48 protein-coding genes, 1 pseudogene and 1 riboswitch (2 of these 50 cut by a window edge) are annotated in these 57,671 nt (G+C 63.6%); of the genes and pseudogenes, 29 read left to right on the top strand and 20 right to left on the bottom strand.

Going from position 1 to position 57,671, the window contains the following annotated elements; all coding sequences use genetic code 11:
- On the bottom strand, positions 1-286 hold the 5' end (the start) of the coding sequence (locus NKJ72_RS08100; RefSeq protein ID WP_352476577.1) for a dimethylamine monooxygenase subunit DmmA family protein. The gene continues 311 nt to the left of window position 1, outside the view; the window shows 286 of its 597 coding nt (coding positions 1-286); the start codon lies at positions 284-286; its stop codon lies beyond the left edge, outside the window.
- A 14-nt stretch (positions 287-300) separates the two neighbouring features.
- Positions 301-1,434, bottom strand: a complete 1,134-nt coding sequence (locus tag NKJ72_RS08095) for an aminomethyl transferase family protein (protein ID WP_352476576.1) — start codon at positions 1,432-1,434, stop codon at positions 301-303.
- 285 nt (positions 1,435-1,719) lie between these two features.
- Here NKJ72_RS08095 and NKJ72_RS08090 point away from each other — a divergent pair, with 285 nt between their 5' ends.
- The 16 genes from NKJ72_RS08090 (at position 1,720) to NKJ72_RS08015 (ending at position 19,436) form a co-directional block, all read left to right on the top strand.
- Positions 1,720-2,007, top strand: coding sequence for a hypothetical protein (locus NKJ72_RS08090; RefSeq protein WP_352476575.1), 288 nt, complete (start codon positions 1,720-1,722; stop codon positions 2,005-2,007).
- Between the two features lie 11 nt (positions 2,008-2,018).
- The gene (locus tag NKJ72_RS08085; protein ID WP_023673992.1) at positions 2,019-2,396 is read left to right on the top strand and encodes a hypothetical protein; all 378 of its coding nucleotides are present in this window, start codon (positions 2,019-2,021) and stop codon (positions 2,394-2,396) included.
- Positions 2,397-2,412: 16 nt separating this feature from the next.
- A complete protein-coding gene (locus NKJ72_RS08080; RefSeq protein WP_023673991.1) occupies positions 2,413-2,574 on the top strand; it encodes a hypothetical protein in 162 nt (53 codons plus the stop codon).
- A gap of 15 nt (positions 2,575-2,589) precedes the next feature.
- Positions 2,590-3,990 (top strand): APC family permease, encoded by a 1,401-nt coding sequence (locus tag NKJ72_RS08075; RefSeq protein WP_292653875.1) that lies wholly within the window; start codon positions 2,590-2,592, stop codon positions 3,988-3,990.
- A gap of 45 nt (positions 3,991-4,035) precedes the next feature.
- The gene (locus NKJ72_RS08070; protein WP_352476574.1) at positions 4,036-4,716 is read left to right on the top strand and encodes a hypothetical protein; all 681 of its coding nucleotides are present in this window, start codon (positions 4,036-4,038) and stop codon (positions 4,714-4,716) included.
- Complete coding sequence (locus NKJ72_RS08065) at positions 4,713-5,045, top strand: hypothetical protein (RefSeq protein ID WP_352476573.1); 333 nt, start codon at positions 4,713-4,715, stop codon at positions 5,043-5,045. Before NKJ72_RS08070 ends, NKJ72_RS08065 begins: the two co-directional genes overlap by 4 nt.
- 83 nt (positions 5,046-5,128) lie before the next feature.
- Complete coding sequence (locus tag NKJ72_RS08060) at positions 5,129-6,022, top strand: class II glutamine amidotransferase (protein ID WP_352476572.1); 894 nt, start codon at positions 5,129-5,131, stop codon at positions 6,020-6,022.
- Positions 6,023-6,026: 4 nt separating this feature from the next.
- Positions 6,027-6,761, top strand: a complete 735-nt coding sequence (locus NKJ72_RS08055; protein WP_352476571.1) for a GltB/FmdC/FwdC-like GXGXG domain-containing protein — start codon at positions 6,027-6,029, stop codon at positions 6,759-6,761.
- Between the two features lie 6 nt (positions 6,762-6,767).
- Entirely contained in the window at positions 6,768-8,096 is a 1,329-nt protein-coding gene (locus NKJ72_RS08050; RefSeq protein WP_254818691.1) for an FMN-binding glutamate synthase family protein, read from the top strand.
- A gap of 33 nt (positions 8,097-8,129) precedes the next feature.
- A complete protein-coding gene (gene glnT / locus NKJ72_RS08045; RefSeq protein WP_352476570.1) occupies positions 8,130-9,437 on the top strand; it encodes a type III glutamate--ammonia ligase in 1,308 nt (435 codons plus the stop codon).
- A gap of 36 nt (positions 9,438-9,473) precedes the next feature.
- The gene (locus NKJ72_RS08040; protein WP_352476569.1) at positions 9,474-10,727 is read left to right on the top strand and encodes a sarcosine oxidase subunit beta family protein; all 1,254 of its coding nucleotides are present in this window, start codon (positions 9,474-9,476) and stop codon (positions 10,725-10,727) included.
- Between the two features lie 17 nt (positions 10,728-10,744).
- Positions 10,745-11,020, top strand: coding sequence for a sarcosine oxidase subunit delta (locus NKJ72_RS08035; protein ID WP_352476568.1), 276 nt, complete (start codon positions 10,745-10,747; stop codon positions 11,018-11,020).
- A gap of 187 nt (positions 11,021-11,207) precedes the next feature.
- Positions 11,208-14,189, top strand: a complete 2,982-nt coding sequence (locus tag NKJ72_RS08030) for a sarcosine oxidase subunit alpha (protein ID WP_352476567.1) — start codon at positions 11,208-11,210, stop codon at positions 14,187-14,189.
- A complete protein-coding gene (locus NKJ72_RS08025) occupies positions 14,182-14,811 on the top strand; it encodes a sarcosine oxidase subunit gamma (RefSeq protein WP_352476566.1) in 630 nt (209 codons plus the stop codon). Before NKJ72_RS08030 ends, NKJ72_RS08025 begins: the two co-directional genes overlap by 8 nt.
- Before the next feature lie 265 nt (positions 14,812-15,076).
- Complete coding sequence (locus NKJ72_RS08020; protein WP_352476565.1) at positions 15,077-17,446, top strand: trimethylamine N-oxide demethylase; 2,370 nt, start codon at positions 15,077-15,079, stop codon at positions 17,444-17,446.
- 280 nt (positions 17,447-17,726) lie between these two features.
- Positions 17,727-19,436, top strand: a complete 1,710-nt coding sequence (locus NKJ72_RS08015) for a trimethylamine N-oxide permease (protein WP_352476564.1) — start codon at positions 17,727-17,729, stop codon at positions 19,434-19,436.
- 154 nt (positions 19,437-19,590) lie between these two features.
- Here NKJ72_RS08015 and NKJ72_RS08010 read toward each other — a convergent pair whose 3' ends face one another.
- From NKJ72_RS08010 to NKJ72_RS07990, 5 genes are all read right to left on the bottom strand, one after another.
- Positions 19,591-21,084 (bottom strand): aldehyde dehydrogenase family protein, encoded by a 1,494-nt coding sequence (locus NKJ72_RS08010; RefSeq protein ID WP_352476563.1) that lies wholly within the window; start codon positions 21,082-21,084, stop codon positions 19,591-19,593.
- A gap of 69 nt (positions 21,085-21,153) precedes the next feature.
- The gene (locus NKJ72_RS08005; RefSeq protein WP_352476562.1) at positions 21,154-24,288 is read right to left on the bottom strand and encodes an efflux RND transporter permease subunit; all 3,135 of its coding nucleotides are present in this window, start codon (positions 24,286-24,288) and stop codon (positions 21,154-21,156) included.
- 205 nt (positions 24,289-24,493) lie between these two features.
- On the bottom strand, positions 24,494-25,642 hold the full coding sequence (locus NKJ72_RS08000) for an efflux RND transporter periplasmic adaptor subunit (RefSeq protein WP_254818700.1): 1,149 nt from the start codon (positions 25,640-25,642) through the stop codon (positions 24,494-24,496).
- 62 nt (positions 25,643-25,704) lie between these two features.
- Positions 25,705-26,313, bottom strand: coding sequence for a TetR/AcrR family transcriptional regulator (locus NKJ72_RS07995; RefSeq protein WP_254818701.1), 609 nt, complete (start codon positions 26,311-26,313; stop codon positions 25,705-25,707).
- 241 nt (positions 26,314-26,554) lie between these two features.
- Positions 26,555-28,195 carry an acyl-CoA synthetase gene (locus NKJ72_RS07990; RefSeq protein WP_352476561.1) on the bottom strand — a complete coding sequence of 547 codons (1,641 nt, stop codon included), beginning with the start codon at positions 28,193-28,195 and terminating at the stop codon, positions 26,555-26,557.
- Positions 28,196-28,382: 187 nt separating this feature from the next.
- Here NKJ72_RS07990 and NKJ72_RS07985 point away from each other — a divergent pair, with 187 nt between their 5' ends.
- Positions 28,383-29,348, top strand: a complete 966-nt coding sequence (locus NKJ72_RS07985) for a sugar-binding transcriptional regulator (RefSeq protein ID WP_352476560.1) — start codon at positions 28,383-28,385, stop codon at positions 29,346-29,348.
- 84 nt (positions 29,349-29,432) lie between these two features.
- Positions 29,433-31,487 (top strand): bifunctional aldolase/short-chain dehydrogenase, encoded by a 2,055-nt coding sequence (locus NKJ72_RS07980; protein WP_352476559.1) that lies wholly within the window; start codon positions 29,433-29,435, stop codon positions 31,485-31,487.
- A gap of 74 nt (positions 31,488-31,561) precedes the next feature.
- On the opposite strand, the gene NKJ72_RS07975 is transcribed toward NKJ72_RS07980, so the two are convergent.
- From NKJ72_RS07975 to NKJ72_RS07960, 4 genes are all read right to left on the bottom strand, one after another.
- Positions 31,562-32,404 (bottom strand): acyl-CoA thioester hydrolase/BAAT C-terminal domain-containing protein, encoded by an 843-nt coding sequence (locus NKJ72_RS07975; protein WP_352476558.1) that lies wholly within the window; start codon positions 32,402-32,404, stop codon positions 31,562-31,564.
- Between the two features lie 156 nt (positions 32,405-32,560).
- A complete protein-coding gene (locus NKJ72_RS07970) occupies positions 32,561-33,616 on the bottom strand; it encodes a substrate-binding domain-containing protein (RefSeq protein ID WP_352476557.1) in 1,056 nt (351 codons plus the stop codon).
- A 45-nt stretch (positions 33,617-33,661) separates the two neighbouring features.
- The gene (locus tag NKJ72_RS07965; RefSeq protein ID WP_352476556.1) at positions 33,662-34,657 is read right to left on the bottom strand and encodes an ABC transporter permease; all 996 of its coding nucleotides are present in this window, start codon (positions 34,655-34,657) and stop codon (positions 33,662-33,664) included.
- 83 nt (positions 34,658-34,740) lie between these two features.
- Positions 34,741-36,252 (bottom strand): sugar ABC transporter ATP-binding protein, encoded by a 1,512-nt coding sequence (locus NKJ72_RS07960; RefSeq protein WP_352476555.1) that lies wholly within the window; start codon positions 36,250-36,252, stop codon positions 34,741-34,743.
- Positions 36,253-36,387: 135 nt separating this feature from the next.
- On the opposite strand from NKJ72_RS07960, the gene mtnK reads away from it, so the two are divergent.
- The 10 genes and pseudogenes from mtnK to dhaL all read left to right on the top strand — a co-directional run bounded on the left by mtnK (position 36,388) and on the right by dhaL (position 47,051).
- The gene (gene mtnK / locus NKJ72_RS07955) at positions 36,388-37,659 is read left to right on the top strand and encodes an S-methyl-5-thioribose kinase (RefSeq protein WP_352476554.1); all 1,272 of its coding nucleotides are present in this window, start codon (positions 36,388-36,390) and stop codon (positions 37,657-37,659) included.
- Positions 37,656-38,750 carry an S-methyl-5-thioribose-1-phosphate isomerase gene (gene mtnA, locus NKJ72_RS07950; RefSeq protein ID WP_352476553.1) on the top strand — a complete coding sequence of 365 codons (1,095 nt, stop codon included), beginning with the start codon at positions 37,656-37,658 and terminating at the stop codon, positions 38,748-38,750. The genes mtnK and mtnA overlap by 4 nt, the downstream gene beginning before the upstream one ends.
- Positions 38,751-38,930: 180 nt before the next feature.
- The gene (locus NKJ72_RS07945; protein ID WP_352476772.1) at positions 38,931-39,815 is read left to right on the top strand and encodes a helix-turn-helix domain-containing protein; all 885 of its coding nucleotides are present in this window, start codon (positions 38,931-38,933) and stop codon (positions 39,813-39,815) included.
- 130 nt (positions 39,816-39,945) lie between these two features.
- A complete protein-coding gene (locus tag NKJ72_RS07940; protein ID WP_352476552.1) occupies positions 39,946-40,605 on the top strand; it encodes a 2Fe-2S iron-sulfur cluster-binding protein in 660 nt (219 codons plus the stop codon).
- A 3-nt stretch (positions 40,606-40,608) separates the two neighbouring features.
- Positions 40,609-41,595, top strand: a complete 987-nt coding sequence (locus tag NKJ72_RS07935) for an FAD binding domain-containing protein (RefSeq protein WP_352476551.1) — start codon at positions 40,609-40,611, stop codon at positions 41,593-41,595.
- A gap of 71 nt (positions 41,596-41,666) precedes the next feature.
- Positions 41,667-42,137, top strand: a complete 471-nt coding sequence (locus tag NKJ72_RS07930) for a nuclear transport factor 2 family protein (RefSeq protein ID WP_352476550.1) — start codon at positions 41,667-41,669, stop codon at positions 42,135-42,137.
- Positions 42,138-42,233: 96 nt separating this feature from the next.
- Positions 42,234-44,541 (top strand): annotated as a pseudogene (locus tag NKJ72_RS07925) (xanthine dehydrogenase family protein molybdopterin-binding subunit).
- A gap of 91 nt (positions 44,542-44,632) precedes the next feature.
- Positions 44,633-44,780: riboswitch (FMN riboswitch) on the top strand.
- 76 nt (positions 44,781-44,856) lie between these two features.
- Entirely contained in the window at positions 44,857-45,330 is a 474-nt protein-coding gene (locus NKJ72_RS07920; RefSeq protein WP_352476549.1) for a 6,7-dimethyl-8-ribityllumazine synthase, read from the top strand.
- 68 nt (positions 45,331-45,398) lie between these two features.
- A complete protein-coding gene (locus NKJ72_RS07915) occupies positions 45,399-46,406 on the top strand; it encodes a dihydroxyacetone kinase subunit DhaK (protein WP_352476548.1) in 1,008 nt (335 codons plus the stop codon).
- A 9-nt stretch (positions 46,407-46,415) separates the two neighbouring features.
- Complete coding sequence (dhaL, locus tag NKJ72_RS07910) at positions 46,416-47,051, top strand: dihydroxyacetone kinase subunit DhaL (protein ID WP_352476547.1); 636 nt, start codon at positions 46,416-46,418, stop codon at positions 47,049-47,051.
- On the opposite strand, the gene derI is transcribed toward dhaL, so the two are convergent.
- The 3 genes from derI to NKJ72_RS07895 are packed head-to-tail and all read right to left on the bottom strand — an operon-like array spanning position 47,048 to position 49,051.
- A complete protein-coding gene (gene derI / locus NKJ72_RS07905) occupies positions 47,048-47,491 on the bottom strand; it encodes a D-erythrulose-4-phosphate isomerase (protein ID WP_254818715.1) in 444 nt (147 codons plus the stop codon). The two genes, dhaL and derI, sit on opposite strands and share 4 nt — an antisense overlap.
- Positions 47,492-47,517: 26 nt before the next feature.
- Complete coding sequence (locus NKJ72_RS07900; RefSeq protein WP_352476546.1) at positions 47,518-48,276, bottom strand: triose-phosphate isomerase; 759 nt, start codon at positions 48,274-48,276, stop codon at positions 47,518-47,520.
- 10 nt (positions 48,277-48,286) lie between these two features.
- A complete protein-coding gene (locus tag NKJ72_RS07895; protein ID WP_352476545.1) occupies positions 48,287-49,051 on the bottom strand; it encodes a DeoR/GlpR family DNA-binding transcription regulator in 765 nt (254 codons plus the stop codon).
- A gap of 256 nt (positions 49,052-49,307) precedes the next feature.
- Between NKJ72_RS07895 and fba the strand changes: the two genes are divergently transcribed.
- Complete coding sequence (gene fba / locus NKJ72_RS07890; RefSeq protein WP_352476544.1) at positions 49,308-50,372, top strand: class II fructose-bisphosphate aldolase; 1,065 nt, start codon at positions 49,308-49,310, stop codon at positions 50,370-50,372.
- Between the two features lie 42 nt (positions 50,373-50,414).
- Here fba and NKJ72_RS07885 read toward each other — a convergent pair whose 3' ends face one another.
- The 6 genes in view from NKJ72_RS07885 to NKJ72_RS07860 are tightly spaced (at most 19 nt apart) and all read right to left on the bottom strand, a layout consistent with a single transcriptional unit that may run on beyond the window.
- Positions 50,415-51,353 (bottom strand): sugar phosphate isomerase/epimerase family protein, encoded by a 939-nt coding sequence (locus NKJ72_RS07885; protein WP_352476771.1) that lies wholly within the window; start codon positions 51,351-51,353, stop codon positions 50,415-50,417.
- A complete protein-coding gene (locus tag NKJ72_RS07880) occupies positions 51,353-52,870 on the bottom strand; it encodes a glycerol-3-phosphate dehydrogenase (protein WP_352476543.1) in 1,518 nt (505 codons plus the stop codon). Before NKJ72_RS07880 ends, NKJ72_RS07885 begins: the two co-directional genes overlap by 1 nt.
- A 19-nt stretch (positions 52,871-52,889) precedes the next feature.
- Positions 52,890-53,930, bottom strand: a complete 1,041-nt coding sequence (locus NKJ72_RS07875) for a 2-hydroxyacid dehydrogenase (RefSeq protein ID WP_352476542.1) — start codon at positions 53,928-53,930, stop codon at positions 52,890-52,892.
- 7 nt (positions 53,931-53,937) lie between these two features.
- Positions 53,938-55,500 carry an FGGY-family carbohydrate kinase gene (locus tag NKJ72_RS07870; protein ID WP_352476541.1) on the bottom strand — a complete coding sequence of 521 codons (1,563 nt, stop codon included), beginning with the start codon at positions 55,498-55,500 and terminating at the stop codon, positions 53,938-53,940.
- Positions 55,500-56,624, bottom strand: coding sequence for an ABC transporter ATP-binding protein (locus NKJ72_RS07865; protein ID WP_352476540.1), 1,125 nt, complete (start codon positions 56,622-56,624; stop codon positions 55,500-55,502). Before NKJ72_RS07865 ends, NKJ72_RS07870 begins: the two co-directional genes overlap by 1 nt.
- On the bottom strand, positions 56,621-57,671 hold the 3' portion of the coding sequence (locus NKJ72_RS07860; protein WP_352476539.1) for an ABC transporter ATP-binding protein. Its footprint extends 68 nt past the window's final position; only the last 1,051 of its 1,119 coding nucleotides appear in the window; its start codon lies beyond the right edge, outside the window; the stop codon is at positions 56,621-56,623. Before NKJ72_RS07860 ends, NKJ72_RS07865 begins: the two co-directional genes overlap by 4 nt.

Here is a 57,671-nt window from a genome sequence, read left to right as displayed (position 1 = left end):
TATGGGCGTTGGCCAGCGTCTGCTTCAGCCGCGGCAGGGCACTGGCGAAGGAATGGCCGAGGTAGAGCTGCGCCGGCTTCAGTGCTTCGACCGCCTCGGCATATTTACCGTCGCGGCCGGGAATGAAGATGATGTGGGCGCCGCCGAAGAAATCCGCCGGTGCCTTGGCGGCAAGATCGGTAATCGCCAGCGCTCCCTCTGCGTCCGCTACGAAAAGATGGTGCTTGCCGGGCTGTGGAGACAGGGTCCCATAGACCGGGCGGCTGATGATGCTTTTCGCTGCCATACCCGCAGTATGCCTCAGCCTTTCGCCGTGCGCTTGGTCTTCTTCGGATCGTCGAACGGAAGCGGCTCGGCGGTTGCGCTGATGGCGCCGCTCTTGTTGCGGATCTCGAGCCGGGTGCCCTGGACCGCGCAGTCGACGTCGAGCCGGGCAATGCCCATCGATTTCCTGACCAGCGGCGAATACATCGCGCAGGTCACCACGCCGACCTTCTTGCCGTCGCGATAGACCGGCGCGCCCTCGTCGGCCGGCTCCCTGCCTTCGAGCAGCACGCCGAATATCTTGAAGCGCTCCTTGCCCTTCAGGCGGTAGTGCTCCTCGGCACCGCGGAAGCCCGTCTTGCCGGGGCTGACGGTGAAGTCGAGACCAAGCTCCCACAGCGTGTCGCCCGGGCCTTCGTTCTCAAACGGATATTTCTGCGAATTGTCGTAGGGGTAAAACAGCAGGTAGCTCTCGACGCGCAGCATGTCGAGCGTGGTGAAGCGGCACGGGATGATGCCGGCGCTCTTGCCCTCGTCGAGAATCCTGTCCCAGATCGTGCCGGCGTCCTGGCCACGGCAGAAGATCTCGTAGCCGCGCTCGCCGGTGTAGCCGGTGCGCGAGATCATCACCGGAAAGCCGAACAACTGCGTCTGCATGTGGTGGAAATAGTTGAGGTCGCGAATGCCGGGCACATGCTTTGCCAGATAATCCACGGCTAGCGGCCCCTGCAGCGAAAGGTCGTGCAGATTGTCGTCGAAGCGCAGCGACACGTCGCGACCGACGGAAGCGCGCTGCAGCTCTTCATGGCCGGTGCCCGAGCCATGCACGACCATCCAGGAATTCGGGCCGGTGCGGTAGAGGATGCAGTCGTCGGTGAACTTGCCGGCCTCGTTGAGCATGCAGGCATAGGCCGACTTGCCGGGATAGATCTTTTCGACGTCGCGCGTCGTCGCCAGGTCGATCAGGTGAGAGGCGTGCGGCCCGGTGATGTGGATCTTCTTCAAGCCGGACACGTCCATCAGGCCGGCCTTGGTGCGGATGGCGATGTACTCTTCGTCGGCGTCCTTGTCGTAGGTCCAGGCGGTGCCCATGCCGCTCCAGTCCTCGAGCTTCGAGCCGAGCGCGCGATGGCGGTCCGCAAGCGTCGAAAATCTCCAGGATGCCGTCATCCGCTGTCCTCCGTTCGAAAGAAACTTTTTTGCTTTCCCCTGCTCCCTGCACAGCGGCGGGAGCGTTGCCCGAATATTGATCGCAAACGCCGGGAGCCTGCAATACCCGCAAGCAAATAATTTCATTGTCAGGCAAAATTCGGCGGATCAAACAAACGGTTAACGTCGCGTAAAATCGTCTTGACAATTCCAGAATTCGGCCGGATTTTATGAAAAAAATTTCACTCTCTTGAAAGAGGGCAATGACCGGCCAGTCCGGACCGGCGTTGAAAAAGGGGAAAGCCGATGTCCGACCTGCAACAGCGCGTGGAAGCGTTGTACCGTTCCGACGTGCGTGGATCGATGCTCCTGATCGTCTGCCTGTGGGCGACGATCCTCTTTGTCCTGTTCATGACATGGCCATACATCCCCGATGCCGGCATCAAGCTCGTCGTCGCGGTCGCCGCGGCCGCCGTGCTGATCTTCAACACGGCCGCCATCCTGGCGATGGTCAATCACTACAAGGAAGACAAGGACTTCATCTACGGCCTCGACATCAAGAATGCCGACGCCTACCGCAACCGCAAGTCCTGAGGGGGAGACGCATGGCCCGCTATACACCACCCGAACAGAGCAAGGCCGGACAGGTTTTCGATATCGCCGTCGTCGTGGTCGCGATTTTCGTCGCGCTGTGGCTGCCGCTGAAACTAGGCCTGGCAGGGGCGGCAAAATCCATCGACGCGCTCGACGCCAAGACGTGGGAAGCGCTCGGCCAGAACCCGACCATGGCCTCGATCTGGGAAAAGCTCGGCTACACGCCGGAAACCGCGCACGACATCATCCAGAACCGCTTCCACTACATCATCGACTGGCCGACGCTGATCATCATGGCCGCAGTGCTGATCGGCTATTTCATCTTTCTGTTCCGCGCATCGGACCGCGAATACCGCGACGTCATCGACGAAAAGTTCGGCGACAAATAGATAGGGAAGCATCGTCATGTGGGTGGCACTCTCTTACGCATGCTGGGGCATCTCGATCGTGCTCGCGCTGTGGATGCTCTACGACTGGTTCAAGATCGACACGACCTATTCCGAAGAGATGCTGACCTCGTCCAGGGAAGGCGAGCTTGAAGCCGTGTCCGAAAAACACCGGATCTGAGTGGGGGATTGAACGATGACGATCACGGCTGAACCAGCGGTGCAAGTGCAAGGCGACAGGGTTTCACTGCTCAGGGTGCTCGGCCCCGCCCATGTCTGGGCGCTCGGTGTCGGCATCGTTCTGGTCGGCGAGTTCACCGGCTGGAATTTCGCGGCGGACAAAGGCGGCGCGCTGGCGGCGCTGATCGTCTGCTGGATCGTCGGACTGCTCTACACGTCGGTCGCGATGATCGATTCCGAAGTCACCTCGACGGTTGCCGCCGCCGGCGGCCAATATGCCCAGGCCAAGCACATTGTCGGGCCGCTGATGGCCTTCAACGTCGCGCTTTTCCTGGTCTTTGCCTATACCATGCTCGAAGTGTCGGACGCGATCCTGCTCGGCGACACCATTGTCGCCAAGGCCGGCGTCGAGGGCCTCAACCACAATTCCTTCATCGCCGCGACCATCGTCGTGCTGGCATGGCTGAACTATCGCGGCGTGCTGATGACGCTCAACGTCAATTTCGTCATCACCGCCATCGCCTATGTCTCGATCGTCATCCTGTTCTTCTCGGTCAGCCCGTGGACGCAAGGCGCCGTGCTGAAGCTGAACGAGTTGGTGACCCCCGGCAACGCCCTGCCCTATGGCTGGATCGGGGTCATCGCCGCCTTCCAGTTCGGCATCTGGTACTATCTCGGCATCGAGGGCACCACGCAGGCGGCCGAGGAAGTACGCTCGCCGGCGCGCTCGCTGCCTTACGGCACGATGGCCGGCATGATCACGCTTCTGATCGCGGCCGCGATGACCTGGTATGTCTGCGCCTCGCTGATGCCCTGGGAATATCTCGGCATCACCTATTATCCGCTGTGGGATGCAGGCAAACTGACCGGCAGTGCGCTGCTGGAGAACCTGTTGTTCATCGCGACGCTGCTTGCGGCACTTGCCTCCGCCAATGGCTGCATCAACGATGCCGCGCGCGCCTGGTTCTCGCTCGGCCGCGACCGCTATCTGCCGACCTGGTTCTCGGCGGTGCATCCGAAATACCGCACGCCCTATCGCTCGATCCTGTTCCTGCTGCCGATCGCGCTCGCCTTTGCCTTCATCGCCGACCTCAACCAGGCGATCACCTTCTCGATCCTGTCGGGCGTGCTGCAATACACCTTCATGAGCATCAACATCATCATGTTCAGGAAGAAGTGGCCGCTCGGCTCGATCCGCCGCGGCTACACCCATCCGTTCCATCCGCTGCCGGCGATCGTCTTGTTCTGCCTTTGCGTGGTCACCTTCTTTGCGATCTTCCTCGGCTTCGGCTCGCAGCTGATCGCCATGGTCGCCTTCTACTTCCTGATCTCGCTGTGGTTCCACTTCTACCGCTACAAATTCGTACGCCGTGGTGCCCAGTTCACCATGCCGTGGCCGAAGCCGCAGGGGTACTGACGGCGCGCCGGTCTGGGCGGGCATTTGCGTGACGAGGTGCGCTAGGTGATCTCAGCATTGCTCGCCGGGGCGGTTGCCCTGGCTCTCGTCCTCCACATAGCCTGGCTTGCGCGCGCCAGCCGCGCCAAGGCTTCGACTGCGCTTGCCGCCGACGAAGCGGGGCTTCGCGATATCATCCCCGACGTGGCAAACATCTCGGACGGCGCCGCCGGAGTCGTCACCTTCGCCGGCTCGTGGAACGGCCGGCGGGTGCAGGTGCGGACCATCGTCGACACGCTGGCGATAAGGAAGCTGCCGGCGCGCTGGCTGAGCGTTTCGATCGCCGAAAAGGTCGCGGTGCCAGGCACTTTCGACATGATGATGCGGCCGGGATCGCCGACGACGTTTTCCAATTTCGATCATCTCGTCCAGACACTGCCGAAGGCCGCCGGATTTCCAGCCGAGGCGGTGCTGCGGAGCGACCGCAAGGGCGTGCGCTTCCCCGAAGCCGTCATCGCCGACCACCTCGCTATCTTTGCCGAGGAGCGCGCCAAGGAACTGCTGATCACACCAAACGGCGTGCGCATCGTCTGGCTGCTGGCCGAGGCCGAGCGGGCGCGCTACGGCGTATTCCGGCAAGCCGAATTCGGCACGGTCAGGCTCGATCCGGGGCTGATCGAGAGGCTGCTGTCGTCGGCTTCGGCGCTGCGCGATGCCATCAATCAAAGCGAACGGCAGGCGGCATGACCAGCCAGATCACCACCTCCCCCGCACCACCGAGCCCCTATCTGGTTCTGGGCGCTGCGATCGTTTTGCCGGCGAGCGGGCATGTCGTGCTCGGCGTGCCGGTGCGCGGCCTGCAATTCCTGTTCTTCATGGTGGTCCTGGCCTGGGTCACCGCCAAGATCGCGCCGCCCGATGCCAGCTTCATCGGCCGCCATGCCGGCGGCGTCCTGATCTATGCCCTGTCGATCCTGGATGCCTACAAGATCGCCCGCATCCGCTATGCCAAATGGGTTCACAATGGCGGCCAGCGTAGCGATGGTGCGGCCGACGGCGCCTCAACCGATATATAACGAGAGGAAAATTTTTTTCATACCAATTGAATTCCCGGGACTCATTCGATACATCTCGGAGGAACAAACTCGCGGAGCCTGACATGTGCGGAATCGTCGGACTGTTTTTGAAGGACAAGTCGCTCGAGCCCCGGCTTGGCGCGATGCTGTCGGAGATGCTGATCTCGCTCAGCGATCGCGGTCCCGACAGCGCCGGCATCGCCATCTATGGCGCGCCCTCCAGTGAAGCCAAGATCACCATCCAGTCGGCCAAGCCGGAGCGCGATTTCCGCGGCCTCGACGCCGAACTCGCCAAGGCAATCGGCGCACCGGTGAGCATTGCCGCGAAGTCGACGCATGCCGTGGTCCGGACGATGCCTGCCAAGATCGACGAAGCGCGCGAGGCGATCCAGACGCTGCGCCCCGACATCCGCATCATGGGCGCCGGCGACGTCGTCGAGATCTACAAGGAAGTCGGCTTGCCGGAAGCGGTCGTCGACCGTTTCGGCGTCCGCGAGATGACCGGTACGCACGGCATCGGCCATACCCGCATGGCGACCGAATCGGCGGTGACGACGATGGGCGCGCATCCGTTCTCGACCGGCGCCGACCAGTGCCTGGTGCATAATGGCTCACTGTCCAACCACAACAATGTCCGCCGCGAGCTGATCCGTGAAGGCATGACATTCGAGACCGAGAACGACACCGAGGTCGCCGCGGCCTATCTCACCTCGCAGATGGCGCATGGCAAGAACCTCGGCGAGGCGCTGGAAGGCACGCTGAGCGATCTCGACGGCTTTTTCACCTTCGTCGTCGGCACCAAGAACGGTTTCGGCGTGGTGCGCGACCCCATCGCCTGCAAGCCCGCCGTGATGGCCGAAACCGACCAGTATGTCGCCTTCGGCTCGGAATATCGTGCGCTCACCAAACTGCCCGGCATAGACAATGCGAAGGTCTGGGAACCCGAGCCCGCAACCGTCTATTTCTGGGAGCATTGAACCAATGCCGGCAATCAACCTCTCCAAGGCGGCTCGCGAGCCGGGCCATACGTCACGGGTCTTCGACCTGGCCGAAATGTCGCTGCGCGAGCTCAACCAGGCGCTGCACGATCTGGCGCCCGGTTCGAACGAGACTGCCTGGGAGGTGCTGCACCCGCGAGGCAGCCATTCGGTTGCCGTCGGCGTCGACCAGCCGGTCGCCATCGATGTGCGCGGCAGCGTCGGCTATTATTGCGGCGGCATGAACGACGGCGGCACCATCACCGTGCATGGCTCGGCCGGGCCCGGCGTCGGCGAGAACATGATGTCGGGCCAGATCGTCGTCAAGGGCGATGCCAGCCAGTATGCCGGCGCCACCGGCCGCGGCGGGCTGCTCGTCATCGAAGGCAACGCGTCGTCGCGTTGCGGCATTTCGATGAAAGGCATCGACATCGTCGTCCATGGCAATATCGGCCACATGTCGGCCTTCATGGCGCAGTCCGGCAATCTGGTGGTGCTGGGCGATGCCGGCGATGCGCTCGGCGATTCCATCTACGAGGCGCGGCTTTTCGTGCGCGGCAAGGTCGAAAGCCTCGGCGCCGACTGCATCGCCAAGGAGATGCGGCCCGAGCATCTCGAATTGCTGCAAGGCTTACTCGACCGCGCCGGCGTGACCGGCGTCAAGGCGGCGGAGTTCAAGCGTTATGGCTCGGCTCGTACCCTCTACAATTTCAATATCGACAACGCCGACGCGTATTGAGGCTCAATGACCTATCGCAACCCGCCGACGACGCCGCGCAAATCCGCGACCTTCGACGACTACACGCTTTCCGAGATCCGCCGCGCCGCGGCGACCGGCATCTATGACATCCGCGGCGCCGGCGCCAAGCGCAAGCTGCCGCATTTCGACGACCTTCTGTTCCTCGGTGCTTCGATCTCGCGCTATCCGCTCGAAGGCTATCGCGAGCGCTGCGACACCAGCGTCGTGCTCGGCTCGCGCTATGCAAAAAAACCGATCGAATTGAAAATCCCGATCACTATTGCCGGCATGAGCTTCGGCTCGCTGTCCGGCCCGGCGAAGGAAGCGCTCGGCCGTGGCGCGACGCTGTCCGGCACCTCGACGACCACCGGCGACGGCGGCATGACCGAGGAAGAGCGCGGCCATTCGAAGACGCTGGTCTACCAGTATCTGCCGTCGCGCTACGGCATGAACCCGCGCGATCTGCGCCGTGCCGACGCGATCGAGGTTGTCGTCGGCCAGGGCGCCAAGCCAGGCGGCGGCGGCATGCTGCTCGGCCAGAAGATCTCCGACCGCGTCGCCGAAATGCGCACGCTGCCGAAAGGCATCGACCAGCGCTCGGCCTCGCGCCACCCCGACTGGACAGGGCCGGACGATCTCGAGATCAAGATCCTGGAACTGCGCGAAATCACCGACTGGGAAAAGCCGATCTACGTCAAGGTCGGCGGCGCCCGGCCCTATTACGATACAGCCCTTGCGGTAAAGGCCGGCGCCGATGTCGTCGTCGTCGACGGCATGCAGGGCGGCACCGCGGCAACCCAGGAAGTGTTCATCGAAAACGTCGGCCAGCCGACGCTTGCCTGCATCAGGCCGGCGGTGCAGGCGCTGCAGGATCTCGGCATGCACCGCAAGGTGCAGCTGATCGTCTCGGGCGGCATACGCAACGGGGCCGACGTCGCCAAGGCGCTGGCGCTCGGCGTCGATGCGGTGTCGATCGGCACGGCAGCGCTTGTCGCGCTCGGCGACAATGATCCGCGCTGGGAAGCGGAATACAACGAGCTCGGCACCACCGCCGGCGCCTATGACGACTGGCATGAGGGACGCGACCCGGCCGGCATCACCACGCAGGATCCCGAGCTAATGAAACGGGTCGATCCGATTGCGGCGGGACGACGGCTGGCGAACTATCTTAAGGTAATGACACTTGAGGCTCAGACGATCGCCCGCGCCTGCGGCAAGAATAGCCTGCACAATCTCGAGCCCGAGGATCTTGTGGCCTTGACGATCGAAGCCGCAGCCATGGCCGGCGTGCCGCTGGCCGGCACCAACTGGATACCGGGCAAGAACGGCTTCTAAAACAAACCAAATGCCAGTAAGCGAGGAACTATAATGGGGAACGATCTCGCCGCCTTCGCCAAGGAGAAGGGCGTCAAATATTTCATGATATCCTACACCGACCTGTTCGGTGGGCAACGCGCCAAGCTGGTGCCGGCGCAGGCGATCGCCGACATGCAGCGGGACGGTGCCGGCTTTGCCGGCTTTGCCACCTGGCTCGACCTGACGCCGGCGCATCCCGACATGCTGGCGGTGCCGGATCCGGCCTCGGTGATCCAGTTGCCTTGGAAGCCGGAGGTCGCCTGGGTCGCCGCCAACTGCATCATGGACGACAAATCGGTCGAGCAGGCGCCGCGCAACACGCTGAAGCGGTTGATCGCGGAGGCCGCTGGCGATGGCATGCACATCAAGACCGGCGTCGAGGCCGAATTCTTCCTGATCTCGCCGGATGGCAAGACGATTTCCGACGAATATGACACGGCGTCGAAGCCCTGCTACGACCAGCAGGCGGTGATGCGCCGCTACGACGTGATCGCCGAGATCTGCGACCACATGCTGGCGCTCGGCTGGGGCGCCTACCAGAACGACCACGAGGACGCCAACGGCCAGTTCGAGATGAACTGGGCCTTCGACGATGCGCTGGCGACCGCCGACAAGCATTCCTTCTTCAAATTCATGGTGAAATCGGTCGCCGAAAAGCACGGCCTGCGCGCAACCTTCATGCCTAAACCCTTCCAGGGCCTGACCGGCAATGGCTGCCATGCGCATATCTCGGTGTGGGACAGGGACGGCAAGACCAATGTCTTTGCCGACAATGCGATGGAGCTCGGCCTGTCGGCAAAGGGCCGGAACTTCCTCGGCGGCATCATGAAACATGCTTCCGCCCTTGCCGCGATCACCAACCCGACGGTCAATTCCTACAAGCGCATCAACGCACCGCGCACCATCTCCGGCGCCACCTGGGCGCCGAACACCGTGACCTGGACCGGCAACAACCGCACCCACATGGTGCGCGTGCCTGGGCCAGGCCGGTTCGAGCTGCGCCTGCCGGACGGCGCGGCAAACCCCTATCTGCTGCAGGCCGTCATCATCGCCGCCGGCCTTGACGGTGTCCGCTCGAAGGCCGATCCCGGCCGGCGCTACGACATCGACATGTACCAGTTCGGCCATACGGTGGAGGGCGCGCCGAAGCTGCCGCTCAACCTGCTCGACGCGTTGCGCGAGTTCGACAACGACAAATCGCTCAAGGCGGCGCTGGGTGAGGAATTCTCGTCGGCGTATCTAAAGCTCAAGCAGCAGGAATGGAATTCCTATGCTTCCCACTTCACCCAGTGGGAGCGCGACCACACGCTCGACATCTGATCCGGAATTGTTGCACGCCCGGCGCGAAACAGGTTCATGAAATACTCGATCTTCTCCCTCGCCCGGGCGGCATTTTCCGGCCATAAGAACTGGCAGCGCACCTGGCGCGACGCCACCCCGAAGAGCCACTACGACGTGGTGATCATCGGCGGCGGCGGCCATGGCCTGGCGACGGCATGGTTCCTCGCCAGCGAATACGGCATCAGAAATGTCGCCGTGCTGGAAAAAGGCTGGATCGGCTCCGGCAATGCCGGCCGCAACACCACCATCATCCGTTCCAATTACGGGCTGCCCGGCAATACAGGGTTCTACGAACTGTCGATGAAGCTCTGGGAGCGGATGGAGCAGGACCTCAACTACAACACCATGGTCAGCCAGCGCGGCGTCATCAACCTCTACCATTCCGACGCGCAGCGCGACGCCTACGCACGGCGCGGCAACACCATGCGCATCAACGGCATCGATGCCGAACTGCTCGACCTCGCCGCAGTCAGGAAGATGATGCCGTTCCTGAACTTCGACAATGCGCGCTTTCCGGTGCAGGGCGGGCTTTTGCAGCGACGCGGCGGCACGGCACGGCACGACGCCGTGGTCTGGGGCTATGCGCATGCGGCGAGCGCGCTCGGCGTCGACATCATCCAGAATTGCGAGGTGACCGGCTTTGTTCGCGACGGCAGCGGCAAGGTGACCGGCGTCGAGACATCGCGCGGCAGGATCGGTGCCGCCAAGGTCGGCATGGCGGTCGCCGGCTCCTCGTCGCGCGTCGCGGCGATGGCCGGCATGCGGCTGCCGATCGAAAGCCATGTGCTGCAGGCCTTCGTCTCCGAGGCGATCAAGCCGCTGATCCCCAATGTCATGACCTTCGGCGCCGGCCATTTCTACGTCAGCCAATCCGACAAGGGCGGGCTGGTCTTCGGCGGCGATATAGACGGCTACAATTCCTACGCCCAGCGCGGAAATCTGCCTGTCATGGAAGACGTCTGCGAAGGCGGCATGGCGCTGATGCCGATGATCGGCCGGATACGGCTTCTGCGTCAGTGGGGCGGCATCATGGACATGTCGATGGACGGCTCGCCGATCATCGACAAGACACCGGTCGACGGGCTCTATCTCAATGCCGGCTGGTGCTATGGCGGCTTCAAGGCGACGCCCGGCTCCGGCCTGGTCTTTGCCCATCTGCTGGCGCGCGACGAGCCGCACAAGGAGGCTGCCCGCTTCCGCCTCGACCGCTTCCGGCGAGGTGCCATGATCGACGAAAAGGGCCAGGGCGCCCAACCGAACCTGCATTGAAGGCTGGCTGAAGAAGCATGCGCATTGTCTGTCCCTTCTGCGGCGAACGCGAACTCGGCGAGTTCACCTATCTGGGCGACGCCAAGCCGACGCGTCCTGCGGCCGGCGCCACCGAAGACGAGGTCTTCGACTATGTCTACCTGCGAGACAACATCGCCGGGCCGATGAGCGAATACTGGTACCATGGCGGCGGCTGCCGGGCCTGGCTGAAGGTCGCCCGCAACACGCTGACGCATGAGATTTCCTCCGTCGAGCCGGCGACCGGCGTTGGTGCAAGGCAGCCCGCCAAATGAATTCTGTCCGGGTCAGCGCTCATAACCCTGCCGGCGGCCCCCTCATCCGGCCGCTTCGCGGCCACCTTCTCCCCGGCGGGGAGAAGAGAAGGAGGCTGCGTGCAAGGCGGCCACAGCGAAGCGGAGGCCGGATGAGCGGCAGCGCGACGCTCCTGCATCAGGCCACAGCGACGGAAGGCGGGCGATCGTGACCTCCAGCCAGCCCTATCGTCTCGTATCAGGCGGTCTCATCGATCGCGCCGCGCCGCTGGGCTTCCGCTTCGACGGCAAGAGCTTTGCCGGCTTCCAAGGCGACACGCTGGCCTCGGCGCTGATCGCCAATGGCGTCAAGCTGGTCGGCCGCTCGTTCAAATACCATCGGCCGCGCGGCATCCTGACCGCTGGTTCGGAGGAGCCCAACGCGCTGGTCGAACTGCGCAGCGGAGCGCGACGCGAGCCCAACACCAAGGCGACCACGGCCGAGCTTTATGACGGTCTGGAAGCGGCCAGCCAGAACCGCTGGCCGTCGCTGCGCCATGATCTGATAGCGGTCAACCAGCTGTTTGCGCCGATCTTCGTCGCCGGCTTTTACTACAAGACCTTCATGTGGCCGGCGAAATTCTGGGAAGCGGTCTACGAGCCGGCGATCCGCCGCGCCGCCGGCCTCGGTCGCGCTGCAGGCGTCGCCGATCCCGACCATTACGACAAGGCGTGGGCGCATTGCGACGTGCTGATCGCCGGGTCCGGCCCGGCCGGGCTGGCTGCGGCACTGGCGGCCGGGCGCGGCGGCGCCCGCGTCATCCTGTGCGAGGAAGATTTCGCGCTTGGCGGCCGCCTGCTTGCCGACGGCGGCACGATCGACGGCGCGCCGGCGGCCGAATGGATTACGCGCACGCTGGCCGAACTCGCCGCACTGCCCGATGTCCGCATTATGAACCGCACGACACTGTTCGGCGTCTATGATGGCGGCACCTATGGCGCGATCGAGCGGGTCAACGACCACCTGCCCTCGCCGCCCGAGCACCAGGTGCGCCAGCGGCTGTGGCGGATCGTAGCCAAGCGCTGCGTCGTTGCCGCCGGCGCCATCGAGCGGCCGATCGTCTTTGCCGGCAACGACACGCCCGGCGTGATGATGGCTTCGGCGATGCGGACCTATGTCGAACGCTATGCGGCAACCCCTGCCACGAGGATCGCGCTGTTCACCAACAATGAGGATGGCTGGCGCACCGTCGAGACCGCGCTTGGCGCCGGATTGCAGATCGCAGCGGTCGTCGATGCACGCCCGGACGTATCCGCCGAACGTCGCGCGCTTGCCGCCAAAGGCGGCTTTGCCGTGCTCAACGGTTTCGTCAGTGGGGTCGAGGGCGGCAAGGACGGGGTCCGGAAAATCGCGGTATCGCTCACCGGTGGGGCGCGCGCCGAGGTCGAAGCCGACGGGCTAGCCGTCTCGGGCGGCTGGAATCCGGCGGTCGGGCTGACCTCCTATCATCGCGGCCGGCCGAAATGGCAGGACGATATCGCAGCCTTCGTGCCGGATGGTGCGCCGCCCGGCATGGTGGCCGTCGGCGCCGCCAACGGCGCCTTCGGTCTAGGCGACTGCCTGCGCCAGGGATTTGCCGCGGGTGCTGCGGCAGCGCAGAGCGCCGGACGAAGCGGCAATGCCGGCACATCGCCGACCGCCGACGAAGAAGCCTTTTCGCTGACCCCGCTCTGGCACGTCGCCGGCAAGGGCAAGGCCTTTGTCGACTACCAGCACGATGTCACCGCGTCCGACATCGAACTGGCGCAGCGCGAAGGTTTTGAATCGGTCGAGCATCTCAAGCGCTACACGACGCTCGGCATGGCCACCGACCAGGGCAAGACCTCGAATGTCGCCGGCCTCGCCATCATGGCTGCGTTGTCAGGCAAGTCCATTCCCGAGACCGGCACGACGATCTACCGCCCGCCCTATGTGCCGGTCGCCATCGGCGCCTTCGCCGGCCATCATCGCGACGAAAACTTCCACGCGACACGACTGACGCCGTCGCACCACTGGGCAGCCGAACAGGGCGCGGTGTTCGTCGACACCGGCCTGTGGAAGCGGGCGCAATGGTATCCGCGCGCCGGCGAAAAGGACTGGCTGGAATCGGTGACGCGCGAGGTCAAGGCGGTGCGCTCCGGCGTCGGCTTCTGCGACGTCTCGACGCTCGGCAAGATCGACGTGCACGGCCCGGATGCCGGCGCTTTCCTCGACCGCGTCTACATCAACACTTTCTCCAATCTTGCCGTCGGAAAAGCCCGCTACGGGCTGATGCTGCGCGAGGACGGCATCGTCTATGACGACGGCACGACGTCGCGGCTCGCCGAGGACCATTATTTCCTGACCACCACCACCGCCAAGGCCGGGCTGGTGATGCAGCATCTCGAATTCTGCCGGCAGGTGCTGTTCCCGGAATTCGACGTGCAGTTGACCTCGGTTTCCGACCAGTGGGCGCAATTCTCGATCGCCGGGCCGAGCGCGCGGGAGTTGCTGAAACAGGTCGTTGATGAATCCGAGGACCTGTCGAACGAAGGTTTCCCGTTCATGGGGGCGCGGGAAGTCGCGCTGCGCGGTGGCCTCAGAGCGCGGCTGTTCCGCATCTCCTTCTCCGGCGAAGTGGCGTTCGAGATTTCGGTTCCCGCCCGCTATGGCGACGCGCTGGTGCGCAATTTGATGCTGGCCGGCAAGCCATTCGGGGTTACGCCCTACGGCACCGAGGCGCTCGGCGTCATGCGCATCGAAAAGGGCCATGTCGCCGGACCGGAGCTGAGCGGCACGACGACCGCCGCCGACCTCGGCCTCGGCAAGATGATGTCGACCAAGAAAGACTTCATCGGCCGCGTCATGGCCGGGCGCGAGGCGCTGGTCGCGCCGGACCGCCAGGTCGTCGTCGGCATCAAGCCGGTCGACAAGACGCGCCGCCTGCGTTCCGGCGCGCATATCATCCCGAAGGGCGAGACGCCCGGTCCCGACAATGACCAGGGCTATGTCACCTCGGTCTGCTTTTCGCCGATGCTCGACCAGTGGATCGGGCTTGGGCTGGTCGAGCGCGGCCGCGAGCGCATCGGCGAGATCGTCCATGCGCACGATCCGCTGCGCGGGGAAGATTACGATGTCGAGCTCTGCAGTCCTGTCTTTTACGATCCGGATGGAGGGCGCCAGCGTGGCTGAGTTTTCCTGGATTGCCCGCAGTCCGCTGGAGAAAGCGCTTGTTGTCGGCGGCTACGGCGCGCGCGGCACGGCGGCCGGCGTGTCGCTCACCGAGATCCGCAATTTCGACCTGATCCAGGTGATGGCGCGGCGCGGCAAGGCGGCAGAACTGGCGAAGGCTGCCGAAACCCGCTTCGGCGTTGCCGCCCCGAATGCGCCCAACGCGGTCCAAGTTCCCGACGCCACGCTGATCTGGTCGGGACCGGATCAGTTCCTCGTCTTGTCGAAGGGCGGCATTCACGCGATGGAGAAGCTGAGCCAGGCGTTCTCGCAGTCCGCCTCGCTTTCCGATCAGTCGCATGCGCGCGCCCTGATCAGCGTCTCGGGAGGCAAGGCGCGCTCGATGTTGGCGAAATTGTTGTCGCTAGACCTGCACCCGGCGGCGTTCCCGGCCGGCACCGCGGCGGCGACCGCGGTCGATCACACCAGCATCAATCTCTGGCGTGGCAATGACCGGCCGGATGGGCAGGGGGTGTTCAATCTTCTGGTGTTCGCCACCTTCGCGGAAAGCCTGTGGCACACGATGCTCGACGCTGCCGCCGAGTATGGCGTCGAGATCAGCCCCAGCGAGGCGTTGGCATAGCCTTGGCGCGCCTTCCCTTCTCCGCTTGTGGGAGGAGGTGGATCGGCGCGCAGCGCCGAGACGGATGAGGGGTGTTCCAGCGGAGTGAGAGGCTGGCGTTCCCTGGAGCACCCCTCATCCGTCGCCTTCGGCGACACCTTCTTCCACAAGGGGCGAAGGGGGAGCTTGTGCCACCTTCACCTTGCCAAACCCGATCCCCCTGCTATTCTTTCCGCTAAAATAATTTCACACACAGGCAAACTTGTTTCTCGAAACCAGGGTTGAGATGAGCCAGTCGCCCTACCCCGCCGTCGTCGCCGGACCGCCGCGGCCGAGCCTGATCCTGCGGCCAGGCCAGATCGCGCTGCCGGCCGGGATGGAGCGCTACACCGTCCAGGGCAACGGCGCGGTGCTGATCGAGGTCGAGGCCGGCGATACGATCAGCGTGCGCAATGTCGAGGGCGGGCAGGCTTGCGAGCTGCTGGCATGGGACAGCAGCGGCGCGACCGATCCCGGCATTCTCGGAGAGCAATCGAACAGCAATGCTGCCGGCATCAAGGCGATGCTGGCCGAGGGCGACGATAGCCTCGCTTCCTTGCGCCGAGGCCTCGAGCGCCGCGAGGTGCAGCTCGATCAGGCAAAGGCGGTTCGCGTTTTCGGCGGCGCCACCCCTGCCGGTACCGAACAGGCTTTTGCCGTCGCCCGCGACGGTTCAATGCTGATGGCCGCGCCCGGCGGGCCGATGCTGGTCGACGGCCACGATACCGCGACGCCGCTTAGCATCGTCGTCCGGCGCGCCACCATCCGCCCGGCGGCGAAATCCAGGCTCGCCGACCCGCTGGCCGATCCCGTGCTCGATCTGCGCGTCCATTCGGCGACGGCGGAGGCCTACTTCGTCAAGGCGGGCGACTATCTGCAGATCATTGATGTCGACGGGCGCCAATGCACGGATTTCCAGTGCTTTTCGGCGCGCAAGCTGGACAAGGGCCGGGATCATCCGCTCGACGTGACGACGACGCGCACGCTGATGGGCTCGAGCTATCCGATGCCCGGCCTGCATTCGAAATACTACGACCAGGACATGGAGCCGCTGGTCGAGGTGGTCCAGGACACTTGCGGCCGGCACGATGCGTTCGCGCTCGCCTGCGCCGCCAAATATTACGACGACATCGGCTATCCCGGCCATCCCAACTGCTCGGAGAATTTCAACCGCGCGCTGGCCGACAAGGGCGTCACGCCCCGCGCCGGCTGGATGGCGATCAACTTCTTCTTCAACACTGCGATCGACGCGCATGGCGTCGTGGTTTCGGACGAGCCGTGGTCGCGGCCGGGCGACTATGTGCTGCTGCGCGCCTTGACCGACATCGTCTGTGTCTCGTCCGCCTGCCCCGACGACACCACGCCGGCCAATGGCTGGAACCTGACCGACATCCATGTGCGAACCTATTCCGGCCAGCACAAATTCTCGCGAGCGATCGCCAGACGCATGACGCCCGATTCGGAACCGAAAATGACCCGCGAGACCGCCTTTCATTCGAGCTTTGCCAAGCACACCCGCAACTTCGTCGAGTACAAGGGTTATTGGCTGGCCAATTCCTTCGCCAGGCAAGGCCCGATCGACGAATACTGGGCCTGCCGGCAGGACGCCGTGATCATGGACCTGTCGCCGCTGCGCAAGTTCGAGGTCACCGGCCCGGACTCCGAAGCGCTGCTGCAATATACGCTGACCCGCGACATCAAGAAGCTCGGCGTCGGTCAGGTGGTCTACTCCGCCATGTGCTACGAGCACGGCGGCATGATCGACGACGGCACGCTGCTTCGGCTCGGCAAGGATAATTTCCGCTGGGTTGGCGGCGACGATCTATCCGGCGAATGGCTGCGGGAAACGGCGCAAAAACTCGGCCTCACCGTGCTGGTGCGCTCGTCGACCGACCAGATGCACAATGTCGCGGTGCAGGGACCGAAAAGCCGCGACATCCTGCGGCAGATCATCTGGACCTCGCCGCTGCAGCCGTCGATCGACGAGCTTGAGTGGTTCCGTTTCGCGGTCGCCCGCATCGGCGGCGGCAACGGCATTCCCGTCATTGTCTCGCGCACCGGCTACACCGGCGAGCTCGGCTACGAGATCTGGTGCCACCCGCGCGACGCCGAAAAGGTGTTCGAGGCGATCTGGCAGGCCGGCCAGCCGCACGGCCTGAAGCCGATGGGGCTGCAGGCGCTCGATATGGTGCGCATCGAGGCCGGGCTGATCTTTGCCGGCTACGAATTTTCCGACCAAACAGATCCGTTCGAGGCCGGCATCGGCTTCACCGTACCGCTGAAGACCAAGAGCGACGATTTCATCGGCCGCGAGGCGCTGATCCGGCGCAAGGAAAATCCGCAGAGGAAGCTGGTTGGCCTCGACATCGACGCCAATGTCGCCGTCGGCCACGGCGATTGCGTGCATGTCGGCCGCGCCCAGATCGGCGTGGTCACCTCCGGCATGCGCTCGCCGCTGCTGAACAAGACCATCGCGCTGGCCAGGCTCGACGTCGCGCATTCGGCGGTCGGCACCGAGGTCGAGATCGGCAAGCTCGACGGCCACAGCAAGCGGCTGCCGGCGCGCGTTGTCGCCCTTGCCCATTACGACCCGCAAAAGACCAGGCCGCGCTCCTGATCGACGCTGCCCTGGTTCTTCCCTTCTCCCGTTGCTGTCATGGGAGAACGAAGACGGCACCCGTTGGCAGGGCCAACGAAGCTCGACTGTTTCACAAACGCAATGTGCACAGCGTCACAAAGCGCTTGACGTGAAAGCGCGTTGGGTCAATCTTCACTGCTAAGAAAAAAATACTACTGAGCGGAAAACGCCTGAGGCCGTTGAACGTGAGCGTCGATGACGCCTCGCGAGACTGCGGCTGTTGCCGATGGGGAACATCAAAAATGGGGAATCCACGTAAATGAGCACGATAGTCACCACCTTGGTGCCGCCTGCCGAAGGGCAGCTGCACCGGAACATCGATTGGCGCGGCGCCTTCTGGGTCGCAAGCGGCGTTCCGGCCCTTGTCCTGTTTTCGATCGGCGGCATCGCCGGCACTACCGGAACGCTGGCCTTCCTGATCTGGACCGTATCCATGGTCATGGGCTTCCTGCAGTCCTTCACTTATGCGGAAATCGCCGGGCTGTTCCCGAATAAATCCGGCGGCGCCTCGATCTATGGCGCCACCGCATGGCTGCGCTATTCGAAATTCATTGCGCCGCTTTCGGTGTGGTGCAACTGGTTCGCCTGGTCGCCGGTGCTGTCGCTCGGCTGCTCGATCGCCGCCGCCTACATCCTCAACGCACTGGCGCCGGTGCCGCTGTTCACCGACACTTCGCCGGAAGTCGCCGCCTATATTGCGGCCCATGCCGGAACCAGCGCCGCCGACGCCATCACCGCGGTCACCGCGGCGGCGACGCCGGCGATCCGTAACTGGACGCTCTACGGTCACACGCTGGGCCCGGTTTCCTTTACCTTCAACGCCACCTTCTTCATCGGCGCGGTGCTGATGCTGATCATCTTCTCGATCCAGCATCGCGGCATCCTGGGCACGGCAAACGTGCAGAAATATATCGGCCTGCTTGTCATCATCCCGATGCTCATTGTCGGCGTGGTGCCGATCGTCACCGGCCAGATCGATTGGGCAAATTTCTCGCCGCTGGTGCCGCTCGCGGCAGCCTATGCGCCGGAGCCCGGCGCATGGAACATCGCCGGCTGGACGCTGGTGCTCGGCGGCATGTTCATCGCGGCATGGTCGACCTATGGTTTCGAGACCGCGGTCTGCTACACCTCCGAATTCAAGAACCCTGGCACCGATACCTTCAAGGCGATCTTCTACTCCGGCCTGTTATGCATGCTGCTGTTCATCCTGGTGCCATTCACCTTCCAGGGCGTCCTCGGCTTGAACGGCATGCTGGCGACGCCGATTGTCGACGGCTCCGGCGTTGCCGATGCGCTGGCCGGCATGGTCGGCGGCGGACAGCTGATCCACAGCCTGCTGGTCATGCTGATGATCCTGGCGCTGGTGCTCTGCATCATGACGGCGATGGCTGGCTCTTCGCGCACGCTCTACCAAGGTTCGGTCGACGGCTGGCTGCCGCGCTACCTCAGCCATGTCAACGAGCATGGCGCACCGACGCGGGCGATGTGGACCGACCTGGTCTTCAACCTGATCGTGCTGGCCATCGCCTCGGCCGACGCGACAAGCTTCTTCTTCATCCTCGCGGTGTCGAATTGCGGCTACATCATCTTCAACTTCCTCAATCTCAATGCCGGCTGGATCCACCGCATCGACAATGGCCACATCGCGCGGCCCTGGAAGGCGCCGAGCTGGCTGCTCGGCCTCGGCGCGATCTTTGCCTACGTCAACGCTGTCTTCATGGGCGCCGGAGCCAAGGTCTGGAACCCGATGGCATTGTGGGCAGGGCTGATCACGGCAGCCTTGATCATCCCGGTGTTCTGCTTCCGGCATTACATCCAGGACAAGGGCAAATTCCCCGACCACATGCTGGCCGATCTCGGCATGAACTCGTCCGACCTCACAGTGCGAAAGGCGGGAATGCTGCCCTATCTGACGCTGATCGCCGGCGTCGCGGTGATGCTGCTCGCCAACTGGCTGTTCGTCATCTGAGGCTTGCCTTGAGGGATCGGGCGCGCGATGCGCCCGGTCCCTGCTTTTGTTCTTGCTTTGTGCCGGCAGCTATGCTACTAAACTGACTATGGTGCTGATTCGCCCCGAGACCCGCCGCTGAGGCGGGTTTTTCGTTTTAGGCCCGGCGCCAGGCTCAATCGATCTTGATGAACACGCCCTTGGTGTTGAGATATTCGTCGAGGTGTTCGGCGCCACCCTCGCGGCCGTAGCCGCTCATCTTGTAGCCGCCGAAGGGCACGGCCGGATCGATGGCGTGATAGGTGTTGACCCAGACCGAGCCGGCGCGGATCTTGCGCGACAGCTGGTGGGCGGTAGCGAGATTTTGGGTGAAGACCCCTGCAGCCAGGCCGTAAGGCGTGTTGTTGGCCCGCTCGACCGCCTCGTCCAGCGAATCGAAGGGCAAGGCTGAAATCACCGGCCCGAATATCTCCTCACGGGCGATCTTCATGTCGTCCGAGACTCCGGCAAAGACAGTCGGCGCGACGAAATTGCCGGCGGCAAGCGCGCCTTCCACAAGCCGGGTGCCTCCGGTGACGAGTTTCGCCCCTTCCGAGGTGCCAGCCTCGAGGTAACCAGTGACCCGTTGCAACTGCTTTTCGGAGACGAGCGGACCGATTTCGGTCGCCGGGTCGATGCCGTCGCCGACCTTGAGACCCTTGGCATATGCCGCCAGCCGCTCGACGAACTCGTCATGGACGGCGCGTTCGACGAAAAGGCGCGAGCCGGCGATGCAGATCTGGCCGGAATTGGCGAACACCGACATCGCCGCCACCGGCACCGCTTTGTCGAGATCGGCATCTGCGCAGACGATGACCGGGGACTTGCCGCCGAGCTCCAGCGAGACGCGCTTGAGGTTGCCGGCCGAGGCGCGCACGATCGACTGGCCGGTTGCCGTCGAGCCGGTGAAGACGATCTTGTCGACGCCCATGTGCTCGGCGAGTGCCGCGCCTGCCTCGTCGCCGGTGCCGGTGACGATGTTGACGACGCCTTCCGGAACGCCGGCTTCGTTCATGATGTCAGCGATCAAAAGCGGCGTCAGCGGCGCCTCTTCCGATGGTTTCAGCACGATGGTGCAGCCGGTCGCCAGCGCCGGGCCGATCTTCCAGATCGACGCCGCCGTTGGCGCGTTCCAGGGAATGATGGCGCCGACGACGCCGACCGGCTCCTTGCGGGTGAAAGAGACGATTTCGCCGGGCAGCGAGTTGTCGATGGTCTCGCCGTGCAGCGCCGTCGCCATGCCGGCATAGTAGCGCAGCATGCCGATGACGCGGTTGCGATTGGCACGGGTGCGCACGATTGGCATGCCCATGTCGGTGGTGTCGGAGCGGCTGATCTCTTCCCAGTGCTTTTCGAAGAGGTCGGCGATCCTCAGCAGCAGCACCTGCCGCTCATAAGGCTTGAACCGGCTCCATGGCCCCTCGAACGCCTTGCGGGCGGCAGTCACCGCCAAATCGATGTCCTGGCGGTCGGCGCGCGGCACCGTGGCGATGACCGCGCCGGTGGCTGGGTTGCGGCTCTCCGTGGTCCGGCCGGAGCGGGCATCGACCCAGCCACCGCCGATGAACATCCGGCGATGGCGCCCGTCGATCGGCAGCCGCAGCGGTGCCTTTGTCTGAGCGATGGTCATAACGTCCTCCTCCGGCGCCTACGCCTGGTGGGCGGATTAAACCGCCGGAGGTTACATTTGCCAACAGCTCTATTCGGCCGCCAGGGCCAGTTGCGGCCTTTCGTTCTTTTCTTCCGTCTCGGCCGGCTGCTCCACCACCTTCTTGGGCTCCCTGCCGAAGAACAGCGCATAGGCTGCCGGCAGGACAAGGATGGTCAGCACCGTGGCGACGAGAATGCCGCCCATCATGGCGTAGGCGAGCGGCCCCCAGAAGACGCCGCGCGAGATCGGGATCAGCGCCAGCACCGCCGTCAGCGCCGTCAGCACGATCGGCCGGAACCGGCGCACCGCCGAGCCGATGATGGCCTCGGAACGCTCCACGCCGGCGGCAATGTCCTGGTCGATCTGATCGACCAGGATGATCGAGTTGCGCATGATGATGCCGAGCAGGGCGATGACACCGAGGATGGCGACGAACCCGAACGGCGCGCCGCTGATCAAAAGTGCCGCGGCCGCGCCGATAATGCCGAGCGGACCGGTCGCCAGCACCAGCATTGCCTTGCCGAAATGCTGCAGCTGGATCATCAGCAGCACGACGATAACGGCCAGCATGATCGGTGCTTTCGCCGCAATCGAGGCCTGGCTTTCGGCCGCATCCTCGGCGCCGCCCTGGATCTCGATCTTGTAGCCGGGGGCGAGGCTGGCGCGCAGGCCCTGCATCTCGCTGTACATTTTCATGGCGACATCGTTCGGCTGCACGCCATCCGGAAGCGTGGCGCGTACACTGATGGTCGGCAGGCGGTCGCGCCGCCATTCGACGCCTTGCTCCAGCACCGGGACGATCTTGGCGACCTGCGACAGCGGCACGGAGCCACCGAAATCGGTCGGGATGTAGACGGAGTCGACCGCCGACAGCAGGTGACGGCTTGCCTCCGGCTCACGGGCGACGATCGAAACCGTCTCCTCGCCGTCACGGAAGTCATCGAGCGGCGCTCCGGACATGGTCGCCTGCAGCATCTGGCGGATGCGCTGCGAGGTGACGCCGAGCGCACGGGCACGATCCTGGTCGATCACCAGCTTCATCGCCGGCACCGGCTCCAGCCAGTCGTCGTGGATGGCGCCGAGCAGCGGATTTGCCTGGAACTTCGCCTTCACCTCGTCGGCGATGCGGCGCACCTCCTGGCGATCCGGACCCATGACACGCATCTGCACCGGCCAGCCGGTCGGCGGACCGAGGAACAGGCGATCGACCTTGGCGCGGATCGATGGGAAATCTTCGGCCAGGATGGTGCGCAGCTTGACGATCAGCCGCTCGCGGGCCGGTTCGTCATTGGCCATCACCAGAAGCTGGGCGAAGTTCGGGTTGCGAAGCTGCTGGTCGAGCGGCAGGAAGAAGCGCGGCGCGCCTTCGCCGATATAGGTGGCTATGAAGCGCTTGTCCTTGTCGTCCATCATCCTGGCTTCGAGCGCCTTGGCCTGGGTCTCGACTTCCTTGATGCTGGTGCCTTCCGGCAGCCAGAGATCGACGAGGATTTCCGGACGCGACGATTGCGGGAAGAAATTCTGCGGAATGAACTGGAACGCCCACAGGCTGGTGGCAAACGTCATCAGCGTCATCAACAGGACGATGATGCGGTGGCGCACCGCCCATGCAACGGTCGAGCGAAGACGGCGGTAGAAGCGCGTGTCGAAGACATCGTGATGGTTGCCGGCGTGCTTGCGCTGCTTCAGGATCATGTGGCCGAGCCACGGCGTGAAATAGACCGCCGCAAACCAGGACACGACCAGCGCGATGCCGACGACGTAAAAAAGGGTGCGCACATATTCGCCGGCGGTCGAGGCAGCGAACCCGACGGGAATGAAGCCGGCCGTCGTGATCAGCGTGCCGGTCAGCATCGGGAAAGCGGTCGAGGAGTAGGCGAAGCTCGCCGCCTCGACCTTGACCAGGCCTTCCTCGAGCTTTCGCTCCATCATTTCGACGACGATCATCGCGTCGTCGACCAAGAGCCCAAGGGCGATGATCAGCGCACCGAGCGAAATGCGCTGCAGGTCGATGCCGAGCTCGTACATGATGGCAAACGTAGCCGCCAGGACCAGCGGAATGACGATCGCGATTACCAGGCCCGAACGCCAGCCGATCGACAGGAACGAAACGAAAAGCACGATCAGGAGCGCTTCGCCGAGCGCTTCCATGAATTCGCTCACCGCCTCTTTCACCACGTGCGGCTGGTCGGAAATCTGATCGACCGCAACGCCATAGGGCAGCGCCTCTTCGAAGCGCTTGTAGGTTGCTTCGACGTCCTTGCCGACGTCGGTGACGTTGAAGCCCTTGGCCATGACGACGCCGAGCTGGACGCTGTCGCGACCGTTGAAACGGTATTTGCGCTGGTACGGATCCTCGAGGCCCGAGGTCACGGTCGCGATGTCGCCAAGGCGCGTCACCTGGTTCCCGGCGCGCAGGCGAAGCTCGCGGATGTCGGCCGCCCTGGTGACATCGCCCTCGACCGAAATGCGCACCGAACGCTGGCCGGTGTCGACCGAACCTGCCGGGTCGACGTTGTTCTGGCCTCGGATCGCATTCTGCAGGTCGGTCAGCGTCAGGCCGCGTTCGGCAAGCGCCTTGGACGAAACGTCGATGTAGAGTTTTTCCGGCTGGTCGCCGATGATCACGGCCTTCTCGACACCGGGCGTCGTCAGCAACATGTCACGCGCCTGGATGGCGAATTTCTTCAGCTCGGGATAGCTGTAGCCGTCGCCGCTGATCGAATGCAGGGTGATGAACGTGTCGCCGAATTCGTCGTTGAAGTAAGGCCCGAGCAGCCCCTGCGGCAGCTCATTGGCGATATCGCCGACCTTCTTGCGCACCTGATAGAAAGCATCGGCGACCTGCGCCGGATTGGTGTCGCCCTTGACCTGCAAGGTGATGATGGCGCTGCCGGCGCGGGTGTAGGAGCGGACAAAATCGAGGTGCGGCGTTTCCTGCAGCTTGCGCTCGATCTTGTTGACGACCTGGTCCTCCATCTCCTTGATCGAGGAGCCTGGCCAGATCGCCTGGACGACCATGACGCGGAAGGTGAAATCGGGGTCTTCCTTCTGGCCCATGCGCATCAGGCCGAGCGCACCGGCGACGATGATCAGCCCGAACAGGAAGCGGGCAATGCTCGGATGGCCGATTGCCCAGCGCGAAAGATTGAAAGACCGCTTTTCATTGGTGTCGATGGTCATCGGCGTCAGTCCGTTTCAATTTGATCAACAGAGCACGCGCTTTCGCATGCCCAAGGAACTTCCGATGTGGGCTTCCGGGCGGCGTGGCTTTCCGAGTTGAGAGATCTACATCGCGGTGGACGAGCATCGACGTGGGGGTTACATCGACCTGAGATCTCGAAAATCGGGGGCGCCTGCCGCCCGGAAACCGTGAATTGCCTGGCCGTCAGCGCAAGCGCCTTGCAGCGTCATCGGCCGACGCCGACTGTTGCGCTGCATCACCGGTCAGCTTGACTTTCAGATTCTCGGTCATGAACTGCGTGCCGGCGGCGACGACCACGTCACCCGGCTTCAGCCCATCGGCGACACTGACGCCGTCGGGGGTGAAGGCGGCGACCTTGACCGGATGCGCATGGACGGTCCCGCCATTGCGGTCGACGGTCCAGACGATCGATTGGCTGTCCTTTTGCGCCAACGCGGCCAGCGGGATCGACACCAGCTGCTGCCGGTTGTCCGCTGCGGCTTCGATGGAGGCGGTCATGCCTAGCAGCACGCGAGGATCGTTGGGCAGGCTGACGCGAACGGCAAAGGTGCGCGACTGCGGATCGGCGCTGCCGGCGACTTCGCGGACCTTGCCGTCGAGCGTCAGCGCCTCATCGGACCAGAAGCCAGCCTTGACAGTCTTGCCCGGCTTGAATTCGGCGATATCGGTTTCGGGAACAGCGATCAGGACTTCCTTCTCGCCGTCGATGGCAACGGTCACTACCGGCGTGCCGGAGCCGACCACCTGGCCGACATCGGCGGCAACGGCGGTGACGATGCCGTTCTTGTCCGCCTTGAGATCGGTATAGCGGACCTGGTTCTGCGCCTGGGCAAGCTGCGAGCGGGCGGAGTCTCGCGTGGCGACCGCCTGATTATAGGCGAGCGTCGCCTGCTCGAGCTGCGACTTCGGCGCGAAATTCTTGGCGTAGAGCTGTTCGGCGCGCTTGCGCGTAAGCTCGACTGTCTCGACCTGACGGTCGGCGGCATCGAGGCTGGCCTGAGCGCTTCTCACCGAAAGCTCGTAGTCGGTGGGATCAATGCGGGCGAGAACGTCGCCGGGCTTGACGCGGTCACCGATGTCGACAAGGCGCTCGGTGATCTTGCCGTTGATGCGAAAGCCGAGATTCATCTCGGTGCGGGCACGCACCGATCCGGAATAGGAAAGCTGACGAGTATCGCTCGCCTTGGCGATCTCGACCACCTTGACCGGGCGGATGATCTCGGTGACCTCGGCTTTCTCCTGCGAGCATCCGGCGAGGCCGAGAGCGGCAACGACAATCAGTGCCAGGCCTGCGGCCGGTCGCCTGTAGGTGATGGACTTGGACAAAGACACTTTTCGTACTCCCGAACTGTGGGGATGAATTGCCGACGTCACCGCCCGACGGGCGGCAACGGTCATTTCTTCAAGGCTCTGATGGCGAACTCGGTAAGCTCGTCCGGCGTCGCCCGGTTCTTCTTGGCGAGGCATTGGGCCATCATCTGCGGATGGCAGAGGCTGATAATGGCAGCGCCGAAGCACCGGGAAGCGATCACCGGATCCTGATCGACGAACTCGCCGGTGGCGATGCCCTCGCGGATCACTTCCGCGACCAGTTCGTGGATGCTGTCGATGTGCTTTTCGATGACGTGCCAGTCGCGCTCGATGGCGACGATGACCATCTCGTGCACCTTCTCCTGGTCGATCATGGTCTCGAGCGTCCATTGATAGTGCGTATGCACATAGCGGCGGAGCTTTTCGCTGGCGGTGCCGGGGCTATGGCAGGCTTCGTAGGTCAACCGGTAGCAGGTCTCGAGCATACGGCCGCAAACCGCCTGGTGGATTTCCACCTTGGAGGCGAAGAAGCGATAGATGTTGGCGGTCGACATGCCGAGTTCGCGCGCTATGTCGGCGACGTTGGTCTTGCCGTAGCCGTAGTGGCGGAACAATCGCTCCGCGCAATCCAGGATGCGCGTGACATTTTCCTGGCGGGCGGAATCGGCGGTGGCGTCTAGGGTTTCAAGCATCTCGTTGGCCAAAATTTACGACTGACGAATTTAGAATTTCGTCACTCGTAAATTGAAAACCGTCACCTGTCAAGGCACGATTTTGGTCGCTGATGACAGATGGTGACATCTCTGGACGGAGTTGGCCCATCAGACGCATGTGGTTCACGCCGGGCGCGCCTGCAACGCCGCCCCGTGTTTTTTGACGCAAAGGAATTTGAAATGATGCTTTCCGAAAAACGGTTCCGTTTCGGATCGGGCGTTAAGGCTGCTTTGTCATCTCCCGCAGCCGGAACTTCTGGATCTTGCCTGTCGAAGTCTTCGGGATCTCCGCGAAGATCACCGCTTTCGGCACTTTGAAGCGGGCGAGCAGCGCGCGGCAGTGCTCGATGATTTCGGCCTCAGTCGCCGCCTTGCCCGGCTTCAGCTCGACATAGGCGACGGGCACCTCGCCCCATTTGTCGTCGGATCGGGCGACAACGCCGCAGGAAGCCACGGCGGGATGCTTGTAGAGCGCCTCCTCGACCTCGATCGAGGAGATGTTCTCGCCGCCGGAGATGATGATGTCCTTGGAACGGTCCTTGAGCTGGATGTAGCCGTCCGGATGCATGACGCCGAGGTCGCCCGAATGGAACCAGCCGCCGGCAAAGGCCTCGTCGCTCGCCTTGCGGTTCTTGAGATAGCCTTTCATGACGATGTTGCCGCGGAACATCACCTCGCCGATGGTCTCGCCGTCGGCCGGCGTCTCTTGCATCGTCTGCGGGTCCATCACCGTCAGGCCTTCGAGCGCGGCGTAGCGCACGCCCTGCCTCGCCTTCTTCGCCGCCCTCGCCCCCTTCTCCAGCCGGTCCCACTCGCCATGCCATTCGTTGACGACGGCCGGGCCGTAGGTCTCGGTCAAGCCGTAGAGATGGGTGACGGCAAAGCCCGCATCGGCCATGCCCGACAGCACCGCCTCAGGCGGCGGCGCCGCGGCGGTGTTGAAGGTGACGGTCTGCGGAAACTGCCGCTTGTCCTCGTCCTTGGCGTTGATCAGCACCGACATGACGATGGGTGCACCGCACAGATGGGTGACGCCGTGATCGGCGATGGCGTCGTAGATCGGCTTCGGCCGCACCCAGCGCAGGCAGACATGGGTGCCAGCCTGCACGGCAAGCGTCCAGGGAAAGCACCAGCCGTTGCAATGGAACATCGGCAGCGTCCACAGATAGACCGGGTGCTTGCCCATGCCGGCATGGATGGTGTTGGCATAGGCCATCAGTGCCGCGCCGCGATGGTGACAGACGACGCCCTTCGGATTGCCTGTCGTGCCGGAGGTGTAGTTGAGCGAGATGGCATCCCATTCGTCGTCCGGCATCGACCAGGCGAAATCCTCGTCGCCGTCGGCGACAAACGCCTCATAGTCCAGCGTGCCGATCCGTTCCCCCTTGGGATAGGGCGCATCGGCGGCATAGTCGGGATCGTCGTAATCGATCAGCAGCGGCCTGACCTTGGCCAGCGTCAGCGCTTGCCGGACCACGCCGGCGAATTCGCGGTCGACGATCAGCACCTTGCTTTCGGCGTGATCGAGCTGGAAGGCAATGACGGCGGCGTCGAGGCGGGTGTTGAGCGAGTGCAGCACCGCCTTGGTCATCGGCACGCCGAAATGCGCTTCCAGCATCGGCGGTGTGTTGGACAGCATGACGGTAACGGTGTCGCCCTTGCCGATGCCGCGCTTAGAAAGGGCCGAGGCAAGCCTCAGCGAGCGTTTCCAGAAATCGCGATAAGTCGTGCGCCGGCGGCCATGAATGATGGCGACCTGGTCGGGAAAGGTTCTTGCCGCCCGCTCGAAATAGGTGAGCGGCGTCAGCGGCTGATGGTTGGCCGGATTTCGATCGAGGTCCTGTTCGTAGGGATTGCCCATCCCGTCCTCCGCAATGTCTTCGTCGATAACTTTAGCTACCGGCTTCCGGCCCGTCACCACCAACGATGCCATCATAGACCGCGTTTGGCATAAGAACGGTCTAGATTCGGCGAGCGAAAGCGCATCTATTCCTTCCTCCAATTTGACTTTTGTCGAGAGCCATGAATAATGTCAGCGAGGAGATGGCATGGCGATCCGACCGGCAGAACAGCTTATCCACAAGGCCGCCTGGCTTTACTACGCACACGGCTTGCGCCAGGACCAGGTGGCCAGCCAGCTCAAGATTTCGCGTGCCTCGGTGGCGATGTATCTGCGCAAGGCGCGCGAGACCGGCATCGTCAACATCTCGACCTCGACCCAGCTTTTCACCGACGACGTGCTGGCGCGCGAGCTGGAAGACGCGCTGAAGCTCGACGCCGTCTGGATCGCGCCGGAAAACGGCTATGTCGCCGACCCGTCCACCGACATCGCGGTACTTGCGGCAAGCGTCTTTCTCGAGCTGGTCAGGAAGGGCGACCGCATCGGCGTCGCCTGGGGGCGGACCATCTACACCATCGCCGATATCATGTCCTATGCCGATCTGCAGGACGTCACCGTGGTGCAGCTCTGCGGCAATCTGGGCGCCCCCTATTCGTACCGGCCGGACCAATGCACCATGGAGATCGCCCGCCGGCTCAACGCCAAGGGACTGAATTTTTACGCGCCGCTGGTGCTGACGACGGAAGAACTGGCACGCGGCCTGCGCGCCGAGCCGGTGATCCGCGAGCAGTTGTCGGGCATCGGTGACTGCAACCTGGCGCTATACTCGGTCGGCTCGGTGGATACCGACAGCCATCTGGTCAAATGCGGCGCGCTGACGCCAAGCGAAATGGCTACATTGCACAAGGCGGGTGCAGCCGGCGTCATTGCCGGGCAGATCATCGACGCCCAGGGCCAGGCGCTCGACTGCAGCTACAACCGCCGGCTGATTTCGGCAGAGCTGTCATCGCTGCGCCAGATCGAAAAGCGCCTTGTTGTGGTACAGGAAGAGAGCAAGTTCGAACCGCTCGTCGCGGCGATCGCCGGCGGGCTCTGCACCCATCTCGTCGTCGGCGCGCGCATGGCGCGACGGCTGCTCGACCGTGCAGGAGCGGCAGCAGAAAAGGTCGCCTGATAGTTAATTCCAGCCGCCGGTGCGTTGTCATCAAGGCGTCGCGGCATTCCTGTTCACAACAAAGAGAAATCGGACGAAGCTGACATGAAGAACCTGTGGAATGACGGCGAGGCGGAGAAGCTGGTCGCCGACTATGCAAAGAAGGGTGTGGCCCGCGACCTGGCGTTGCGCGTCTACACGACCAGGCTGCTGGGCGGCGAGCCGCGGCTCGTCCTGCATGGCGGCGGCAACACCTCGTGCAAGACCAAGGCCACCGATCTTGTCGGTGACGAGTGGGACGTGCTCTGCGTCAAGGGCAGCGGCTGGGACATGGGCGTCATCGAGCCGCAGGGCCTGCCGGCGGTCAAGCTCGGCGCGCTGTTGAAGGCGCGGTCGCTGAAGAAGCTCTCCGACGAGGACATGGTCGCGCTGCAGCGGGCGAACCTCATCGATCCGTCCTCGCCCAATCCGTCCGTCGAGACGCTGCTGCACGCCTTCCTGCCGCACAAATTCGTCGACCACACGCATTCGACCGCAATCCTCGCCATCGTCGACCAGGAGGACAGCGAGGCGCTGAGCCGCAAGGTGTTCGGCGAAAAGATGGGCTTTGTGCCTTACATCATGCCGGGCTTCGATTTGGCGAAGGCGGCCGCCGATGTTTTCGACGCCGATCCGATGGTCGAAGGCCTGATCCTCGACAAGCATGGGATTTTCACCTTCGGCGACGATGCCAGGCAGGCCTATGACCGGATGATCCATTATGTGAACGTCGCCGAGGATTTCATCGCCAGCCACGGCAAGCCGCGCACCGAGAAGATGGCACTGCCGGCCAGGCTGGCGAAGCCTGCGGAGATTGCGCCGATGCTGCGCGGGGCGGTGGCGGTGGCGCGCGGTGAAGGCCGCTTCGACCGCATGATCAGCGATTTCCGCACCTCGGACGCGATCGTCGATTTCATCAATTCGGCAAAGATCGCCGACTACGCCGGCCGCGGCGTCTCGACACCCGACCTGTCGATCCGCATCAAGACCGGACCGATGGCGCTGCCGGCGCCCGACGCTGACAAGGTAGGTGACTACAAGTCCGTCATCCGCCAGCATGTCGAGAAATTCGCCAAGGACTATCGCGCCTATTTCGAAACCAATGATGTGCTCGACGACGTGAAGCGCACCATGCTCGACCCGATGCCGCGGCTGACGCTGGTGCCCGGCCTCGGCATGTTCGGCCATGGCCGCACGCTCAAGGACGCGAAGATCGCCTCCGATGTCGGTGAAATGTGGATCGAGGCGGTGCGCGGAGCGGAAGCGGTCGGCGACTTCCGTCCACTGTCCAAAGCCGACCTGTTCCCGCTCGAATACTGGTCGCTGGAACAGGCCAAGCTCGCCTCCAACAAGCCGAAGCCGCTGACTGGCCAGGTTGTGCTGGTCACCGGCGGCGCCGGGGCGATCGGTGCTGCCACGGCAAAGCTGTTCGCCGACAACGGTGCCCATGCCGTCGTCGTCGATCTCGACGGGTCAAGGGCTGCCGAGGCGGCAAAAAAGGCCGGCAACGGTTCGATCGGCATTGGCGCCGACATCACCGATCCGGCGCAGATGCGCGCTGCGTTCGACAAAGCGGTCGCCGTCTACGGCGGCCTCGACATTCTCGTCTCGAATGCCGGCGCTGCCTGGGAGGGCCGGATAGGCGAGCTCGACGACGCCACCTTGCGCAAGAGTTTCGAACTCAATTTCTTCGCACACCAGTCGGCGGCGCAGAATGCCGTGCGCATCATGCTCGAACAGGGCACCGGCGGCGTGCTGTTGTTCAATACCTCCAAGCAGGCGGTCAATCCGGGGCCGAAGTTCGGCGCTTACGGCATTCCCAAGGCGGCAACGCTGTTTTTGTCCAGGCAATATGCGCTCGACTACGGCGCGCATGGCATCCGCTCCAATGCCGTCAACGCCGACCGCATCCGTTCGGGGCTGTTGACCGATGCCATGATCGCCAGCCGCTCGGGCGCGCGCGGCGTGTCGGAGAAGGAGTACATGTCTGGCAACCTGCTCGGGCAGGAAGTGACGGCCGAAGACGTCGCCCAGGCCTTTCTGCATCAAGCGCTGGCCGAGCGGACAACCGCCGATGTGACGACGGTGGACGGCGGCAACATCGCGGCGGCGTTGAGGTAGGAGGAACCGGCCGAGACAGGCACGCAACTCGGACTTTTTGCGACACGACCATGGAAGGCATTCTCGAACTGCTGCTACAGCAGGCCTCGGATGTCTTCCCAAGCCTTGCTGCCCAGCTTTCGATCGGCCTCGTCATTGCCTCCGTGTGCGTGCAATGCGAAGCGCGGTGTGTTCTCGCCGGGCAAGAGAATGCGGTGTCCCGCATCCGGCGACGAAATGAGATGAGTGACCTTACCTGCTTCGCCGCGCCGCCTAATAATATCTCGGGCGAACGATAGGGAAGGCCACAGCGCATCGTCGCCGCCGGCGACGAGCAGAATCTCGGCCGATGCGGTCTCAACAGGGATGGTCGCCGCATTCGCTTCCCGCTTGAACGTTTTCAAACAACTTTCGAAAAGCCCCCTGTAGGACACCTGGCCATCGACGTACTCTGGTGTCCAATCTGGATCTGTCGGCACAAACGGCAGCGCGATGCCGTCGAGCGACCATGAGGATCGTTCAGGCCAGCTAACACCATCGCGGCCCGCACCGATATTTCCCCAAACTACGGATGACGGGCTAATCGCGACCACCGCATCAATTCGCTGGTCATGGACCGCGGCAAGCAATGACGCCTCGGCACCCTTAGACGTGCCCACATAGACGATACGACGGCATCCTGTTTCAATGAGATAATCGGTTGCCGCAAAGAACGTTTCCAAGGGAATTTCACATATTCCGGGAACCTGGCCTTCACCGCCAAACCACTGCAGCGCCAAGGCCGACGTACCCGCATTTGCAAAGAGCCGCGCGCGCCCAACATCAACACGGCCACTCGATCCACCCAACACCACAACGCCCGTGGTGGCCGTCAAGCATCGAAAACATGTTCCGGCGACAGCGCCGGTAAGACTTTCCTCTACCGCCCGCACCTCCATGTACCCGTCAATCCTGGATTTCGGTTGTCCAATCGGCCCGTAAAGCCGGTGGCTGCGACAATTGAATTCGGTCGTCCGGCACGCCAGACATCTTCGACAAAAAGGCCGCCTGCAACGAGCTGCGGCAGACGGCTATTGTTTTGCTCGTGCCGAAAGTCACTTAGCGTTCGGGTTCGGTATCCAGGCCGGCATCGCGACATCGGCATGGGCGAATTGCGGCAGCTTGGCCGAGAGGTCCTCCATGTTCTTGATGTCCTTGTCGATCAGATCCTTCTGGGTGATCAGCGTTGGCGGTACGATGACGTTGTGGCCGGGATCTTCACCGGCCAACAGCTGCGCCAGCGCACGCACCGAGACCTGGCCGACGACGGCCGGGTTGGTGGCGGCGGTTGCCGCCCAGGCGCTGTCCGGCTCGCGCATCGCGGCGATGTCCGAGGTCGAGATGTCGGCCGAATAGATCTTGATGTCCTTGTTCAACCCGGCCTCGTCGACGGCGATCTTCACGCCTTTGGCGAATTCGTCATAGGGCGCGAACATCACCTTGATGTCGGGATGAGCCGACAACACCGAGCGAGCCTGGTTGGCGACCGAATTGGCGATCGGATTGTCGAGCGTGCCGAACATGGCGACTTCGTTGATGCCCGAATATTTCTTCTTGAATTCGACCCAGGTCTCGTTGCGCCGGTCGAGTGGGGCGATGCCGGCGACATAGACATAGCCGGCCTTCCAGCTCTCGCCATTGTCTTTGACCGCCTGTTCGAGTGCGAGGCGCGCGAGGTCGCGGTCGGATTGCTCGATCTGCGGGATCTTGGGGTTTTCGACATTGACGTCGAAGGCGACGACCTTGATGCCGGCATCGACCGCGCGCTGGGCGGCGTCCTTCATCGATTCCGTCAGTCCGTGCTGGATGATGATGCCCTGGACGCCGAGCGCGATGGCCTGGTCGACCATGTCGGCCTGAAGCGCTGCGTCCTGGCGACTGTCGAGCACGCGCAGGTCGACGCCGAGCGCCTTGGCCTGCGCCTCGACGCCGGACAAATACGCCTGGAAGAAGTCGCCGGTCGAGAGATAGCGGACCAGCGCTATCTTGACGGCGCCCGGCTTGTCGAACGGCGCTGGCCGATCCTGCGCCATTGCCGGCAACTGCATCAGCAATGTTGCGCCGGCAAGCCCGAGCGCTGCCTTCCCCAAAAGCCTTCTTGTGATGTTCACGTCGCTTCCTCCACTTGTTGAACCCAAAATGTAACCGGTCGAAACCTATCTCCTGCCCCTGCCGGACAGGGCGAAGGTGAAGACAAGCGCGACCACGAGAACCACGCCCTTGACGAAATCCTGCGTGTAGTAAGGCGCGTTCATCATCGTCAGGCCCTGCAGCAGCACGCCGACAAACACCGCGCCGACAGCCGTGCCGAAGGCGTTCGGCTTGGCGGCGCCGAGAACCGCGTAACCGATGAGTGCCGCAGCCACCGCGTCGAGCAACAGATTATTACCCGAGGCGATGTCGCCACGTCCAAGCCGGGCGGCGAGCAAAATGCCGCCGATCGAGGCAAAAACCCCAGAAATAACGTAGGCCCAGATTTTGTATGCCTTGACAGGCGCGCCGGCGAGTTCGGCAGCGCGTTCGTTGCTGCCGACCGCATACATCATGCGCCCGAAACGCGTGTATTCTAGAAAGAACCAGATCAGTACGGCCAGCACGAGCAGGACGACGACCGACACTGGGATGAGGTTCGGGATGAAGAAGTCGAAGCGATGGCGGCCAAGCGCCAGGAACGCGGCGCCGAAGCTGCCGTTGGCGACCGAGCCGTCGGGCATGGTCATGCCGGTGGCGATCGAACGGCCCTCGGTAGGTATGCGCTGCAGGCCGACAAGCAGGAACATCATGCCGAGCGTCGCCAAAAGGTCCGGCACCCGCATATAGACGATCAGCCAGCCATTGATGAGGCCGACGACGGCGCCGATCACAAGGCAGACGACGACCGCCACGACGGCGTTCTGTTCCAGCACCACCATGACGTAGGCAGCCGCCATCATGGCGCTGGTGGCGACCGAGCCGATCGACAGGTCGAAGCCGCCGACGACCAGCGTGGCGGTGACGCCGAGCGCCAGAACGCCGGTGATGGCGACCGACTGGAAGATGAAGACGGCACTTTGCGGCGAGACGAATCCATCGGCGGCGACGGCGAAATAGGCGATCAGCCCGAACAACAGAACGATGAAGCCGTAGCGAATAGCATGGTCGCGCAGGATCATTCAGCGCTCCCGCACGCTGGCACCGTCTTTATCCGACCCGAATTCATACCCTCTCCATTCCAATTCTCATCGTCTTCCCGCTGTCAGGCTGCGCTGTGCAACGGCCCGCCCGCCACTTCGGCCAATAGCCGCTCGAGATCGACATCGGTATTGCGGTGCTCGCCGACGATCGTCTGCTCCGACATCACCAGGATGCGATCGGCTGTCTCCAGGGCTTCGTCGAGTTCGGTGACGAACAGCAGCGTCGCGCGGCCGTGGGCGCTCGCCCGCAGCTTTGCGGCGATATCGCGTCTGGCCGAGATGTCCACACCTTGAAACGGCTCGTCGAGGATGAAAAGCCTTGCCGCCTGCGACATCCAGCGGGCGACCATCACCTTCTGCTGATTGCCACCGGAAAGCGACGCCATCTCGTCCCTCTCGGAGCGGCAGACGATGCCCAACTCCTGGATCTGCTGGCGGGCAACAGCGCGTTCGATACCGCGTTTGAGAACACCGAGACGCGACATGCGACTGTGGAACGGCAGGCTGATGTTTTCCTGGATGTTGAAGTCGCCGACGATGCCGTTTTCGCCCCGGTCCTTGGCGACGAGAAACACGCCGGCGGCAATCGCTTCGCCGGTCGACGCCGGCGCATAGGGTTTCCCGTTCAGCACCATGGTCCCGGACAGCGGCTTGCGCAAACCGAACAGCGTCTCGGCGAGTGCGGTCTTGCCGACACCGACGAGGCCGGTGATGGCGACGACCTCGCCGTCGCCGAGGGTCAGCGAAATCGGCCTGGCGCCTTCAGCAATCCGCAATGCATCGGCAGCGAAAATTGCTTTGGCCGAATTCCTGGCGACGATCCGCTCGAGCTGGATCTTACGGCCGAGCATGGCGTTGACCGCACCTTCGTAATCCAGCGGCTTCTTGTCGAAGATACCTGAGATAACCCCATCGCGCATTGAAATGATGCGATCGGCAAGCCGTCTGATATCCGACATACGGTGCGAGATGTAGAGGATCGCCACGCCTTGCTGGCGGAGCCGGTCGAGCAATGCGAACAGCCGGTCGGCTTCGGCGCTGGACAGCGAGGAGGTCGGTTCGTCGAGGATCAGCACTTTCGGCCGGTGCGCCATGGCGCGGGCGATCGCCACCATCTGGCGGTCGGCCAGAGAGAGATCGCTGATCCGGGCCTTGAGGTCGATGGCCAGTCCCATGCGGTCGGCCACCGTCTTTGCCTCGCGACGCACCCGGCCCGGATTGAACAGCGTCGGCACGCCGCTGCCGCTCAGCCTGTCGAGGGTAAGGTTGGTTGCGACGTCGAGGTCGGCGACGACACCGTCATTGATGTTCTGGTGAACGGTAACGACGCCGGCGCGGATCGCCTCGGCCGGCGTTTTCGGGGCGAAGTCCTGACCGGCAAGCGACATCGAGCCGCCGCCATGGTCGTAAACACCGCTGATGATCTTGACGAGGGTGGATTTGCCGGCGCCGTTGGCGCCCATCAGCACGGTCATTTCGCCGGCATGCAATTCGAGCGAGACGCCGCCAAGCACCTCGATATGGCCAAAGGATTTCCTCAGGCCGTCGACGCGGAACACGGCATCATTGCCCATTCGTTCCTCCCTGACCGTGACGCTATGGGCTATATCGGCAATTGTCAACATGATTGACAATTGCCAGAAGGCTTCCTAGCTTGGCCCGGCCGCCGTGGCTCCGCTATCATCGGAGCACATAAGCGGGAGGTGAGGATGACTGGGAAATCGCCGTTCGAAGCACTGTCGGTCGAGACACTGGCGGGCCGTCTCGGTGCCAACGAGGCCCTGTGTTCGCAGATCGGCAAGGATACGAGCCAGTGGAAGGTTCGTGAAGTCGGCGACGGCAATCTGAACCTTGTGTTCATCGTCGAAGGTGCTGAGGGTGCGGCCGTCGTCAAGCAGGCCCTGCCCTACGTCCGGCTGGTCGGCGACAGCTGGCCGCTGCCGTTAAAACGCTCCTTCTTCGAATACCATGCGCTGACGCGGCAACAGGCACGGGCGCTGGGTTCGGTGCCTGAGATCTACCACTTCGATGAAGGCCAGGCGCTGATCATCATGGAGTACCTGTCGCCGCACATTATCCTGCGGCGGGCACTGATCGAAGGCAGGCAACTGCCGAACATCGCGAAAGACATCGGCTTGTTCATGGCCCGCACGCTGTTTCGCGGCTCCGACCTGCATATGGCGACCAAGGATCGCAAGGCCGATCTGGCGCTGTTCGCCGACAATGTCGAACTATGCGACATCACCGAGAACCTGGTTTTCTCGGATCCGTATTTCGATGCCAAGATGAACCGGCACACCAGCCCACAGCTCGACGGCATTGTCGCCGAGCTGCGCGCCGACCGCGACCTCAAGGTCGAGGCGCAGCGGATGAAGCACATCTTCGCTGCCAATGCCGAGACGCTGCTGCATGGCGACCTGCATTCCGGCTCGATCATGGTCACCGACACCGAAACGCGGATGATCGATCCCGAATTCGCCTTCTACGGCCCGATCGCCTTCGACGTTGGCATGCTGCTCGCCAATTTCTGGATGGCGTTCTTCTCGCAGCGCGGCCATGAACAGGGCGGAAGCCGCGATGCCATGCGCGACTATCTGCTCGGCGTTACGGTCGAGACATGGTCGGTATTCCGCGTCGAGTTCTCGCATCTGTGGCGAACCGAGCGTACCGGCATGCTCTACCACAAGAGTCTGTTCGAGGATCAGGGCGACAGGCTTGGCGCCGAGCAGGCGCTAGACCACATGCTGCAGTCGATCTGGACCGATCTGCTCGGCTTTGCCGGCGTCGAGGTTCACCGGCGCATTCTCGGCCTTGCCCATAATGCTGATTTCGAGACCATTGCCGATCCTGATCTGCGCGCCAGATGTGAGGCAAAGGCGCTGAAATTCGGCCGTCACGTTGCCGTCAACCGGCGCCAGATCCACAGCATCGACGAGGTCAACCGGTTGGCCGCGCTGATCGAACGGGAGAGCAGAATTTGAACGTCGGCGACCGCCACTACCGCACCATCTGGCCGAGTGACGACGGGCGTTCGGTGGAGATCATCGACCAGCGCTGGCTGCCGCATGATTTCCGCATCGAAAAGATCGATACCGTCGCCGGCATCGCCACGGCAATCCGCGACATGTGGGTGCGCGGGGCGCCGCTGATCGGCGTCACCGCCGCCTATGGCGTCGCCATGCAGATGGCCGACGACCCGTCGGACGCAGCACTCGACGCCGTCTGGGCAACCTTGCACGAAACGCGCCCGACGGCGATCAATTTGCGCTGGGCGCTGAACGAAATGCAGCGCTTCCTGCTGACGCTTCCCCTGGCAGAACGTGCCGCGGCTGCATATCGGCGTGCCGGCGAGATCGCTGACGAGGATGTCGGCCTCAACCGCGCCATCGGCGCCCATGGGCTCGAAATCATCAAGGCGATCGCGGCGCGCAAGCAGCCGGGCGAACCAGTCAATGTCCTGACCCACTGCAATGCCGGCTGGCTGGCCACCGTCGACTACGGCACCGCCACCGCGCCGATCTATCTGGCGACGGAAGCCGGCATTCCAGTCCATGTCTATGTCGACGAAACGCGACCCCGCAACCAGGGTGCCCAATTGACCGCCTGGGAGATGGCCGGCCACGGCGTGCCGCATACACTCATCGTCGACAACGCCGGCGGCCATCTGATGCAGCGCGGCCAGATCGACATGGTCGTCGTCGGCACCGACAGGACCACCGCCGACGGCGATGTGTGCAACAAGATCGGTACCTATCTCAAGGCACTGGCCGCCGCCGACAACGACGTGCCGTTCTATGTCGCGCTGCCGTCGCCGACGATCGACTGGACCGTGGGCGACGGGCTGGCCGAAATCCCGATCGAACAGCGCTCGCCCGACGAGGTCTCGCTGGTCTGGGGCAAGACCGCTTCCGGCGAGATCGCCCAGGTCCGCGTGTCGCCGGAAGCCACGCCGGCGGCCAATCCGGCCTTCGACGTGACGCCGGCGCGGCTGGTCACCGGTTTGATCACCGAACGCGGTGTCGCTACGGCCTCGCGCGAAGGCCTGAAGGCGATGTTTCCCGAGCGCGGATGATCGGCTTTTCCGGGAGGGCGCTCTGGATTGCCTGATCTCACGATTTCTTGACCACGGCACGGTTAAGAACGCCCGTTGCCTGTCCTACATGGACGGCCGTATGCGTAGCGGCGGGGCGGCGCCCAACGCTCGAAGCCGGGGTTGACCACGGCCCGGCGAGTGAACAAGCGGGATACCGCGATGTCATTCAGACCATTGCTTGGTGACGGACGGGTTCGGAGCCAGGACGAGAAGTCGGAGCCCCTGCAAACCGCGTCATGGGTCAGCTCCTCGATCGTGTTCGACAACCGGCGGTGGGCGTGCCGGGAGGCGGAGCTCCGCTGGACAGCCCCTCATCATCTGATCGTGCTGACCGAAGAAGGCGGCACGTCCCATACATCCATCCGGCACGAGGCGCGATCCCTTTACGATGGGATGGACCGTCCCGGAGCCCTCACCTTCGTCCCGGCAGGCGCGGAACGACAGGGCTTCTATCGCGATGTAAACCTCTCCTATTCAGCCCTGTGGATCGATCCCGATATCAGGCTTCCCGGATGCGAACGCCTGAGGAACCTGCCTATACTGGTAAACAAGAAAGACGCGGTCGTCGCCACGCTCCTGAGTTCGCTTCGCGACGAGATGGCACTCGGCCACATGCCAGACACTGCCTATGTCGAGCATCTGGTCGCCCTGGTCAGCCTCCGCGTGGCCAACCTGAGCCGGGAGCAACAGCGGTTTGTACGTCACGGCTGTCTCAGCCGCCGAGCACTTGGTCGCGTTCGGGATTACATCGATGCGCATATGAATTCCGACATTTCGCTAAGCGAGCTGGCAGCCGTCGCGGGCATGGCCGTCGACAGCTTTGCGCGTCGCTTCAAGGCGACGACCGGCCTTGCACCCTATGCCTATGTGATCGAGGAACGGGTGCGGCGAGCGGAGGTGTTGCTGCGCGAAACGGGTTTGTCGATCGGTATCATTGCCTTTCGGCTCGGCTTTTCAAGCCAGAGCCACTTCACCACGACCTTCCGACGTCTAAGGGGCACGACGCCTCGTGCCTATCGGATGAATTCTTCTCCAGAATCCTGATAGTGCCGCCGGTTTCTTGAAAGAAAGGCGCCGCGCGCACTCCCACCTCCAGTGTCGTTGGGTGACAGAACCCGAGGAGTTGCTCGGGTCAAGTTGCCGTCTGCGCTTCATTGCGACTGGGAGATCATGCATGGCCAAAACGGACAACAGGAGCGGGCCGACGCGTCGGATGGTGTTGGAAGGCGGTGTTGCGACCGGGGTGCTCCTGGCTACCGGAATACCGGTTGACGCCGAGCCGGCCGAGACCGTCACGGCGGCGGCATCGGCCACGCCGGTACCGACGATGACGATATCGTTGCGGATCAACGCGAAGGATCTTGCCATCGCGCTCGACCCGCGGACGACGCTGCTCGACGCCCTGCGCAACCATCTCGGCCTCACCGGCTCGAAGAAGGGCTGCGACCACGGCCAGTGCGGCGCATGCACGGTGCTCGTCGATGGGCGCCGGATCAATTCCTGCCTGACGCTTGCCGCAATGCATGAAGGCGACGAGATCACCACGATCGAGGGCCTTGCCGAGGGTGACCGGCTGCATCCGGTCCAGGCCGCCTTCATCGCCCGCGACGGTTTCCAGTGCGGCTACTGTACGCCAGGCCAGATCTGCTCGGCGGTTGGTATGCTGGGCGAGGCGCGGGCTGGCTGGCCAAGCCATGCGAGCGCTGACGTGGCAGCGGCTTCCGTCGGTCTCACCGATGTCGAGATCCGCGAGCGGATGAGCGGCAACATCTGCCGTTGCGCCGCCTATCCGAACATTGTCGCTGCAATCCGCGACGCGGCAGAGGAGGCATGAGCAATGCAGTCCTTCACTTATGAACGTGCGACGAGTGCCGAGCAGGCGGCCGCCGCGGTTGCGGCCCGGCCGGACGCCAAGTTCATCAGCGGCGGCACCAACCTGCTCGACCTGATGAAGCTCGAGATCGAGCGCCCAGCGCATCTCGTCGACATCAGCCGGCTGCCTCTTGATCGGATCGAGGAGACGGCGGAAGGCGGGCTTCGGGTCGGCGCCCAGGTCCGCAATAGCGATCTCGCCGCCGACCCACGGGTAAGGTCGCGCTACCCGATGCTCACGCAAGCGCTGCTGGCGGGAGCGTCTGGACAGATACGCAACAAGGCCTCGACCAGCGGCAATCTCCTGCAGCGTACGCGCTGCCCCTACTTCTATGACCGCAACATGCCCTGCAACAAGCGCCAGCCGGGTTCGGGCTGCGCGGCGCTTCAGGGCTTCAACCGCATGCACGCCGTACTCGGCGCGAGCGAAGCCTGCATCGCGGTACATCCTTCTGACATGGCGGTCGCCATGTCCGGGCTCGACGCCTGGATCGAGACCGTCTCGCCCGGCGGTGAGACCCGCACGATCACGATCGGCGATTTCCATCGATTGCCCGAGGCGACGCCCCATGTGGAGACCGTGCTCGGCCACGGCGAAATGGTCGTTGCGGTTACCCTGCCGCCGCGACCACCCGGCCGGCAGCTTTACCGCAAGGTGCGCGACCGTGCTTCCTACGCCTTCGCGCTGGTGTCGGTGGCAGCAATCGTCGAGAAAAGCGGCGACCGTATCCGAAGCGCTCGGATCGCCATGGGCGGCGTGGCAGCGAAACCCTGGCGCGCGACGGAGGCGGAGCGCGCGCTGGCAGGCGCGGCGGCGTTCGACGGCGCCTTTACCGACGCGGCCGAAGCCGCGCTCGCCGGAGCCGTCGGGCATGGCGCCAATGACTTCAAGATCCCGCTGGCGAAACGGACGGTGCGGCACACGCTCGCTGCTGCCGTCGAACGTGCATGAGGTGGTGCGATGACAGAGACGACGACCCCGAGCAGCGGTTCCCAGATGCAGGCGACGAGCGGGGGATCGATATGAAACTCACGCGACGCGCCGTTGCCGCCGCGGGTGGCGGCCTTTTTGTTTCTGCCGCCGCAGCCTGGGGCGCCACATCCGACCCGGCAGCTCGTCACGTGCTCGAGGCCGCCGTTGACGCCTTCTTTGCCGGCTGGGCCTCTGGCGACTGGACGGCATTCCTTGATTCTTGCGATGAGACGATGACCTTCCAATTCCCTGTCGGCGAGCAACGAGGCCGACATGGACCGCCAGAAGGCAAGCAGGCACTCGCAGCCTGGACCGCCGCGCATCAAGCGCAGGGAAACAGGATCACGAAATCGACCGTCGATCTCAAGCTCTTCGCCGCCGACTGGGTCATCGTCTGCGATCGCGGGAGCGGGACAATCAGTGGCGCGCCCTACACTGGCCTGCATGCGATCTTCATGCGGGCCGGCCCGACAGGGAGGCTGGTCGAGTTTCGCGAGTATTTCGGCGAGATCGCCGCGTGAGCTCCGGCCGCCGCGCGACGAACATGAAGGTGCAAGGAAGAGGCGTCGTCGCGGCCTCGATGCTTCTGAACTCCCAATGAAATCTTTAGGTGACTTATGAACGACACCATACCCGGACTGCCCGGCTCCGCCATCCATTCAAGGGTGAAACCTCGTCCCGATGCCGGCGTCATCGGGCGGCCGATCGACCGCATTGACGGTCCGCTCAAAGTGACGGGCGGCGCCACATACGCTTACGAGAATGCGCTGGATGGTACAGCCTATGGCTACATTCTCGGCGCCTCCGTCGCCAAGGGCCGCATCGCCGAGATCGACACGACCGAAGCCGAACGGGCGCCGGCAGTGCTGCTCGTCATGACGCACCGGAATGCGCCGGCCCAGCCGGATTTCGGCCCATCGGTCACGCCGACGGTGCCGGAGGTCTTCACCCGCGCCCGGCCCGCGCTCAACAGCGATCGGGTGCGGTATTACGACGAGCCCGTCGCGCTGGTCGTTGCGGAGACGTTCGAGGCTGCACGCGCTGCTGCGGGCCTCATCAGAATACGCTACGAGAAGGAGCCGGGCCTCTACGATCTAACGGGCCATCAGGCCGACGCCTATGCACCAAAGCGGACAAATGCCGGCTTCGAGACCGACAGCGTGATCGGCGACTTCGAGAGCGCCTTTGCTGCGGCCCCGGTCAAGATCGATGCCACGTACCGGACGCCTTTCGAACATCACAATCCAATGGAGCCGCATGCGACGCTCGCCGCCTGGTCAGGCAACGAGCTGACGATCGATACATCGGCGCAGACCCTCGCGAACTTCCGGGCCGGGGTCGCCAGCACGCTTCGCATCCCGCCCGAGCGTGTGCGCATCATCAGCCCGTTCATCGGCGGAGGCTTCGGCTCCAAGCTGATTGCCCATGCCGATACGATCCTGGCCGCGCTTGCAGCGCAGGTCCTGCAGCGTCCCGTGAAGATCGCGCTGACGCGACAACAGATGTTCGCCAATGCCGGACACCGCGCAGAGATGATCCAACAGGTGCGTCTCGGCGCGGACACCGATGGGCGGCTCACCGGGATCGCGCACGAGGTCTGGTCGGCAACGTCCAGCTTCGAGGAGTACTGCGAGCAAACGGCAGTGTTTGCCCGCTCGCTCTATGCGGCGCCGAACCGTCTCACCCGCCATCGCCTGGTTCCGCTGGACATCAACCGCGGCGAATGGATGCGCTCGCCCGGCGAAGCGCCCGGCATGCTGGCCTTCGAATGTGCAATGGATGAACTCGCCGAGCGGGTCGGCCTGGATCCGATCGAACTCAGGGTCCGAAACGAGCCGGCACAGGATCCCGAGCGCGGCGTGCCGTTCTCTACCCGCAATCTCGTCGCCTGCATGGACGAAGGCGCCCGGCGTTTCGGTTGGGAGCGGAGAAACCCGACACCTGGCCGCACCCGAGAGGGCCGCAAGCTCATCGGCTACGGCATGGCGGCGGCGATCCGTCCGAACTACATCGGCGCGGCGACGGCGCGGGTTGCGATCGACCGGGACGGTCGGGTGACGGCGCGGCTCGACATGACCGATTGGGACCGGCACCTATACGATCCTGACCCAGATCGTGGCGGAGAGCCTCGGCCTGCCGATCTCGTCCATCAAAGTGGAGCTTGGCGACAGCCGCTTCCCGCGTACCGCCGGCTCCGGCGGGTCCTGGGGCGCAGCAAGCGCGGGTTCGGCGCTGCACAACGCCTGCAACGCTCTGAAGGAACGCATCCTGGAGGCGGCGCAGTCGAACGAAGCCTCGCCGTTGCGCGGCGCGAACGCCACCGAGGCAAGCTTTGCCGACGGCGAGGTCAGGGTCGGCCAGCGATCGGCGAGCCTGGCCGATCTTATCCGAGGGATCTCTCTCGACGGGCTCGAAGCCGAAGGCTCCGTAGCCGCGGGCGCCACTACCCAGTCATACAAGACCTATTCGCAGCATTCCTATGGCGCGCATTTCGCAGAGGTCGCTGTCGATTGCGATACCGGTGAAATCCGCATGCGCCGGATGCTGACTGTGATCGGCGCGGGCCGTATCCTCAACGCCAAGACCGCGCGCTCGCAAATCATCGGCGGCATGACCTGGGGGATCGGTGCAGCGCTGATGGAGCAGACGGTGCTCGATCCGCGCTACGGCCACTTCGTCAATCACGATCTTGCCGAGTATCATGTGCCGGTCAATGGCGATGTCCCCGATATGGAGGTCGCCTTCCTCGAGGAAGATGACGACAAGGCCAACCCGCTTGGCGCAAAGGGTCTCGGCGAGCTCGGCGTGTGCGGTGCCGGGGCAGCTGTCGCCAACGCCATTTACAACGCGACCGGCGTGCGAGTGCGTGAATTTCCCATCACCTTGGACAAGGTGCTGCCTGCCTTGCCTGTGATCGCCATTTGACTCTGCAAATTGTCAGCGCCTCCTCGCCCTCAAGGGTGACCGCGACGCCGGTGGTTGACAGTGTCATCCAGCCCTTCCATACAAACGCGGTCAATGTTCTCAGGGCGGGGTGAAAGTCCCCACCGGCGGTGAAGGGTTTCGGCCCAAGCCCGCGAGCGCCTTCCAGATGATCGGAAGGGTCAGCAGATCCGGTGTGATTCCGGAGCCGACGGTCAAAGTCCGGATGGAAGAGAACGAATGGAAGACGGTCCGCTTTCGCGGTTCGGATTCCATATCGTGCGTCCTGATTCTGGTTCGAAACGGAAGGATGGACCCATGAATCAGCATTCCCGGAAAAACTATGAAACGATCCGCGTTGCCGTCATTCGGGCGCGCTGGCACGCCGACATCGTCGACCAATGCGTTGCAGCGTTCGAGGCGGAACTGGCGGTTCTCGGGGAGAAACGCTTTGCCGTCGATGTCTTCGACGTGCCGGGTGCCTATGAGATTCCCCTGCATGCAAAGACCTTGGCCCAGACCGGTCGCTATGCGGCGATCCTCGGCGCGGCGTTTGTCGTCAATGGCGGCATCTACCGCCATGAATTCGTGGCGGGCGCTGTCATCGACGGCATGATGAACGTGCAATTGTCGACTGGCGTGCCCGTGCTTTCGGCGGTGCTGACGCCGCACAACTACCATGACAGCGCGGACCATCACCGCTTCTTCTTTGAGCATTTCAAGGTCAAGGGCAAAGAGGCGGCCAGTGCCTGCGTGCAACTGCTGGCGGCACGCGAACGCATCGCGGCATGAAATCTCCGTCGCGGGTGGAAATCCCGGTAAGGCGCTGTAGTATCTCACGAAAACCAGGGAGGATGCCGGTGCAGACCAAGAAGATCATCAATGACGGTAACCGCTCCGTCGACGAGATGCTGGAGGGCATCCTGGCTGCGCATCCGCGCCATCTCAAAAGTGCGGAGGGAAGTCCGCGCTCCATCATCGCCCGCGACGGCCCACGCCCCGGCAAGGTCGGCCTCGTCATCGGCGGTGGCTCCGGCCACGAGCCGACCTTCCTCGGCTTCGTCGGCAAGGGGCTGGCCGACGCCGCCGCAATCGGCAATGTCTTCGCGTCGCCGCCGCCCGACCCGATCCTCGAATGCACCAAGGCGGCCAGCGGCGGCGCCGGCGTGCTGTTCATGTACGGCAACTATGCCGGCGACGTGATGAACTTCGACATGGCCGCCGAAATGGCGGCAATGGACGACATCGAGGTGCGCACCTTGCTGACCACCGACGACGTGCCATCGGCCCCCCGAGACCAGAGACACAGAAGGCGTGGTGTCGCCGGCAATTTCTTCATTTTCAAGGCCGCCGGTGCCGCATGCGACCAGATGCTGTCATTCGATGAATGCGAGCGTATCGCCAGGAAGGCCAACGATCACACCTTCACCATGGGCGTGGCGCTGTCGCCCTGCTCGCTGCCGCAGACCCGCCGGCCCAATTTCGAGATCGGCCCGGACGAGATGGAGATCGGCATGGGCATCCACGGCGAGCCCGGCACCGCGCGTGGAAAGTTGAAAACCGCCGACGAGATCACCGACGAAATGCTGGACAAGGTCCTCGACGAGATGGCACCGGCGCGCGGCGATAAGGTCGCCGTGCTCGTCAATTCACTCGGCTCAACGCCGTTGATGGAGCTTTACATCATGAATCGGCGCGTCAAGCAGAGGCTCGACGACATCGGCGTTTCCGTCCACGCGACCTGGGTCGGCAATTATTGCACGTCGCTCGAAATGGCCGGCGCCTCGGTGACGCTGATGCATCTCGACGGCGAATTGCAGGCGATGCTCGACCATCCTTGTGACTGCGCCATGTTCCGCGCCGGCTGAGAGAGCATCATGACGTCCACCGATACGGCCAAATTGAAAAGAATGTTCGATGCGATCGCCGCGGCGATCGACGCCGACAAGGACAGGCTCTGCCGGCTCGACGGCGTCATCGGCGACGCCGACCATGGCATCGCCATGGCACTAGGCTTCGGCGCTGTGCGCGACGCGCTGGACCAGATCGATGCGTCGACCGAGCCGACGGCATTGCTCAACACCGCGGCAAAGTCGTTTCTCAACGCAGTCGGCGCCTCGTCGGGCCCGCTCTATGCGACCGCCTTCATGCGCGGTGCCGCCGCCGTCAAAGGCAAGGCAATTCTGGAGGACGCTGACGTCATCTCCATGTTCCGGGCGATGGCGCAAGGGATCCAGGATCGCGGCAAGGCCGAGCTCGGCGAAAAAACCATGGTCGACGCCTGGCTGCCGGCAGCGCAGGCAGCGGGTGTCGCGCGGGAAGCCGGCAAGAGCCTGTCCGAGAGCCTGGAAGCGGCACTTGCCGCGGCCGAAAGCGGCGCCGAGGCGACCAAGGACATGATCGCCACCAAGGGCCGCTCTTCGCGTCTCGGCGAGCGCTCGATCGGCCACGTCGATCCTGGCGCCGCATCGGCCGTGACGATCATCAGGGCGATGCGGAACAGTCTGGCTTAGCCCCGCTTCGCCGCGTCGAGCCTGTCGATGGCCTGGACATTGCCGGCCGATGGTCCCTTCTCATCGAATTCCGATGCGAGCCAGGCGTCGACGATCGACTTGGCCAGTTCCGGGCCGATGACGCGCGCGCCCATGGTGATGATCTGGGCGTTGTTGGATTTCGCCGCGCGCTCGGCCGAATAGGTGTCGTGGGTGAGTGCGGCGCGAATGCCGGGCACCTTGTTGGCGGAAATGGATACGCCGATGCCGGTGCCGCAAAACAGGATGCCGCGATCGTTCTCGCCGTCCAGGATGGTCTGGGCGAGCTTCTGCGACAGGTCGGCATAGTAGCCCGCCTGGCTGAGGTCGCTAACCGTGAGGCCGGGCTTGGTGGCGAGGTGAGCGGCAATGACGTCGAGCAGCGGCTTGCCGGCGCTGTCGGCTCCAATGGCTATTTTCATGTTCGGTTTCCTTCCTGTTCGATGCTTCAGATCGCCGCCGAGGCGCGTTTGAGGATGTCGATGTAGCCTTCCGCCTGCCAGGCGGAACGGCCGATGAACAAGCCGTCTATATTGGGCTGGCCGACCAGTTCGGCGGCATTTTGCGGATTGACGCTGCCGCCATAAAGCACCGGCGGCACCACCGGCAGCAGGTCGCGGGCGATTTTCTTGATCAGCGCCTGCTGCCTGTCGGCATAATCAGAACTGGCCGGCACGCCCTTGTCGCCGATCGCCCAGACCGGCTCATAGGCAAACAGGATCGTCGCCGCCTTCGCCGCCCCTTCGAGAAACTGCAGTGCGCCGTGCACCTGCAGGGCCAGTATCGCAGCGGCCTGCCCGCTGTTGCGTTGAGCCAAGGTCTCGCCGACGCAGATGAGTGGCACGAGACCGTGCTTCACCGCCGCTGCAGTCTTCAGCCCGACAGCCTTGTCGGTCTCGCCGAAATGCTCGCGCCGTTCACTGTGGCCCAACTCTACCACATCAAGTTCGCAGTCTTTCAGCATTACCGGCGAGATCTCGCCGGTCCAGGCACCGGCGTCGGCCCAATGCATGTTCTGCGCGCCAACCTTGATGCGTGTCGGCGACAGCGCTTTCTTGACCTCGCGGACCGCCGTGAAGGGCGGGATGACGAAAGGCTGAATGCGCTCGTCGAAACCGGGGACGAACTCCGCCAGCGCCTCGGCGAAAGCCATCGCCTCGGCGAGCGTCTTGTTCATTTTCCAGCTGGTGCCGACCCAATAAACCATACGCGCCCTCCTACTCTGCGATCACCGTCAGCAAAACGCCAGCGCCATCCAGTGCGGCGCGCATCTGCGGCTGCGGCTCGCGGCCGGTGAAGACCATGTCGAAGGCCTTGAGATCGGTCAGGAAGTGCAAGGCGGTGCGGCCAAACTTGCCGTGATCGGCCAGCAGATATTTGCGCGCTGCTGCAGCCATCATCAGCCGTTTGGTCTGGACCACTTCCTGATCCTGGTGAAAGGCAGAGGCACCATGGATGGCCGATGAAGACAGGAAGGCGACATCTGCGCGCAAAGATTTCAGCGTGTCTTCGGCGAGCAGGCCGAAGAAGCCGTGGAACTTCTTGCTGTATTGGCCGCCAAGCGCAATCAGGTCGATGCCGGCAACGCCCGCCAAATCCTGGATGACAGCCAGGTTGTTCGAGATCACCGTCAGCGGACGCAGATCGGCAAGGTGCCGAGCAACGCCGCCCGCGGTCGAGCCGTCGTCGATGATCACCGTCTGGCCCGGCTCGATCATCCTCACGGCGGCGACGGCGATGCGCTGCTTTTCATCGCCGGCCAGCCGCTGGCGGTAACGGAAATCGCTTTCGAAAAGGCTGCTCGGCTGGATCGAGGCGCCGCCGCGCACCTTGCGCAGAAAGCCGCTTTCCTCGAGCTCGTCGAGGTCGCGGTGGACGGTCATCTTCGACACGCCGAAGCGTGAGGCAAGATCGTCGACACTGGCGGTGCCGGTGTCCATCAGAAAATCCATGATGCCTTGCCGACGGCCGTCGCTCTTCATTTCCGCCGCTTCCTCGTACACCCCGGTTCCGGGACATAACAGAAAACGTCGCACAGGCCACCAAATTTTTTGTGATAATGTTATATCTCTATGGGATATCATGACGCTTCTGGGCGCGTGCTGTAACAAGAATTGCTGCCGGCCGAGCGCCCAGCGGTTGCGGTGCCGCGGAAATCCGGCCAGAAGCATCAGGGGCTCGACGATAACCGAACAGCCCGCAAACACTGGCCCGAAACCGGATACGGGAGACTACTGAGTGGCTCGCATCACACTGAGACAATTGCTCGATCATGCCGCCGAATACGGCTATGGCGTGCCTGCCTTCAACATGAACAATATGGAACAGGGCCTCGCCATCATGGAGGCAGCCGAGGAGACCAAATCGCCGGTTATCCTGCAGGCGAGCCGCGGTGCGCGAGCCTACGCCAACGACGTGGTGCTGGCCAAGCTGATCGACGCGCTGGTCGAAATCCATCCCGATATCCCGGTCTGCATGCATCTCGACCATGGCAACAACGAAGCGACCTGCGTCACCGCGATCCAGCACGGCTTCACTTCGGTGATGATGGACGGATCGCTGAAGGAAGACGGCAAGACTCCGGCCGACTACGCCTATAATTCCGGCATCACCCGCCGCGTCGTCGACATGGCGCATTGGGGCGGCGTCTCGGTGGAAGGCGAGATCGGCGTTCTCGGATCGCTGGAGATGGGTGGCGGCGAGCAGGAGGACGGCCATGGCGTCGAGGGCGTCATCAGCCACGACCAGCTGCTGACCGATCCCGTGCAGGCCGAACAGTTCGTGCGCGACACCCGTGTCGATGCGCTGGCCGTCGCCATGGGCACCAGCCACGGCGCCTACAAGTTCAGCCGCAAGCCGGACGGCGCTGTGCTCGCCATGAACGTCATCGAGGAAATTCACCGCCGCCTGCCGAGCATGCATCTCGTCATGCACGGCTCGTCCTCGGTGCCGGAAGAGCTGCAGGAGATCATCAACAAATATGGCGGTCAGATGAAGCCGACATGGGGGGTGCCGGTCGAGGAGATCCAGCGCGGCATCAAGCACGGGGTGCGCAAAATCAACATCGATACCGACAACCGCATGGCGCTGACCGGCGCGATCCGCAAGGTGCTGACCGAGAACCCGAGCGAATTCGACCCGCGCAAATATCTGACGCCGGCAATGGCCGCCATGCGAAAGCTGTGCAAGGAGCGTTTCGAGCAGTTCGGTACCGCTGGCAACGCACCGAAGATCAAGCCGCTGCCGCTGTCGGAAATGGCCAAGCGCTACAAGTCGGGAAGCCTCGATCCGAAATTCGGCTGACGTTCTGGATGAGCAGGAGCCGCATCGCTCCTGCTCATCCCATCATGCTCGTGGCAAGAGATCGGCCCTGCCGGTCTCGATAAATGGTGCCCAGTAGTCGACCGACTCGCGGATCATGGCGATGACCTTGTGGTCGACGGGCTCGCGCTCGCGGAACGACAATTCGAGGCAGATCTCGTTGTCGACGCCGCCGCCACGGCGAATCGTCTCCAGCAGCTTTTCCGGTGTGATGCGGCCGTCCTTGTTGTGGGCGGCAATGAACGGCCAATGGCCACCCTTGTTCATCGACGACTGCTTGACGTGGATGATCGGTGATTGCTTTGGAAAGGCTTCGGCCCAGGCATAAGGGTCGATGTCGTCCGGATTGCTCGACGTCACGTCGCCATGGTCGATGTCGACCATCATGTTGAGCGGGATCGCCATCCCTGCCGCATCGATCTCGCGCTGCAGCGTCCGGCAGCTCTCGATCGTATGGCCGAACTCGCGGCCGACCGACATCGGCTCCCAGAACAGGTAGATCAAGCCGGCGGCCCGGGCATGCTCGGCAACCTCGCGCCAGCACGCCAGCGCGATGTCGAAAAGCCGCGCGCGACGTTCAGGATCGTCGTAATCCCGGTGGGTGAAGATCGCGAACTGCGTACCCATGCCGCCGGCGCCGAGCTCGGCCGAAATTTCGGCAAAGGTCTTGAACCAGTCGACGTAGTAGCGCCGCACGTCGGCATCGGGATGGCCGAAATGATTGAGCCGCCCGTAAGGGCCGGTCATCGCCGAGGTCACGCGCACCCCGGTGCGGTTGAGAGCGGAGCGGAACAGGCGGGTGAATTTGGCGATCGTTGCCGCCGGCCAGCCGGGATTGATGAATTCATGCGTGAGCTGCACGTCGCGGATGCCGATGTCGTAGGCGATCGTATCGATCAGGTCGTCCGGCTCGGCAAAACGGTTGACCAGCGGATTGGTGTTGAGGGACAGCGTAAAGGCCATCAGCCGGCCTTCGCCAGCCGATTCGAACACCAGTCCTCGAACGCTTCTCTCTCCGCGCTGGACAGATGCAGGCCGTGCTTGGTGCGTCGTTCGAGAATATCGGCCGCGGTCTCGGCCCATTCGTGCTCGAGCAGGTAGTTGGCTTCGCGCTCGAAAAAATCCTTGCCGAAGCGCCGGCCCAGTTCGGGGAGCGAACCGGCCGCGCCGACCAGATCACGCGTCCTTGTGCCATAGAGCCGGCCATAATGCTTGACCAGGGAGGCGGGCATCCAGGGATATTCTTGGCCGAGGTCACCGAGGAACTGCTCGAAATCGGCATTGGCGATATCGCCGCCCGGCAGATGCCCTTTCGAGGTCCACGGCTTGCCCATCTTCGGAAAGAACGGGGCGATGCGGTCCAGCGCGTGCTCGGCCAATTTGCGGAAGGTGGTGATCTTGCCGCCGAAGACGGAAAGCAGCGGCGCCTGCCCTGCCGAAGCGTCGAGTTCGAAAATATAATCGCGGGTCACCGCACTCGGATTGTCGGCATTGTCGTCATAGAGCGGCCTGACGCCGGAAAACGAATGAACGACGTCGCTGCGCGCAAGCTGGCGCTTGAAGTAGCGGTTGACCACCTTGATCAAATAATCGATCTCGCCGGCATCCGCGGTCACGTCTTCCGGCCGCCCGTCATAGGGGATGTCGGTGGTGCCGATCAGCGCCAGATCGTTCTGGTAGGGATTGATGAAGATCACGCGCTTGTCGCTGTTTTGGACGAGATAGGCCTGTCGCCCTTCCCAGAATTTTGGCACGACAATGTGGCTGCCCTTGACCAGGCGCACGTTCCGCTTGGAGTTCTGGCCGGCCACGCGGTTGACGATGTCGTTGACCCAGGGACCGCCGGCGTTGATCAGCGCCCGTGCCCGGACTGTGGTCCTGACGCCGGTTCGACCGTCGCGCATCTCCACCGACCACAGGCCGTGTTCGCGACGGGCGGCAATGCAGGCGGTGCGGGTGAATATCCTGGCCCCACGCTCCGCGGCGTCGAGCGCGTTGATGACGACCAGGCGGGCGTCGTCGACCCAGCAGTCGGAATATTCGAAGCCGCGCTTGAAGGCGTCTTTGATCGGCGCGCCTTCGGGTGCGGTGCGCAGGTCCAGCGTGCGGGTGGCCGGCAGCCGCTTGCGGCCGCCAAGATGATCGTAGAGGAACAGGCCGAGCCGGACCAGCCAGGCCGGCCGGTCATCGGGGCTATGCGGCAGCACGAAGCGCATAGGCCAGATGATATGCGGCGCGGATTCGAGCAGCACCTCGCGCTCGATCAGCGCCTCCCGCACCAGGCGGAACTCGTAATATTCGAGATAGCGCAAACCGCCATGAACGAGCTTTCCCGATCGCGAACTGGTGCCCTCGGCGAGATCGTCTTTTTCGCAAAGAATGACCGACAGGCCCCGGCCCGCCGCATCGCGCGCGATTCCGGCGCCATTGACGCCGCCGCCGACGACGAAGAGGTCGACGATTTCGGTTTCACCGTTCATCTCGCTCGATGCCCTGTCGTCAGCATGGATTGACCGGAGGCAGACCGGCGATGAAGCGGCGCACTTCCTCGGCCGCCTGCTCGGCCGCATAAGTCACCGTGCGCACCGACGCGCCGGCGATATGCGGCGTCAGTGTCACGTTCGGCAGCTGCAGCAAGGGCCAGTCGGCAGGCACCGGCTCGACGGCGAACGTCTCCAACATGGCACTGCCGATCTGTCCCGAGACGAGCGCCTCGTAGAGTGCATCGTAGTCGACCAGCGGTCCGCGCGCGGTATTGACGAAGATTACGCCTGGCTTCATCCGGGCAATAGCGTCCTTGCCGATGAGACCGCGCGTCTCTTCGGTGACCCGAGAATGCAGCGTGACCACATCGGAGCGCGACAGCAGATCGTCCAGCGCTACCAGCTCGACGCCGGCATTGCGGTCCTCGACGCTCAACTGCACATAGGGATCGCAGACCAGGATGCGACAGCCGAAAGCACGCAGCAGCCGAACCAGCCTGGTGCCGATATTGCCATAGCCGATGACGCCAACGGTCATTTCGTTGAGCTCGCGGCCGGTGCGGTCGGCGCGGTAGAGATCGCCGCGCCACTCGCCCTTGCGCAAGGCTTCGTGACCGACGCGGATCAGCCGCGTTTCGGCGAGAATGGCGCCAATGGTGAACTCGGCCACCGCGCTGGCGTTGCGGCCGGGCACATTGACCACCGTGATGCCATGGGTCTTGGCGGCAGCCATGTCGATGTTGATCGGCCCGCCGCGCGACACCGCAACCAGCTTGAGTGTGGGCAGGCGCTGCATCATGGCTTCGGAGAGCGGCGCAAGCTGGGTAACAAAAATTTCGGCATCGCCGATAAAATCGACCACCTCGTCCGGATCGCCGAAATACTCCTTGACCTTGTCGAGGCCGAGCGCCGCATTGCCGAATTGCATCGGCTCGTCGGGCCAAGCGGTTTCAACGGTGCGGATGTCGAGATTGTCGCCGCAGGCCGCCTCGATTTTCTCGCGAAACACGTTCGGAAGCATGAAGCGGTCGCCGATGATCGCAATTTTCTTGGGCATGCTCTTCTCAATTCACGTCGGTTTGCCTGGACGCGGCCAGCGAACGCCAGACTGGCCGCAGCGCCTCGTGCGCCAATGTGTAGGACGGAGCCATCGCCTCATAGGCAGCGGCAAGTTTTCGATCGCTGGGCTCGGACGCACGGAGCAACGGTGTGACCCATTCACTGACGCAATCGTCCATCGATGCGTACTGGCCGACGCAGACCGCAGCAATCATTGCAGCGCCCGCCGCACCGGCCTCCTCGCGCTCGCTGGTGCGAATGTCGGCGCCGATCGCAGCACCCAGGATATTGCGCAGCGCCGGGCTCCTGGCCGCTCCGCCGGTCAGGCGGATTTCCTTGGGCAGCGGCCCCATGGCGGCGTAGCAATCGCGTGCCGCGAAAGCCAGTCCCTCGAACACCGCACGAACCATGTCGGCATAGCCGTGCCTGGACGAAATGCCGATGAAGCCGGCCCGGGCATTGGCATCGACGAACGGGCCTCGCTCGCCGGCCTCCGAGACATAAGGCTGGTAGAGCAACGAGCCTGGCTCGGACGACGATATCCACTGGTCGACCAGCGCGATCATCTCGCCATTGGTCCGTGTGATACCTTGCGAGGCGAGAATGCCGGAGGCGAGGCCAAGGACCCAGTCAATATTGAGCGTTGCCGCCATGTTCGACTGCATCTGCGCAAAGACGCCCGGTGCCGGCATCGTCATCGTGTAGCCGGTTGCAGCCTCATTGAGCAGAACCTCCTCCGGCGTTTCGGCAAGCCGCATATGCATTCCGGTGGAGCCAATGATCGAGCATCCCGGCTTGCGCTCGCGATCGAACAGGCCGGCGCCAAGCGCCGTGCAGGCGACATCGACATAGGCCAGAACGACCGGCGTGCCGGCGAGCAGACCGGTCGCTTTGGCTGCTGCCGCCGACAGCGAGGTGCTTTGCCTGGTGCCATCTACGATCGGCGGCAGCAGATGCCGGAGATCGGTGACTCCGAGTACCTCGAGCACATCATCTGAATAGCCGCGCGTGCGGAAGTCGCCGAAGGTAAAGGTGCCCTCGGACGGGTCGGTGGCGCGTTGGCCGGTCAACTTGAAATAGAGCCAGTCCTTGCAGTGGAAGGCCGTCGCTGCATTGGCAAGCATCGCGGGCATGTGGCGCTTCATGAAGACGAACTGCGATCCTTGCTGGCAGGCAGCGAGCCCGCTGCCGGTCTTTTCGAAGCGCAGCCGGTCCTCGGGCCGCGCGCGTATCTCCTCGACGACCGCGGCAGCGCGCGCGTCGAGCCACAGCCAGCCCTTGGCCACCGGCTCACCATCCTTGTCGATCAACCAGGTGCCGTCGCCCTGCCCGGTCACGGCGATGGCAATGGTCCGGCTGGCGAGGTCCGGCACCTTGTTGGCAAGCTCGCGCAAGGTCGTCGCGGTATCGGCCCAGGTGCGTGTCAAGTCCTGCTCGGCGCCGCCGCCCGGCAGTGTCTCGTACTTGTTGGGCAGCGCGGCGGCCGCGATCTGCCTGCCCGCCGTGTCGAAGGCGACGGATTTCATGACAGACGTGCCGGCGTCGACGCCGATCAGCACATCCCGCATCAGGCAAGCTCCGTGCCATGCGAAATGGCGTCACCGCTCGCCTGATCGAAGACGTGCAGGTTTTTTGGATCGATGCTGACCTTGATCGGCGCCCCGAGCTCCAGGCGGGTCCGGTCATGCTCAACCAGAACCAGCGAACCGCCGGCGAAATCGGCGGCGATATGGGTCTGATCGCCGAGCCATTGATTGGCCGAAACCGTGGCCGGCACGCCGTCCTTGGAGCGGCGGACAGCATAAGGCCTGACGCCGATGACGACGCGCTGCCGGTTGAGCAATTCGTCGCGAACCGGGCCGCTGAAGGCATCCTTGTCGTAGTCGAGCGAAAGCCCGTCGGGCAGCTTGAGATTGATCTTGCCGTCAGTCGTGCCGACATAGGCTTCGAAGACATTCATTGGCGGCTCGCCAACGAAGGTGCCGGTGAACAGGTTTGCCGGCCGCTCCTTGATCCTGTCAGGCGTATCGAACTGCTGCAGCACGCCGCCTTCCATGACGGCGATACGGTCGGCCAGCGCATTGGCCTCCGTCTGATCGTGGGTGACCAGGATCGCGGTCAGGCCGCGCTCCTTGATGAAGTGCTTGATGCGGCCGCGCAGCACAGCGCGAAGCTGCGGCTCGAGTTGGCCCATCGGCTCGTCCAGCAGGTGCAGGTTGGCTTCGCGGATCAGCGCCCGGCCGAGGCTGGCGCGCTGCTGCTGGCCGCCGGAGATCGAGCTCGGATAGCGCTCGAGAATGTCCTCTATCTCAAGCAGCTTGGCGATATGAGCAACCTTTGCATCGACCGCGCTCTTAGCCAGCCTGGCAGCCTTGAGGGCGAAGGCCATGTTCTCGCGCACGGTCAGGGGCGGGTAGAGCGAATAGCCCTCGAAGGCCATCGCGACGTTGCGCTTGACCGGCGGCAACGTGTGCACCTTGCGGCCGGCAACCGAGATTGTGCCGCGCGAGACCTCTTCGAAGCCTGCGATCATGCGCAATGTCGAGGTCTTGCCGCAGCCGGATGAGCCGAGCAGTGCCACGATCTCGCCCTTGGCGATTTCCATCGTCAGGTTCTTGACGGCGTGCACGCCGCGGTCGACCGGACCGTAGAACTTGTCGACGCCCGAAATGGTGATTGCGCTCGGGCTCATGCCGCTTCTCCACTGCGCAAATTGACGACATTTTTCGAGCCAATGCGCTCGCCGCTTGCACGATCGAACAGCAGGGCGCTTTTGCTGTCGACAGCGATATGCGCCCTGCCCTCGGATTGACCCGGTATCCCGGACGGACGCGAAACCAGGATTTCACGGCCTCGCACGGTGCGCACCAGTGTGACGATCTTCTCGTTGAGCGGCGTCTCGGCCTCGACCGTCACCGGGATGGCGCCGGACGTGCCTTCGTCAACAAAGGCCAGCGCCTCCGGCCGCAAGCCGATCACGCAGTCACGGCCGACCGCCGCCTCATGCGCGCCGGCCAGATGGACCTGGACATTGGACAGGCCGACATAGACGCCCTTGGCATCCCGGGACGGCTTGACGTCGAGCAGGTTGATGGTCGGGTCGCCGAACAGCCGGGCGATCTCGACGTTGGCCGGCTCGCGATAGATCTGTTCGGGTGTGCCTAGCTGTTTCACGACGCCTTGCGACATCACTGCGATGCGATCGCCAAGCGCCATCGCTTCCTTGTAGTCCTGGGTGACGTAGACAACAGTTGCGCCACGATCGGCGAGCAGTCTTGGCAGTTCGAGCCGCATTTCGAAGCGCAATTTGGCATCGACGTTGCGCAAGGGATCATCGAGCAGCAGAAGCGGCGGCGAGCCGACCAGGGCGCGGGCAAGCGCAGTGCGCTGCTTCTGGCCGTTGGACAGCGCCCGCGGCTTGTGGCTGAGCACATGGCCGATCTTCAACAGCTTGCCGACGCTCTCGACGCCAGCCTTGATCGCGCCCTGCGACGAATGCTTCGCCTGCAGCGGCGTGGCGATGTTGTCGAACGCCGTCATATGCGGGAACAGCGCGAAGTTCTGGAATGCCATGCCGACGCCGCGGAACTCGGCGTCGACGTCGGTCATGTCCTCGCCGCCGATGAGGATCTTTCCCTCGTCGGGGTCGATGACGCCGGCGACCAGCCGCAATAGCACCGTCTTGCCGGCGCCGGACGGCCCGAACAGGACCAGCGTTTCGCCGTCGGCGACGGTCAGC

The organism is Mesorhizobium sp. M0045, from assembly GCF_040323385.1.
Taxonomy (GTDB): Bacteria; Pseudomonadota; Alphaproteobacteria; order Rhizobiales; family Rhizobiaceae; genus Mesorhizobium.
This window is presented reverse-complemented; position numbering and strand designations above follow the sequence as displayed.

Bases quoted from the DNA above. Each gene is read 5' to 3' on its own strand.
- dhaL (WP_352476547.1), top strand. From the start codon at position 46,416: ATGACGTCCACCGATACGGCCAAATTGAAAAGAATGTTCGATGCGATC.
- NKJ72_RS07985 (WP_352476560.1), top strand. From the start codon at position 28,383: ATGGCGATCCGACCGGCAGAACAGCTTATCCACAAGGCCGCCTGGCTT.
- NKJ72_RS07930 (WP_352476550.1), top strand. From the start codon at position 41,667: ATGAAACTCACGCGACGCGCCGTTGCCGCCGCGGGTGGCGGCCTTTTT.
- NKJ72_RS08065 (WP_352476573.1), top strand. From the start codon at position 4,713: ATGACCAGCCAGATCACCACCTCCCCCGCACCACCGAGCCCCTATCTG.
- derI (WP_254818715.1), bottom strand. From the start codon at position 47,491: ATGAAAATAGCCATTGGAGCCGACAGCGCCGGCAAGCCGCTGCTCGAC.
- NKJ72_RS07895 (WP_352476545.1), bottom strand. From the start codon at position 49,051: ATGAAGAGCGACGGCCGTCGGCAAGGCATCATGGATTTTCTGATGGAC.
- NKJ72_RS07880 (WP_352476543.1), bottom strand. From the start codon at position 52,870: ATGAACGGTGAAACCGAAATCGTCGACCTCTTCGTCGTCGGCGGCGGC.
- NKJ72_RS08080 (WP_023673991.1), top strand. From the start codon at position 2,413: ATGTGGGTGGCACTCTCTTACGCATGCTGGGGCATCTCGATCGTGCTC.
- NKJ72_RS08090 (WP_352476575.1), top strand. From the start codon at position 1,720: ATGTCCGACCTGCAACAGCGCGTGGAAGCGTTGTACCGTTCCGACGTG.
- NKJ72_RS07975 (WP_352476558.1), bottom strand. From the start codon at position 32,404: ATGGAGGTGCGGGCGGTAGAGGAAAGTCTTACCGGCGCTGTCGCCGGA.
- NKJ72_RS08075 (WP_292653875.1), top strand. From the start codon at position 2,590: ATGACGATCACGGCTGAACCAGCGGTGCAAGTGCAAGGCGACAGGGTT.
- NKJ72_RS07920 (WP_352476549.1), top strand. From the start codon at position 44,857: ATGAATCAGCATTCCCGGAAAAACTATGAAACGATCCGCGTTGCCGTC.
- NKJ72_RS08010 (WP_352476563.1), bottom strand. From the start codon at position 21,084: ATGACCATCGCTCAGACAAAGGCACCGCTGCGGCTGCCGATCGACGGG.
- NKJ72_RS07945 (WP_352476772.1), top strand. From the start codon at position 38,931: ATGTCATTCAGACCATTGCTTGGTGACGGACGGGTTCGGAGCCAGGAC.
- NKJ72_RS07900 (WP_352476546.1), bottom strand. From the start codon at position 48,276: ATGGTTTATTGGGTCGGCACCAGCTGGAAAATGAACAAGACGCTCGCC.
- NKJ72_RS08050 (WP_254818691.1), top strand. From the start codon at position 6,768: ATGACCTATCGCAACCCGCCGACGACGCCGCGCAAATCCGCGACCTTC.
- NKJ72_RS08005 (WP_352476562.1), bottom strand. From the start codon at position 24,288: ATGACCATCGACACCAATGAAAAGCGGTCTTTCAATCTTTCGCGCTGG.
- NKJ72_RS08085 (WP_023673992.1), top strand. From the start codon at position 2,019: ATGGCCCGCTATACACCACCCGAACAGAGCAAGGCCGGACAGGTTTTC.
- NKJ72_RS07965 (WP_352476556.1), bottom strand. From the start codon at position 34,657: ATGATCCTGCGCGACCATGCTATTCGCTACGGCTTCATCGTTCTGTTG.
- NKJ72_RS08020 (WP_352476565.1), top strand. From the start codon at position 15,077: ATGAGCCAGTCGCCCTACCCCGCCGTCGTCGCCGGACCGCCGCGGCCG.
- mtnK (WP_352476554.1), top strand. From the start codon at position 36,388: ATGACTGGGAAATCGCCGTTCGAAGCACTGTCGGTCGAGACACTGGCG.
- NKJ72_RS08015 (WP_352476564.1), top strand. From the start codon at position 17,727: ATGAGCACGATAGTCACCACCTTGGTGCCGCCTGCCGAAGGGCAGCTG.
- NKJ72_RS07940 (WP_352476552.1), top strand. From the start codon at position 39,946: ATGGCCAAAACGGACAACAGGAGCGGGCCGACGCGTCGGATGGTGTTG.
- NKJ72_RS07865 (WP_352476540.1), bottom strand. From the start codon at position 56,624: ATGAGCCCGAGCGCAATCACCATTTCGGGCGTCGACAAGTTCTACGGT.
- NKJ72_RS08095 (WP_352476576.1), bottom strand. From the start codon at position 1,434: ATGACGGCATCCTGGAGATTTTCGACGCTTGCGGACCGCCATCGCGCG.
- NKJ72_RS08035 (WP_352476568.1), top strand. From the start codon at position 10,745: ATGCGCATTGTCTGTCCCTTCTGCGGCGAACGCGAACTCGGCGAGTTC.
- NKJ72_RS08040 (WP_352476569.1), top strand. From the start codon at position 9,474: ATGAAATACTCGATCTTCTCCCTCGCCCGGGCGGCATTTTCCGGCCAT.
- NKJ72_RS08060 (WP_352476572.1), top strand. From the start codon at position 5,129: ATGTGCGGAATCGTCGGACTGTTTTTGAAGGACAAGTCGCTCGAGCCC.
- NKJ72_RS07870 (WP_352476541.1), bottom strand. From the start codon at position 55,500: ATGCGGGATGTGCTGATCGGCGTCGACGCCGGCACGTCTGTCATGAAA.
- NKJ72_RS07935 (WP_352476551.1), top strand. From the start codon at position 40,609: ATGCAGTCCTTCACTTATGAACGTGCGACGAGTGCCGAGCAGGCGGCC.
- NKJ72_RS07990 (WP_352476561.1), bottom strand. From the start codon at position 28,195: ATGGGCAATCCCTACGAACAGGACCTCGATCGAAATCCGGCCAACCAT.
- NKJ72_RS07980 (WP_352476559.1), top strand. From the start codon at position 29,433: ATGAAGAACCTGTGGAATGACGGCGAGGCGGAGAAGCTGGTCGCCGAC.
- NKJ72_RS07960 (WP_352476555.1), bottom strand. From the start codon at position 36,252: ATGGGCAATGATGCCGTGTTCCGCGTCGACGGCCTGAGGAAATCCTTT.
- NKJ72_RS07885 (WP_352476771.1), bottom strand. From the start codon at position 51,353: ATGGCCTTTACGCTGTCCCTCAACACCAATCCGCTGGTCAACCGTTTT.
- NKJ72_RS07995 (WP_254818701.1), bottom strand. From the start codon at position 26,313: ATGCTTGAAACCCTAGACGCCACCGCCGATTCCGCCCGCCAGGAAAAT.
- NKJ72_RS07875 (WP_352476542.1), bottom strand. From the start codon at position 53,930: ATGCCCAAGAAAATTGCGATCATCGGCGACCGCTTCATGCTTCCGAAC.
- NKJ72_RS08055 (WP_352476571.1), top strand. From the start codon at position 6,027: ATGCCGGCAATCAACCTCTCCAAGGCGGCTCGCGAGCCGGGCCATACG.
- glnT (WP_352476570.1), top strand. From the start codon at position 8,130: ATGGGGAACGATCTCGCCGCCTTCGCCAAGGAGAAGGGCGTCAAATAT.